This is a genomic window from Nocardioides pymetrozini (assembly GCF_046058985.1).
Lineage (GTDB): Bacteria > Actinomycetota > Actinomycetes > Propionibacteriales > Nocardioidaceae > Nocardioides.
The window spans coordinates 2,851,720-2,908,474 of the sequence record NZ_CP175556.1 but is presented as its reverse complement, the minus strand read 5'-3'; the positions used below and the strand labels follow the sequence as shown (position 1 = coordinate 2,908,474).

The 56,755-nt window shown below is 73.3% G+C and carries 50 protein-coding genes and 1 tRNA gene (2 of these 51 running past the window's edge); 43 read left to right on the top strand and 8 right to left on the bottom strand.

The window, feature by feature from the left end; translation table 11 throughout:
* The 6 genes from rsfS to sodN form a co-directional block, all read left to right on the top strand.
* Window positions 1–155 carry the end of a ribosome silencing factor gene (gene rsfS / locus ACJ5H2_RS14275; RefSeq protein WP_408896073.1) on the top strand. Its footprint begins 232 nt before the window's first position, so 155 of the gene's 387 nt are visible here — the last part of the coding sequence; its start codon lies beyond the left edge, outside the window; the stop codon is at window positions 153–155.
* Window positions 152–766: a histidine phosphatase family protein gene (locus tag ACJ5H2_RS14270; RefSeq protein ID WP_408896072.1), complete on the top strand. Its 615-nt coding sequence runs from the start codon at window positions 152–154 to the stop codon at window positions 764–766. Before rsfS ends, ACJ5H2_RS14270 begins: the two co-directional genes overlap by 4 nt.
* A 201-nt stretch (window positions 767–967) precedes the next feature.
* Window positions 968–1,040 (top strand) — tRNA-Ala (locus ACJ5H2_RS14265).
* Between the two features lie 74 nt (window positions 1,041–1,114).
* Window positions 1,115–2,494, top strand: a complete 1,380-nt coding sequence (locus ACJ5H2_RS14260) for an NAD(P)/FAD-dependent oxidoreductase (RefSeq protein WP_408896071.1) — start codon at window positions 1,115–1,117, stop codon at window positions 2,492–2,494.
* A 71-nt stretch (window positions 2,495–2,565) separates the two neighbouring features.
* Entirely contained in the window at window positions 2,566–3,090 is a 525-nt protein-coding gene (locus ACJ5H2_RS14255) for a flavin reductase family protein (RefSeq protein ID WP_408896070.1), read from the top strand.
* A 47-nt stretch (window positions 3,091–3,137) separates the two neighbouring features.
* Window positions 3,138–3,527, top strand: coding sequence for a superoxide dismutase, Ni (gene sodN / locus ACJ5H2_RS14250; protein ID WP_408896069.1), 390 nt, complete (start codon window positions 3,138–3,140; stop codon window positions 3,525–3,527).
* 97 nt (window positions 3,528–3,624) lie between these two features.
* Here sodN and ACJ5H2_RS14245 read toward each other — a convergent pair whose 3' ends face one another.
* Window positions 3,625–3,903 (bottom strand): hypothetical protein, encoded by a 279-nt coding sequence (locus tag ACJ5H2_RS14245; RefSeq protein WP_408896068.1) that lies wholly within the window; start codon window positions 3,901–3,903, stop codon window positions 3,625–3,627.
* A 91-nt stretch (window positions 3,904–3,994) separates the two neighbouring features.
* Here ACJ5H2_RS14245 and ACJ5H2_RS14240 point away from each other — a divergent pair, with 91 nt between their 5' ends.
* The 5 genes from ACJ5H2_RS14240 (at window position 3,995) to ACJ5H2_RS14220 (ending at window position 9,720) form a co-directional block, all read left to right on the top strand.
* Window positions 3,995–4,420, top strand: a complete 426-nt coding sequence (locus ACJ5H2_RS14240) for a Fur family transcriptional regulator (protein WP_408896067.1) — start codon at window positions 3,995–3,997, stop codon at window positions 4,418–4,420.
* 24 nt (window positions 4,421–4,444) lie between these two features.
* Window positions 4,445–6,658: a catalase/peroxidase HPI gene (katG, locus tag ACJ5H2_RS14235; RefSeq protein ID WP_408896066.1), complete on the top strand. Its 2,214-nt coding sequence runs from the start codon at window positions 4,445–4,447 to the stop codon at window positions 6,656–6,658.
* Between the two features lie 123 nt (window positions 6,659–6,781).
* Window positions 6,782–7,090, top strand: a complete 309-nt coding sequence (locus ACJ5H2_RS14230) for a GNAT family N-acetyltransferase (protein ID WP_408896065.1) — start codon at window positions 6,782–6,784, stop codon at window positions 7,088–7,090.
* Entirely contained in the window at window positions 7,090–7,569 is a 480-nt protein-coding gene (locus tag ACJ5H2_RS14225; protein ID WP_408896064.1) for a carboxymuconolactone decarboxylase family protein, read from the top strand. Before ACJ5H2_RS14230 ends, ACJ5H2_RS14225 begins: the two co-directional genes overlap by 1 nt.
* A gap of 75 nt (window positions 7,570–7,644) precedes the next feature.
* Window positions 7,645–9,720 (top strand): PhoX family protein, encoded by a 2,076-nt coding sequence (locus ACJ5H2_RS14220; RefSeq protein ID WP_408896063.1) that lies wholly within the window; start codon window positions 7,645–7,647, stop codon window positions 9,718–9,720.
* A 122-nt stretch (window positions 9,721–9,842) separates the two neighbouring features.
* Here ACJ5H2_RS14220 and ACJ5H2_RS14215 read toward each other — a convergent pair whose 3' ends face one another.
* The gene (locus tag ACJ5H2_RS14215; RefSeq protein WP_408896062.1) at window positions 9,843–10,604 is read right to left on the bottom strand and encodes an SDR family NAD(P)-dependent oxidoreductase; all 762 of its coding nucleotides are present in this window, start codon (window positions 10,602–10,604) and stop codon (window positions 9,843–9,845) included.
* 83 nt (window positions 10,605–10,687) lie between these two features.
* Between ACJ5H2_RS14215 and ACJ5H2_RS14210 the strand changes: the two genes are divergently transcribed.
* The 15 genes from ACJ5H2_RS14210 to ACJ5H2_RS14140 all read left to right on the top strand — a co-directional run bounded on the left by ACJ5H2_RS14210 (window position 10,688) and on the right by ACJ5H2_RS14140 (window position 30,061).
* Window positions 10,688–12,466 (top strand): ABC transporter ATP-binding protein, encoded by a 1,779-nt coding sequence (locus tag ACJ5H2_RS14210; RefSeq protein WP_408896061.1) that lies wholly within the window; start codon window positions 10,688–10,690, stop codon window positions 12,464–12,466.
* A 30-nt stretch (window positions 12,467–12,496) separates the two neighbouring features.
* Window positions 12,497–14,998: a leucine--tRNA ligase gene (gene leuS / locus ACJ5H2_RS14205; RefSeq protein WP_408896060.1), complete on the top strand. Its 2,502-nt coding sequence runs from the start codon at window positions 12,497–12,499 to the stop codon at window positions 14,996–14,998.
* Between the two features lie 96 nt (window positions 14,999–15,094).
* A complete protein-coding gene (locus ACJ5H2_RS14200) occupies window positions 15,095–15,691 on the top strand; it encodes a TetR/AcrR family transcriptional regulator (RefSeq protein ID WP_408896059.1) in 597 nt (198 codons plus the stop codon).
* A 174-nt stretch (window positions 15,692–15,865) separates the two neighbouring features.
* Window positions 15,866–16,906: an ABC transporter substrate-binding protein gene (locus tag ACJ5H2_RS14195; RefSeq protein ID WP_408896058.1), complete on the top strand. Its 1,041-nt coding sequence runs from the start codon at window positions 15,866–15,868 to the stop codon at window positions 16,904–16,906.
* On the top strand, window positions 16,903–17,823 hold the full coding sequence (locus ACJ5H2_RS14190) for an ABC transporter permease (protein WP_408896057.1): 921 nt from the start codon (window positions 16,903–16,905) through the stop codon (window positions 17,821–17,823). Before ACJ5H2_RS14195 ends, ACJ5H2_RS14190 begins: the two co-directional genes overlap by 4 nt.
* A gap of 68 nt (window positions 17,824–17,891) precedes the next feature.
* The gene (locus tag ACJ5H2_RS14185) at window positions 17,892–18,698 is read left to right on the top strand and encodes an ABC transporter permease (RefSeq protein ID WP_408896056.1); all 807 of its coding nucleotides are present in this window, start codon (window positions 17,892–17,894) and stop codon (window positions 18,696–18,698) included.
* A gap of 45 nt (window positions 18,699–18,743) precedes the next feature.
* Entirely contained in the window at window positions 18,744–19,793 is a 1,050-nt protein-coding gene (locus tag ACJ5H2_RS14180; RefSeq protein WP_408896055.1) for an ABC transporter ATP-binding protein, read from the top strand.
* A 36-nt stretch (window positions 19,794–19,829) separates the two neighbouring features.
* A complete protein-coding gene (locus tag ACJ5H2_RS14175) occupies window positions 19,830–20,996 on the top strand; it encodes an acyl-CoA dehydrogenase family protein (protein WP_408896054.1) in 1,167 nt (388 codons plus the stop codon).
* Window positions 20,993–23,080, top strand: coding sequence for an acetate--CoA ligase family protein (locus tag ACJ5H2_RS14170; RefSeq protein WP_408896053.1), 2,088 nt, complete (start codon window positions 20,993–20,995; stop codon window positions 23,078–23,080). The genes ACJ5H2_RS14175 and ACJ5H2_RS14170 overlap by 4 nt, the downstream gene beginning before the upstream one ends.
* Window positions 23,081–23,192: 112 nt before the next feature.
* Window positions 23,193–24,806 (top strand): 5-guanidino-2-oxopentanoate decarboxylase, encoded by a 1,614-nt coding sequence (locus ACJ5H2_RS14165; RefSeq protein ID WP_408896052.1) that lies wholly within the window; start codon window positions 23,193–23,195, stop codon window positions 24,804–24,806.
* Window positions 24,803–25,996 (top strand): Glu/Leu/Phe/Val dehydrogenase dimerization domain-containing protein, encoded by a 1,194-nt coding sequence (locus ACJ5H2_RS14160; protein WP_408896051.1) that lies wholly within the window; start codon window positions 24,803–24,805, stop codon window positions 25,994–25,996. Before ACJ5H2_RS14165 ends, ACJ5H2_RS14160 begins: the two co-directional genes overlap by 4 nt.
* A complete protein-coding gene (locus ACJ5H2_RS14155; RefSeq protein ID WP_408896050.1) occupies window positions 25,993–27,402 on the top strand; it encodes an aldehyde dehydrogenase family protein in 1,410 nt (469 codons plus the stop codon). Before ACJ5H2_RS14160 ends, ACJ5H2_RS14155 begins: the two co-directional genes overlap by 4 nt.
* Window positions 27,399–28,301, top strand: coding sequence for a DMT family transporter (locus ACJ5H2_RS14150; RefSeq protein ID WP_408896049.1), 903 nt, complete (start codon window positions 27,399–27,401; stop codon window positions 28,299–28,301). The genes ACJ5H2_RS14155 and ACJ5H2_RS14150 overlap by 4 nt, the downstream gene beginning before the upstream one ends.
* Window positions 28,302–28,313: 12 nt before the next feature.
* Window positions 28,314–29,339 (top strand): NAD(P)/FAD-dependent oxidoreductase, encoded by a 1,026-nt coding sequence (locus tag ACJ5H2_RS14145; RefSeq protein ID WP_408896048.1) that lies wholly within the window; start codon window positions 28,314–28,316, stop codon window positions 29,337–29,339.
* 116 nt (window positions 29,340–29,455) lie between these two features.
* The gene (locus ACJ5H2_RS14140; RefSeq protein ID WP_408896047.1) at window positions 29,456–30,061 is read left to right on the top strand and encodes a TetR/AcrR family transcriptional regulator; all 606 of its coding nucleotides are present in this window, start codon (window positions 29,456–29,458) and stop codon (window positions 30,059–30,061) included.
* Between the two features lie 20 nt (window positions 30,062–30,081).
* Here ACJ5H2_RS14140 and ACJ5H2_RS14135 read toward each other — a convergent pair whose 3' ends face one another.
* A complete protein-coding gene (locus ACJ5H2_RS14135) occupies window positions 30,082–31,428 on the bottom strand; it encodes a flavin monoamine oxidase family protein (RefSeq protein ID WP_408896046.1) in 1,347 nt (448 codons plus the stop codon).
* Window positions 31,429–31,525: 97 nt separating this feature from the next.
* Here ACJ5H2_RS14135 and ACJ5H2_RS14130 point away from each other — a divergent pair, with 97 nt between their 5' ends.
* The 6 genes from ACJ5H2_RS14130 to holA all read left to right on the top strand — a co-directional run bounded on the left by ACJ5H2_RS14130 (window position 31,526) and on the right by holA (window position 38,520).
* The gene (locus tag ACJ5H2_RS14130; protein WP_408896045.1) at window positions 31,526–31,687 is read left to right on the top strand and encodes a hypothetical protein; all 162 of its coding nucleotides are present in this window, start codon (window positions 31,526–31,528) and stop codon (window positions 31,685–31,687) included.
* Complete coding sequence (locus tag ACJ5H2_RS14125) at window positions 31,684–33,120, top strand: cytosine permease (protein WP_408896043.1); 1,437 nt, start codon at window positions 31,684–31,686, stop codon at window positions 33,118–33,120. The genes ACJ5H2_RS14130 and ACJ5H2_RS14125 overlap by 4 nt, the downstream gene beginning before the upstream one ends.
* A gap of 10 nt (window positions 33,121–33,130) precedes the next feature.
* A complete protein-coding gene (locus ACJ5H2_RS14120; RefSeq protein WP_408896042.1) occupies window positions 33,131–33,997 on the top strand; it encodes a DegV family protein in 867 nt (288 codons plus the stop codon).
* A 144-nt stretch (window positions 33,998–34,141) separates the two neighbouring features.
* Complete coding sequence (locus ACJ5H2_RS14115; RefSeq protein ID WP_408896041.1) at window positions 34,142–35,155, top strand: helix-hairpin-helix domain-containing protein; 1,014 nt, start codon at window positions 34,142–34,144, stop codon at window positions 35,153–35,155.
* Window position 35,156: 1 nt separating this feature from the next.
* The gene (locus tag ACJ5H2_RS14110) at window positions 35,157–37,487 is read left to right on the top strand and encodes a ComEC/Rec2 family competence protein (protein WP_408896040.1); all 2,331 of its coding nucleotides are present in this window, start codon (window positions 35,157–35,159) and stop codon (window positions 37,485–37,487) included.
* Between the two features lie 61 nt (window positions 37,488–37,548).
* Window positions 37,549–38,520, top strand: a complete 972-nt coding sequence (holA, locus tag ACJ5H2_RS14105; RefSeq protein WP_408896039.1) for a DNA polymerase III subunit delta — start codon at window positions 37,549–37,551, stop codon at window positions 38,518–38,520.
* 250 nt (window positions 38,521–38,770) lie between these two features.
* On the opposite strand, the gene rpsT is transcribed toward holA, so the two are convergent.
* Window positions 38,771–39,031 carry a 30S ribosomal protein S20 gene (gene rpsT, locus ACJ5H2_RS14100; protein WP_282404124.1) on the bottom strand — a complete coding sequence of 87 codons (261 nt, stop codon included), beginning with the start codon at window positions 39,029–39,031 and terminating at the stop codon, window positions 38,771–38,773.
* A 177-nt stretch (window positions 39,032–39,208) separates the two neighbouring features.
* Here rpsT and ACJ5H2_RS14095 point away from each other — a divergent pair, with 177 nt between their 5' ends.
* Window positions 39,209–39,685 carry a hypothetical protein gene (locus ACJ5H2_RS14095; RefSeq protein ID WP_408896038.1) on the top strand — a complete coding sequence of 159 codons (477 nt, stop codon included), beginning with the start codon at window positions 39,209–39,211 and terminating at the stop codon, window positions 39,683–39,685.
* Between the two features lie 19 nt (window positions 39,686–39,704).
* Here the strand turns inward: ACJ5H2_RS14095 and ACJ5H2_RS14090 are convergent, their stop codons facing one another.
* On the bottom strand, window positions 39,705–40,628 hold the full coding sequence (locus ACJ5H2_RS14090; RefSeq protein WP_408896037.1) for a hypothetical protein: 924 nt from the start codon (window positions 40,626–40,628) through the stop codon (window positions 39,705–39,707).
* An 8-nt stretch (window positions 40,629–40,636) separates the two neighbouring features.
* Complete coding sequence (locus ACJ5H2_RS14085) at window positions 40,637–41,692, bottom strand: LacI family DNA-binding transcriptional regulator (protein ID WP_408896036.1); 1,056 nt, start codon at window positions 41,690–41,692, stop codon at window positions 40,637–40,639.
* 134 nt (window positions 41,693–41,826) lie between these two features.
* Between ACJ5H2_RS14085 and ACJ5H2_RS14080 the strand changes: the two genes are divergently transcribed.
* Both ACJ5H2_RS14080 and ACJ5H2_RS14075 read left to right on the top strand, forming a co-directional pair.
* Window positions 41,827–43,269, top strand: a complete 1,443-nt coding sequence (locus ACJ5H2_RS14080; RefSeq protein ID WP_408896035.1) for a purine-cytosine permease family protein — start codon at window positions 41,827–41,829, stop codon at window positions 43,267–43,269.
* Window positions 43,266–44,891, top strand: a complete 1,626-nt coding sequence (locus ACJ5H2_RS14075) for an amidohydrolase (protein ID WP_408896034.1) — start codon at window positions 43,266–43,268, stop codon at window positions 44,889–44,891. The genes ACJ5H2_RS14080 and ACJ5H2_RS14075 overlap by 4 nt, the downstream gene beginning before the upstream one ends.
* Here ACJ5H2_RS14075 and ACJ5H2_RS14070 read toward each other — a convergent pair.
* Entirely contained in the window at window positions 44,858–46,444 is a 1,587-nt protein-coding gene (locus ACJ5H2_RS14070) for an alkaline phosphatase D family protein (RefSeq protein WP_408896033.1), read from the bottom strand. The two genes, ACJ5H2_RS14075 and ACJ5H2_RS14070, sit on opposite strands and share 34 nt — an antisense overlap.
* Before the next feature lie 147 nt (window positions 46,445–46,591).
* Between ACJ5H2_RS14070 and ACJ5H2_RS14065 the strand changes: the two genes are divergently transcribed.
* Together ACJ5H2_RS14065 and lepA are read left to right on the top strand one after the other, a co-directional pair.
* Entirely contained in the window at window positions 46,592–47,269 is a 678-nt protein-coding gene (locus ACJ5H2_RS14065; RefSeq protein WP_408896032.1) for a hypothetical protein, read from the top strand.
* A 63-nt stretch (window positions 47,270–47,332) separates the two neighbouring features.
* Complete coding sequence (gene lepA, locus ACJ5H2_RS14060) at window positions 47,333–49,204, top strand: translation elongation factor 4 (protein WP_408896031.1); 1,872 nt, start codon at window positions 47,333–47,335, stop codon at window positions 49,202–49,204.
* A gap of 28 nt (window positions 49,205–49,232) precedes the next feature.
* Here the strand turns inward: lepA and ACJ5H2_RS14055 are convergent, their stop codons facing one another.
* A complete protein-coding gene (locus ACJ5H2_RS14055) occupies window positions 49,233–49,928 on the bottom strand; it encodes an MBL fold metallo-hydrolase (protein WP_408896030.1) in 696 nt (231 codons plus the stop codon).
* 43 nt (window positions 49,929–49,971) lie between these two features.
* Between ACJ5H2_RS14055 and ACJ5H2_RS14050 the strand changes: the two genes are divergently transcribed.
* From ACJ5H2_RS14050 to ACJ5H2_RS14025, 6 genes are all read left to right on the top strand, one after another.
* Entirely contained in the window at window positions 49,972–50,907 is a 936-nt protein-coding gene (locus tag ACJ5H2_RS14050; protein ID WP_408896029.1) for an aminoglycoside phosphotransferase family protein, read from the top strand.
* Window positions 50,908–50,951: 44 nt separating this feature from the next.
* Window positions 50,952–51,641: an MOSC domain-containing protein gene (locus ACJ5H2_RS14045; protein WP_408896028.1), complete on the top strand. Its 690-nt coding sequence runs from the start codon at window positions 50,952–50,954 to the stop codon at window positions 51,639–51,641.
* Between the two features lie 73 nt (window positions 51,642–51,714).
* The gene (locus tag ACJ5H2_RS14040; RefSeq protein WP_408896027.1) at window positions 51,715–53,547 is read left to right on the top strand and encodes an AMP-dependent synthetase/ligase; all 1,833 of its coding nucleotides are present in this window, start codon (window positions 51,715–51,717) and stop codon (window positions 53,545–53,547) included.
* A gap of 135 nt (window positions 53,548–53,682) precedes the next feature.
* Entirely contained in the window at window positions 53,683–54,909 is a 1,227-nt protein-coding gene (hemW, locus tag ACJ5H2_RS14035) for a radical SAM family heme chaperone HemW (RefSeq protein WP_408896026.1), read from the top strand.
* A 33-nt stretch (window positions 54,910–54,942) separates the two neighbouring features.
* Window positions 54,943–55,377, top strand: a complete 435-nt coding sequence (locus ACJ5H2_RS14030) for an adenylyltransferase/cytidyltransferase family protein (protein ID WP_408896025.1) — start codon at window positions 54,943–54,945, stop codon at window positions 55,375–55,377.
* A protein-coding gene (locus tag ACJ5H2_RS14025) for a class I SAM-dependent methyltransferase (RefSeq protein ID WP_408896024.1) crosses the window boundary here: on the top strand, window positions 55,374–56,755 show its 5' portion. It continues 178 nt past the right edge of the window; 1,382 of the gene's 1,560 nt are visible here — the first part of the coding sequence; its start codon is at window positions 55,374–55,376; its stop codon lies off the right edge, out of view. Before ACJ5H2_RS14030 ends, ACJ5H2_RS14025 begins: the two co-directional genes overlap by 4 nt.

Here is a 56,755-nt window from a genome sequence, read left to right as displayed (position 1 = left end):
ACGGGCGGTGGGTGCTGCTCGACTACGGCGACGTGGTGATCCACGTCCAGCACGCCGAGGAGCGCGAGTTCTACGCGCTCGAGCGACTGTGGCGCGACTGCCCGACCATCGACCTCCCGGCCGAGGTCCACGGCCCCGTCCCGCCCGCCGAGTGAGCGCCCGCGTGCCGGGCCGCCGCATCGTCCTGCTCCGGCACGGCCGGACCGCATGGAACGCCGAGAAGCGGATCCAGGGCCAGCTCGACGTCGAGCTCGACGCCACCGGGATCGAGCAGGCCCAGGCCGTGGCGCCGCTGGTCGCCGCGCTCGAGCCCGCCCTCGTCCGGTCCAGCGACCTGGCCCGGGCGCGGCTCACCGCCGAGACGGTGGCCAAGGTGGCCGGGCTGGAGCCGACGTACGACGAGCGGCTGCGCGAGTTCCGGCTCGGCGACTACCAGGGGCTCACGCACGCCGAGCTCGAGGCGCGCGACCCGGCGGCCTTCGGCCGCTTCCAGCGCGGCGAGTGGGACGAGATCCCGGGCGCCGAGGCGCCGGCCGCGGTGGCCGCGCGCTTCGCCGCCGCCGTCTCCGACCTGGCGGCGGCGCTGGGGCCGGGAGAGACCGGGGTCGCGGTCTCGCACGGCGCGGCCACCCGGTCGGGCCTGGTCGCCTTCCTCGGCTGGCCGCTCGAGCTCGCCCACGACCTGCGCGCCCTGGGCAACTGCGCGCGCGTGGTCCTGGAGGAGCGCTCCACCGGTCAGTGGGCGCTGGCGGCGTACAACATCTGAGCGGCCGGGCGACCCGGCCCGGTGATTCAGGTGCGAGCGAAGCGAGCCTGCCGGTGGTTGAGGTGCGAGCGAAGCGAGCCTGCCGGTGGTTGAGGTGCGAGCGAAGCGAGCCTCGAAACCCCACCCCGATTTCACCTCGCTGGGGTCCTTTGGCTAGTATTCCGGACGTCGCTTCGGCCTCCGGGTGGAAGCGATGACCCCGGGGGTGTGGCGCAGCTGGTAGCGCACCTGCATGGCATGCAGGGGGTCAGGGGTTCGAGTCCCCTCACCTCCACCGAGGTAGTTGCGAGAGAAGGCCGGATCCCCAGGATCCGGCCTTCTTCGTCCTGGAGCCCCTAGGCTCACCGCGTGACGAGCGCGCGCAGGACGGGCGAGGTGTCGTACTGGTGGTCCGAGCTCGGGATCCCGGAGCCGCAGGACCTGCTCGCGGGCGACGGCGAGGCGGACGTCGTGATCGTCGGCGCGGGCTACACGGGCCTCTGGACGGCGTACTACCTGTCCGACCTGCGGCCCGACCTCGACGTGCGGATCGTCGAGCAGCGCTTCGCGGGCTACGGTGCCTCGGGCCGAAACGGCGGCTGGCTCTCGGCGTCGGTGACGGGCGGGCTCGACGGCTACGCCCGGACCCATCCCCGCGCGGAGGTCGCGCGCTTCCAGCGCGCCATGAACGACGCCGTCGACGAGGTGGTCCGGGTCGCGGAGCGGCACGGCATCGACGCGGAGGTACGCCGAGGCGGCACCCTGCTGGTCGCCCGGAACGCCGCCCAGGCGACGCGCGCCCGCCAGGCCGCGGCCGCCGCCGAGCGCTGGCCGGAGACCGGCGCCCGCCTGCTCACCGCCGACGAGGCCGGCGCCAGGATCCGGGTCGCCGGTGCCCGCGTGGCGGTGTGGGAGCCGCACTGCGCGCGGATCCATCCGGCGAGGCTGGCCCGCGGGCTGGCCCGGGCGGTCCGTGAGCGCGGGGTCCGGATCCACGAGGGCACCACGGTCCGTGCGATCGCCGGCGGCCGGGTGGAGACCGACCGGGGGACGCTGCGGGCGCGCCACGTCGTCCGCGCGACGGAGGGCTTCACCGCCGCGCTGGCGGGGGAGCGGCGTACCTGGGTGCCGATGAACTCCTCGATGATCGTGACCGAGCCCCTGCCGGACGCGGCCTGGGCGGAGATCGGGTGGGCGCACTACGACACGCTCGAGGACTTCGCCCACGTCTACTCCTACGCGCAGCGCACTCCCGACGGCCGCATCGCGATCGGCGGCCGGGGCAACCCCTACCGCTTCGCCTCGCGCACCGACCTCGACGGCGACATCCCCGAGCGCACGGTGCGCCACCTACGGCAGGTGCTCTGCTCGTGGTTCCCGATGCTGCGCGAGGTCCCCATCGCGCACGCCTGGAGCGGGGTCCTCGGCGTGCCCCGCAACTGGCGGGCGACGGTCGCCTACGACGCGAGCAGTGGTCACGGCTGGGCAGGCGGGTACGTCGGCACCGGCGTCACCGCGACGAACCTCGCCGGGCGCACCCTGGCCGACCTGGTCGCGGGGGAGCGGACCGAGCGCACCACGCTGCCCTGGGTCGACCAGCGCGCCCGGTCGTGGGAGCCCGAGCCGCTGCGCTGGCTCGGCATCCACGGGCTGTACCGCGCCTACGGGCTCGCCGACCGGCTGGAGCAGCGAGGCGCACCCCGTACGTCTCGCATCGCGACACTGGCGAACCGCGTCAGCGGGCGGTAGCGGGACTCCGGATGTGACGTGCGTCAACAACACTGGACCTCAACTCTGGTTGAGGTCCTAGCCTGCGGCACGTGACGGGATCGCTCGCAGACCAGTTCAAGGCAGGCTTCCGCCGCCACGCCGCCGGCGTCGCCCTCGTCGTCGGTGAGACCGCGACCGGGCCGGTCGGCGCGACGGTGTCCAGCGTGGCGTCCGTCAGCGCGGACCCGGCGCTCCTGTCGTTCTCGCTGGCGCGAGCGAGCTCGGTGGGTCCCCAGCTGGTCGGCTGCGACCGCCTGTCGGTCTTCGTGCTGAGCGCCGACCAGGCCGATCTCGCCGCGGCGTACGCCGACCGTCGCGCCGAGCGCTTCACCGACGAGCAGGGATGGGCGCGCGACGAGCGCGGACTCGTGCTGCCCGGAGCCGTGGCGACCTTCCGCGGCCGTGCGGTGCGCGTGATCCCGGCCGGCGGGTCGTGGCTGGTGCTCCTCGAGGTCGACGAGGTCGAGCTCGGCCGCCCCGTCGCACCGTTGGTCCATCACGACCGCGAGTACTGGACGCCGGCACCGCTGCCGGAGGACCGCGTGCTGCCGCTGCTGCGCGCGGTCGAAGGCTGAGCCCCGAGCCGCGGGCCGGCCTCACGAGAGGACGAAAGGAACCGCCCATGCGACTGTTCGCGCGCACTGTCGAGGTGTCCGCCCACTGCGACCTGCCCTGCGGCGTCTACGACCCCGCCCAGGCCCGCATCGAGGCCGAGTCGATCAAGGCCGTGATCGCCAAGGCGCTCGACAGCGACGACCCCGACTTCCGCACCCGCGCCATCCTCATCAAGGAGCAGCGCTCCGAGCTGGTCAAGCACCACCTGTGGGTGCTGTGGACCGACTACTTCAAGCCCCCGCACTTCGAGGCCTACCCGCAGCTGCACACCCTGGTCAACGAGGCCACCAAGCTCGCCGGCGCCACCGGGACCAAGGGCACCCTCGACCCGGCCAAGGCCGACGAGCTGCTCGCCAAGATCGACGAGATCGCCGAGATCTTCTGGGCCACCAAGTAGGCCTGATCACAACGGACTAGTCCGCACGGCACACGGCCGGCCCCCGCTGGGCGGGGGCCGGCCGTGTTCCTGGTGGGGCAGGTCGGGGTATCGGCGATCAGCCGTCCGTCGGTCGTCCGCGGAACTGCGGGTCGACGTGCAGACGGTCGTGATCGGCGCCGTGGTCGGAGCCGTGGTCGGGACCGGGGGCGGCGGGGTCGGTCGTGTCGGCCGGCGGCGTGTGGTCGCTGCGGTCGGCGCTGGGGTCGACGCGCTCGCTGTCGTGGGCGACCTCCTCGTTGCGGCGGCGGTCGAGCACGAAGGCGCCGACGAGGCCCAGCGCGATGAACGCGGCGACGACGACGCCGAGGATGAGCCAGGCGGGTGACATGTCCATGCTCCGCCGGTACCCGCCCGGTGTCGGCTCAGTCACCGACACGCGGCCGCGAAGTCTTGACTGGTTCAAGAAAGATGGCATGCTGGGTCCCATGACCGCGCCCGACTTCCAGCAGCAGCTGCGGGACGTCGCGCTCCGGGTCACACGGCCCCGGCTCGCGGTCCTCGAGGCCGTGCACGCCCACCCCCACGCCGACACCGAGTCGGTCATCGCGGCGGCGCGGGCACTCCTGCCCGACGTCTCGCACCAGGCGGTGTACGACTCCCTGCACACCCTCACCGGCGCCGGCCTGGTGCGCAGCATCAAGCCCGCGGGCTCGGTGGCGCGCTACGAGACGCGCACCGGCGACAACCACCACCACGTCGTCTGCCGCACCTGCGGCTCCATCGCCGACGTGGACTGCGCGGTGGGGCACGTCCCCTGCCTGACCGCGTCCGACTCCCACGGCTTCGTCATCGACGAGGCCGAGGTCATCTACTGGGGCCAGTGCCCCGACTGTTCCGTCCGCCCTGACTGACCGTCACCCCCTGAAAGGTTGAGAATGACCGAGAACCCAGGCTGCCCCGTCGCCCACGACGGGGGCGGGAGCGAGAGCGAGAACCCGGCGCTGGACTCGCCCACCCCGAAGGCGCACCGCCCGCGGTCGAACAAGGACTGGTGGCCCAACCAGCTCGACCTCTCCGTGCTGCACGCCCACGCGCCGGCCGGCAACCCCCTGGGGGAGTCCTTCGACTACGCCGCGGAGTTCGCGAAGCTGGATGTCGAGGAGCTCAAGCGCGACATCACCGAGGTGCTGACCACCTCGCAGGACTGGTGGCCTGCGGACTTCGGCCACTACGGCGGCCTGATGATCCGCCTGAGCTGGCACGCCGCCGGCACCTACCGGATCTACGACGGCCGCGGCGGCGCCGGCGACGGCAGCCAGCGCTTCGCGCCGCTGAACAGCTGGCCCGACAACGGCAACCTCGACAAGGCGCGGCGCCTGCTGTGGCCGGTCAAGCAGAAGTACGGCCAGAAGATCTCGTGGGCCGACCTGCTGGTGCTCGCCGGGAACGTCGCGCTGGAGTCGATGGGTTTCAAGACCTTCGGCTTCGCGTTCGGTCGTGAGGACGTCTGGGAGCCCGAGGAGGTCTTCTGGGGTCCCGAGGACACCTGGCTCGGCGACGAGCGCTACAGCGGCGACCGGCAGCTCTCGGAGTCGCTCGGCGCCGTCCAGATGGGCCTGATCTACGTCAACCCGGAGGGCCCGAACGGCAACCCCGACCCGCTCGCGTCGGCGCGCGACATCCGCGACACGTTCGCGCGGATGGCGATGAACGACGAGGAGACCGTCGCGCTGATCGCCGGCGGCCACACCTTCGGCAAGACCCACGGCGCCGGACCGGCGGACCACGTCGGTCCCGAGCCGGAGGGCGCGCCCCTCGATGAGCAGGGCCTCGGCTGGCGCAGCACCTTCCGCAGCGGCAAGGGCGAGGACGCGATCACCTCGGGCCTCGAGGTCACCTGGACCGACAAGCCGACCCAGTGGAGCAACCGCTTCTTCGAGATCCTCTTCGGCTACGAGTGGGAGCTCACCGAGAGCCCCGCCGGCGCGAAGCAGTGGGTCGCCAAGGACGCCGAGGCGATCATCCCCGGCCCGGCCCCGGACTCGCCCAAGCGCAAGCCGACCATGCTGACCAGCGACCTCGCCCTGCGCTTCGACCCGGAGTACGAGAAGATCTCGCGCCGCTTCCTCGAGAACCCCGACCAGTTCGCCGACGCCTTCGCCAAGGCCTGGTACAAGCTGCTCCACCGCGACATGGGCCCGGTCTCGCGCTATCTCGGCCCGTGGGTGCCCGAGCCGCAGCTGTGGCAGGACCCGGTCCCGGCGGTCGACCACCCCCTCGTCGACGACCAGGACGTGGCCGCCCTCAAGGAGAAGGTCCTCGCCTCCGGTCTCGGCGTCGCCGAGCTGGTCTCCACCGCGTGGGCCTCGGCCGCGACCTTCCGCACCACCGACAAGCGCGGTGGCGCCAACGGCGCCCGGATCCGGCTCGCGCCCCAGAAGGACTGGGAGGCCAACCAGCCCGAGCAGCTCGCGACCGTCCTCGGCAGGCTCGAGGAGCTCCGGGCCGAGTTCAACGCGCAGGGCGAGAAGAAGATCTCGCTGGCCGACCTCATCGTCCTCGCCGGCTCGGCAGCGGTCGAGAAGGCGGCGAAGGACGGCGGCTTCGACGTGACGGTGCCGTTCCGCCCCGGACGCACGGACGCCACCCAGGAGCAGACCGACGTCGAGTCCTTCGCCGTCCTCGAGCCGCGGGCCGACGGCTTCCGCAGCTACGTCCGCGCCGGGGAGAAGCTGCCGCTGGAGACCCTCCTCCTCGACCGTGCCTACATGCTGGAGCTCTCCGCCCCGGAGATGACCGTGCTGCTCGGCGGCCTGCGCACGCTGGGGACCAACGTGGGGGGCACCTCCCACGGCGTCCTCACCGAGCGGCCCGGCGTACTGTCCACCGACTTCTTCACCAACCTGCTCGCGCCGGGCACGGTCGTGAAGGCGTCGGAGAACGAGGAGAACGTCTACGAGATCCGGGACGCCGCCACGGGTGAGGTCCGGTGGACCGCCACGGCGGCCGACCTGATCTTCGGCTCCAACTCGCAGCTGCGCGCCCTCGCCGAGGTCTACGCCAGCGCCGACGCCCGGGAGAAGTTCGCCGCGGACTTCGTCGCGGCCTGGACCAAGGTCATGGAGCTCGACCGCTTCGACCTGCGCTGACCGGCACGCACGGACCGCAGCGCTGAGCGGAGGCCGCCCCGAACGGGGCGGCCTCCGCGTCCTTTTCCGGGCGCCTCCGGGCGCCGTCCCCGCGGACGACCACGGGGAGGGCAGGATGTCCGCATGAGCGACGCACCCGACAACAGCACCATCGCGTACGTCCACGTGCCGGAGCGGCACCGCTACGAGATCCGCGACGGCGAGACGCTGGTCGGCTTCACGCAGTACCGGCTTCCGGACGAGGAGCACGTCGACTTCGTCCACACCGAGGTCGACGACGCGTACGGCGGCCGCGGCCTGGCCGGCGACCTCGTCGCGATGGCGCTCGCCGACGTCCGCGGCCAGGGCAAGCGGATCCACGCGCACTGCCCCTACGTCGCGCGGTGGATCACCAAGCACGAGGAGTTCGCCGACATCACCGACCCGGTCTGATGGGCGACACGCCCGCGGCCGGGGCCGAGCGGCGCCGCGACGTCTTCTTGGACAAGGCCCAGCCCGCGTCGTACCAGGCCGCGGCGGCGCTGGCCCTCGAGGTCGGTGCGGCGGCGGAGGCCGCGGGCCTCGACCGCCGGCTCGTCGAGCTGCTCAACATCCGGGTCTCCCAGATCAACGGGTGCGCCTACTGCCTCGACCTCCACCGCCGCCGCGCGGTGGAGGCCGGCGAGTCCGAGCGCCGGCTCGTGGTGCTCGACGCGTGGTCCGAGACGAGCCTGTTCAGCGAGCAGGAGCGTGCCGCCCTGCAGCTCGTCGAGTCGATCACCCGGCTGCCCGAGCCGGACGAGCGCCGCTACGCCGAGGACGAGGCCCGGGCCGTGCTCGGGGACGCCGCATACACCGCGGTCGCGTGGGTGGCGATCACGATGAACGCCTTCAACCGGATCTCGATCACCAGCCACCACCCGGTCCGGTAGCGCCGCCGCCCCCGGTTCACCCGGCCGCAACCTGTCCGCAGGGAGTGGTTCACGGGCGGCTGGTCGGGTGCACCCATGACCTCCGTGCGCCCCGAGAACCGCCCGCTGCTCGCCCTCGCCCCCGAGGGGAACCGGCACGGCTCGCGCTCTCACATGACCTGCCTCTTCCGCTGCGGCAACGCCTGCGACCAGCCCGAGCCGAACCCCACCGACCACGTCCGCATGCGCGACGAGATCGCGAAGGCCGTCGGCCGCCGCAGCTTCCTGCGCGGTGGCTCCCTGACCGCCGGCGCGCTCCTGGTGGGCGGCGTCGTCCAGTCCGGTGGGCTCGCCGCCGCCGCGACCCAGGCCCCGCGCCGTCCCGGCGCCCCGACCGGGCACGGCTCGCTCGGCCAGGCGGCCTTCACGCCGGTCGAGCCCAACAAGCGCGACGCCTTCGTCACCGCGAAGGGCTTCGACCACGACGTGGTCATCCGCTGGGGCGACCCGGTCGTCAAGGGCGCCCCGGAGTTCGACCCGCACGCCCAGTCGGTCGAGTCCGCGCGCCGACAGTTCGGCTACAACTGCGACTACGTCGGACTGCTGCCGCTGAACGACGACGAGGCCCTGCTCGTCGTGAACCACGAGTACACCGACGAGAACCTGATGTTCCCGACCGGCGCCTACACCGCCGACGAGATCAAGCGGATCGCCATCGCCAGCCACGGCATGTCCGTGGTGAAGGTGCGCCGCCACAAGCCGGCCGGCTCGTGGAAGCGCGCCGGCCTCGGCCACTCCGCCCAGAACCGCCGCATCCACGACGCCACCGTCTTCGAGCTCACCGGCCCCGTGGCCGGCGACCTGCGCGTGCGGACCACCGCCGACCCCGCGGGCAAGCACGTCCTCGGCACGTTCAACAACTGCGCCGGCGGCACCACGCCCTGGGGCACGGTGCTGTCGGGCGAGGAGAACTTCAACCAGTACTTCGACAAGGGTGCCGGCCTCGACAGCCGCTACGCCGCCCAGTACGCCCGCTACGGCATCAGCGGCTCGGGCAAGGGCTGGAGCAGCGTCGACCCGCGCTTCGACCTGTCGAAGGAGCCGCACGAGCCGCACCGCTTCGGGTGGATCGTCGAGATCGACCCCTACGACCCGACCTCGACGCCGCGCAAGCACACCATGCTCGGCCGCTTCAAGCACGAGGGCGCCAACATCGCCATCTCGGCGGCCGGCCACGCCGTGGCGTACATGGGCGACGACGAGCGCGGCGACTACCTCTACAAGTTCGTCTCGGCCGGCACCTACGACGCCAGCGGCACCAAGGCAGCGCGGGCGAAGAACCTCGAGCTCCTCACCAAGGGCACGCTGTACGTCGCCCGGCTGACCGGCGACGGGACCGAGGACGGCCAGTTCGACGGGACCGGCACCTGGATCCCGCTGACCTCGGACACCGAGTCCCACGTCCCCGGCATGTCGGTCGCCGACGTTCTGCTGTTCACCCGGCTCGCTGCTGACAAGGTCGCCCCGACCAAGATGGACCGCCCCGAGGACGTGGAGCCGAACCCGGTCAACGGCAAGGTCTACGCCGCGCTCACCAACAACTCCGACCGCGGGGTCAAGTACCCCACCGACGAGGCGAACCCGCTGGGCAGCTCGATGGTCCGGGCGAGCATCGGCGCGCCGCTGACCAGCGCCAAGGGCAACCGCAACGGCTACGTCCTGGAGCTGACCCCGGGCGGGGGCGACCACGCGGCGACGAGCTTCGTCTGGGACCTCTTCCTCGTCTGCGGCGACCCGGCCGCGCCGGAGACGTGGTTCGGCGGCTTCGACAAGGCGAAGGTCAGCCCGATCAGCTGCCCCGACAACGTCGCGTTCGACGCGGCCGGCAACCTGTGGATCTCCACGGACGGCAACGTGCTCGGTAGCAACGACGGCGTCTTCCGCGTCCCGGTGGCCGGGCCGAACCGCGGCCAGGTCCAGCAGTTCTGCACGGTGCCGAAGGGTGCCGAGGCGTGCGGCCCGCTGGTCACCGACGAGGACCGCTCGCTGTTCGTCGCGGTCCAGCACCCCGGCGAGATCGACGGCGCGACCTTCGAGAACCAGGCCAGCACCTGGCCGCACACCGACGCCTTCCCGCGGCCTTCGGTCGTGGTCGCCTTCGCGGCGCGCTGACCCGCCCGCAACGGGCTTCCGCAAGCACGCCGACCCGGCGCGAAGCTACGCCGAGTCGACGCCGACCCGGCAGAAGATCGACCGGTCCAGGTCATCTTCTGCCGGGTCGGCGCATGTTCGGGTCAGGTGATGGTCAGGCCGCCGTCGACGGCGAGGGTCTGGCCGGTGATGTAGCCCGCGGCGTCGGAGGCGAGGAAGACCAGGGTCGCGGCCAGCTCGCGGGCGTCGCCCTTGCGGCCGGCCGGGATCCGCTGCCTCTGCTGGTCGAGATAGCCGGGCGGGTACTCGTCGGTCATCTCGGAGGCGAAGAAGCCCGGCGCGATCGCGTTGACCCGGATCCCCTTGCGGCCGGTCCACTGCTGCGCGAGGTCCCGCGTCATCCCGATGACGCCGGCCTTCGACGCGGCGTACGCCGCCTGGGGGAGGCCCGCGGTCGTGATGCCGAGCACCGAGGAGATGTTGACGATGCTCGAGCCCGGCTCCATCACCCGTCCGCAGGCCTGCGCCATCCAGTAGCTGCCGTTGAGGTTGACGTCGATCACCTGGCGGAACTGCTCGGGCGTCTCCCGTGTGGCCGGTACGGCGGTCCCGACGCCCGCGTTGTTGACGAGGATGTCGACCCGGCCGAGCTCGGCGACGGTCGCGTCGACGAGCGCCTGGCACGACGCCGGGTCGGCGACGTCGGTGGCGACGCTGAGCGCGCGCCGGCCCGCGGCCTCGACGAGGGCGGCGGTGTCGGCGAGCCGGTCGACGCGGCGCGCGCCGAGCGCGACGTCCGCGCCGGCCTCGGCGAGGGCCCGGGCGAAGTCGACGCCCAGTCCGGAGCTGGCGCCGGTGACGACGGCGACCTTGCCGTCGAGTCGGAAGAGGTCGGTCACAGTCATGCGGGCACCGTAGCGCCCCGGGTGGGAGCGTCTCGAGAGCCCTCACTAAGGTCTGCCTAAGCTCGACCCTCAGGAGGACACCCGTGGAACCGGTCATCGAGCGCCCGCTCGCCGCGCTCTGGCAGCGCTACCGGCGCTTCCGCGGGCGGTTCGTGCTCGCCGTGGCGATGTCCACGCTCAACAAGGTCGCCGACGTGGTGCCCGAGCTGCTCATCGGCGCGGCGGTCGACGTGGTCGTCCGCGGTGCCGACTCGTTCGTGGGGGACCTGCTCGGCGTGGAGTCCCGACACGCGCAGCTGGGCTGGCTGGCGGTGATCAACCTGGTGGTGTGGCTGGTGGAGTCGGCCTCCGAGTACGCCGCCGACGTGCTCTGGCGGGGCCTGGCGCAGGGCATCGAGCACGACCTGCGGGTCGAGGCCTACGACCACGCCCAGCACCTGCACCTGGGCTGGCACGAGTCCCGCCCGCAGGGCTCGACGCTGGCAACCCTCAACGACGACGTCAACCAGCTCGAGCGGATGCTCGACATCGGCCTGCCGTCGATCCTGCAGACCGCGCTCAACGTGGTGCTCGTCGGCGCGGTCTTCGCGGCCGCGTCGTGGGAGCTGACCCTCTACGCCTTCCTCCCCATCCCCGTCATCGTCGTGGGCTCGCTGGCCTTCCAGCGCCGGCTCGAGCCGCTCTACGACCGCGTGCGCGAGCGCGTCGCCGACCTCTCCGGGGCGCTGAGCGCGAACCTGGCGGGCATCGCCACCATCAAGGCGTTCACCGCCGAGGAGCGCGAGCGCGACCGGATCGCGGCGGTCTCGACCGCCTACCGCGAGGCCAACCTCGTCGCCATCCGCTCCTCGGCCGCCTTCGTCCCCCTCGTGCGGATGGCGATCCTCGCGGGCTTCACCTGCACCCTGCTCCTCGGCGGCTGGGCCACCCTCGACGGGGAGCTGGAGCTGGGGCTGTACTCGGTGCTGGTGTTCATGACCCAGCGCCTGCTCTGGCCGCTGACGGCCGTCGCCGAGGTGCTCGACCTCTACCAGCGAGGGCGCGCGTCGACGGCCCGGATCCTGGCGCTGCTGGCCGAGCCCGTCGACGTACCGGCGGGGACGCGGGCGCTCGCGCGGCCGGTCCGGGGGCGGGTGGAGCTGCGCTCCGTGCGTGCCGGGTACGCCGACGGGCCCGACGTGCTGCACGACCTGGACCTCGTCGTCCCGGCGGGGGAGACCCACGCCATCGTCGGTCCGACCGGCGCCGGGAAGTCGTCCCTGCTGCGGCTGGTGCTCCGCTTCGACGACCCGCGAGCGGGACAGGTGCTGCTCGACGGCACGGACGTGCGCGAGCTCGACTGGGACTCGCTGCGCGGGTCGATGGGCTATGTCGCCCAGGACGTCTTCCTGTTCGGCGGGACGATCGCCGACAACATCGCGTACGGTCGCCCCGACGCCACCCGCGCCGACGTCGAGGCGGCCGCGGAGGCCGCGGCCGCCGCGGAGTTCATCGCACGGCTCGACGGGGGCTACGACGCCTGGGTGGGAGAGCGCGGGATCACCCTGTCGGGCGGCCAGCGCCAGCGGATCGCCCTGGCCCGCGCGCTCCTGCGCGATCCCGCCCTTCTCGTGCTCGACGAGGCGACCAGCGCCGTCGACAACGAGACCGAGGCGGCGATCCAGCAGTCCCTGCGCCGCGCGGGGGAGCGGTGTACGACGATCGTCGTCGCGCACCGGCTCTCCACGGTGCGTCATGCCCACCGGATCTGGGTCCTCGACGGCGGGCGGATCGCCGAGGCGGGCACGCACGACGAGCTGGTCGCCCGCGACGGCGCCTATGCGGCGCTGTGGCGGGTCCAGACCGGCGAGGCCGTGGGCTGACCGGCCGGCGGCGACGACTATCCTTTGGCCGTGAGTGAAACGGTCGCATCCTCCGAGGTCCACTACGACGTCCATGCCGTCGAGGAGAAGTGGCTTCCGGTCTGGGAGTCGCTCGACCCGTTCCGGGCCGACGACGCGGCCGTGACCTCGGGCGAGCGGGAGAAGCGCTACGCGCTGACGATGTTCCCCTACCCGAGCGGCGACCTCCACATGGGGCACGCCGAGGTCTTCGCGATCCACGACGTCCTGGCCCGCTACTGGCGCTTCCGCGGCTTCGAGGTGCTCAACCCGATGGGCTGGGACTCCTTCGGCCTGCCCGCCGAGAACGCCGCGATCAAGAACGACGAGCACCCCGCGACGTACACCTACGGCAACATCGAGACGCAGTTCGCCTCGATGAAGAGGTACGGCGTCAGCTTCGACTGGTCCCGCCGGCTGCACACCTCCGATCCGGCGTACTACAAGTGGACCCAGTGGCTGTTCCTGAAGCTGCGGGAGCAGGGCCTGGCCTACCGCAAGAACTCGCCGGTGAACTGGTGTCCCAACGACCAGACCGTGCTCGCCAACGAGCAGGTGCTGGCCGACGGCACCTGCGAGCGCTGCGGGGCCGAGGTCACCAAGAAGGAGCTGACGCAGTGGTACTTCAGGACCACCGCCTACGCCCAGGAGCTGTACGACGCGCTCGATGACCTGCAGGACAGCTGGATCCCCAAGGTCGTCAACGCCCAGCGGAACTGGATCGGCCGCTCCGAGGGCGCGCACGTCACCTTCGACATCGAGGGGCACGACGCCGTCACGGTCTTCACGACCCGTCCGGACACCCTGTGGGGCGCCACCTTCATGGTGGTCGCCGCGGACGCGAAGCTGGCGGCCGAGCTGGTCTCCGACGAGCAGCGCCCGGCCCTCGAGGACTACCTCGTCGAGGTCCGCAAGGCCTCGGACATCGACCGGCTCTCGACCGAGCGGCCGAAGACCGGCGTCTTCCTCGGCGTCCACGCGACGAACCCCGTGACCGGCGAGCAGATCCCCGTCTGGGCCTCCGACTACGTGCTCGCCGACTACGGCACGGGCGCGATCATGGCGGTGCCCGCGCACGACCAGCGCGACCTGGACTTCGCTCGCCAGATGGACCTCCCGGTACGACGCGTGGTCGACACGGGCGAGGAGAACCCCGAGGAGTCGGGGGTCGCGACCACCGGCAACGGCACCTACGTCAGCTCCGGGCCGCTGGACGGCCTCACGGACAAGGCCGAGGGCATCCGCAGGGCGATCGCGCTGCTGGAGGCCGACGGCCACGGCACCGGGACCGTCAACTTCCGCCTGCGTGACTGGCTGCTCTCCCGGCAGCGCTACTGGGGCGCGCCCATCCCGGTCATCCACTGCCCCGTCGACGGTGAGGTCCCGGTCCCGGAGGACCAGCTGCCGGTCGAGCTGCCCGAGCTGCGCGGCGCCGACCTGAAGCCGAAGGGCACCTCGCCTCTCGGCGCGGCGACCGAGTGGGTCAACGTCAGCTGCCCCACCTGCGGCGGGCCCGCGACCCGCGACACCGACACCATGGACACCTTCGTCGACTCGTCGTGGTACTTCTTCCGCTTCCTCTCGCCGCACGACGACGAGCAGGCCTTCGACCCCGCCCTGGCCAAGGCCTGGGGCCCGGTCGACTTCTACCTCGGAGGCTCCGAGCACGCGGTCCTGCACCTGCTCTACTCGCGCTTCTTCACCAAGGCGCTGCGCGACATGGGCCTGATCGACTGGGACGAGCCGTTCTCGGCGTACCTCTCGCAGGGCACGGTCATCAACAACGGCCACAAGATGAGCAAGTCGCTCGGCAACGGTGTGGCGCTCGGTGCCCAGCTGGAGGAGTTCGGCGTCGACGCCGTGCGCCTGACCCTGGTCTTCGCCAGTCCGCCGGAGGACAACATCGACTGGGCGGACGTCTCGCCGGCCGGCTCGGCCAAGTTCCTGCAGCGCGCCTGGCGCCTCGCGGGCGATGTCACCTCGGCGCCCGGGTCCGACCCGGGGACCGGCGACCTGGCCCTGCGCAAGGTCACGCACCGCACGATCAGCGAGGCCGAGCACCTGCTCGACTCCTACCGCTTCAACGTCGTGGTCGCGCGGATCATGGAGCTGGTCAACGCCACCCGCAAGGCCATCGACAACCCGCCGGAGAAGGGCGGGTGCGGCCCCGCGGACCCGGCCGTCCGGGAGGCGGTGGAGACCGTCGCGATCCTGCTCTCCCTGGTGGCGCCGTACACCGCGGAGGAGATGTGGGAGCGGCTCGGGCACCAGCCCTCCGTCGTCCAGGCCTCCTGGCCCGTGGCGGACCCCGCGCTCCTGGTCGAGGACGCCGTCACGGCCGTCGTCCAGATCCAGGGCAAGGTGCGTGGGCGGCTGGAGGTCGCGCCGGACATCAGCGAGGCCGACCTCGAGGCGGCCGCGCTGGCCGATCCCGCGGTGGTGCGGGCCATCGACGGCCGACCGGTGCGCAAGGTGGTCGTGCGGGCGCCGAAGCTCGTCAACATCGTCGTCTGACCCGACGGGCGGCTCCGACCGGTAGCCGTGGTGAGCCCTTGCGGGAAGCCTCTCCGAATGATTGACTGATCAGTCAAACAACTCGGAGGAGCAGCCATGGCCAGGGCGAGCGTCGAGGCGGAGCGCAAGGAGCAGATCCTCGCGGCCGCCTGCGAGGTGGTGTCGGAGATCGGGTTCAAGTCACTGCGGATCGCGGACGTTGCGAAGCGCGCCGGCACGAGCACCGGCACCGTGCACTACTACTTCGACACCAAGCGCGACCTGATGCACGCCGCCTTCGACTGGAACTTCACCCAGTCCCTCGGCCGCCGGCGCGAGATCCTCGAGAGCGACGCCTCGCCCAGCCAGCGGCTGCGCGACTTCGTCGAGTCCTACCTCCCGGAGGGGGACGAGACGATCAGCGCGTGGCACGTCTGGGCCGAGCTCTGGGTCGAAGCTCTCCACGACGCTGACCTGCAAGAGCTCAACGAACGCGTGTACGGCGAGTGGCGCCGCGCCGTCGCCGCGATCATCCGCGACGGGCAGGACGCGGGCGAGTTCCGCGACGGCGACCCGGTGATCTTCGCCAACGGCCTGATCGGGATGATCGACGGCCTCAGCCTCCAGGTGCTGCTGGGCTCGCGGAGCATGAGCGCGGACCGGATGCGCGCGGTCTGCGAGCAGGTCCTGGGCTGGTTCGTGCTGGCTCCCTGAGCCGCGGACGCGTCGCTCCAGAGGGGCCGGTGGCGATCGCCACCGGCCCCTCGCGGCATTCTTGACTCGCGGGTCAGAATTCTTCGGTGTTGCCCTTGACACACCCCTGTGGCGGCGATCACTCTGGTCATACATAACTGACGCACCAATCAACTTTGGATACCAGGGGTCACCATGAAGCGAGTTCTGACGGCGGGTGTAGCGATCACGGCAGTGATCGGGCTGGCGGGCTGCGGCGCCGCCGGCGGCAGCGAGGACCAGCTGACCGTCGTGATGTGGGGCGGCCAGGACCAGAAGACCCACGTCGCCGAGGCCATCCAGCCGTGGGCCGACGAGGCCGGCGTCACCCTCAAGCAGGACTCGCCCAGCGACTACGCGAAGTTCCGGGCGCAGGTCGAGTCCGGCAAGGTCAGCTGGGACGTCGTCGAGGTCGAGCCGAACTTCGCGCACACCGCGTGCGAGAAGGGCTGGGCCGAGAAGATCGACACCGAGATCGTCGACACCAGCGCCCTCAACCCCGAGGAGGTCACCGAGTGCGCGATCCCGGTCCTCGAGTACGCCTTCACCATCGGCTACAACACCGACACCTTCGCCGACGCGCACCCGACCTCGTGGGCCGAGTTCTTCGACACCCAGCGCTTCCCCGGCAAGCGCGGCTTCTGGAAGTACGCCACCGGCGCCATCTTCGAGGCCGCCCTGCTGGCCGACGGCGTGAAGCCCGACGAGCTCTACCCGCTCGACATCGACCGCGCGTTCAAGAAGCTCGACACCATCAAGGACGACATCGTCTTCTACGAGACCGGTGAGCAGCAGCAGCAGCTCGTGGCGTCGGGTGAGGCCCCGCTGGTCCAGGCCTGGAACGGCCGCATCTACTCCGCGGCCAAGGAGGGCCAGCCGGTCGCCAACGAGTGGAACGAGCACCTGCTGTCCTACGACCAGCTCGTCATCCCCAAGGGCGCCGAGAACGCGGAGAACGCCCAGGAGTGGATGCAGTGGTACGTCGAGCACCCGGAGGCGCAGGCCGGGTACTCCAACGCAACGGCGTACGGTCCGATCACCGAGGAGGCGCTCGAGCACGTCGACGCCGAGGTCCTCGCGGAGCTTCCCACCTCGCCCGCCAACGCCCCCAAGCGGGCCGCGATCATCGACTACGCCTGGTGGGCCGACAACTACGACGAGGTGTCCGAGCGGCTGAACGAATGGGCCGCCCAGTGAGCTCCACCGTCTCCGAGCCGGTCGCGCCAGCGGCCGGCACGACGCCCGGCGCCGGGGGCTCCCCGGCGCCGGCGCGGCGGCGGCCACGGATCTTCGACGGCTGGGGCCTGCTGGTCCTGCCGCTCGTGGCCTTCCTGCTGGTGGTCTTCGTCGCGCCCCTCGTCACGATCCTCGCGCGCAGCTTCACCGACCCCAGCACGGGCCTGGAGAACTACCGCGACTTCTTCGGCTCGCCGGTCTACCTCGACGTCCTCGGCAACACCTTCCGGATCTCCGGACTCGTCACCCTGGTCACCCTGCTGCTCGGGTTCCCGTACGCCTACCTGATGACGCTCGCGCCACCGTTGTGGCGTGGGGTGCTGCTGGTGGCGGTGCTCATCCCCTTCTGGACCAGCCTCCTGGTGCGCACCTTCGCCTGGGTGCTCATGCTCGGCGACACCGGCGTGGTCAACCAGCTCCTGATGTCGATCGGCCTGATCGACGAGCCGACCCAGCTGATCCGCAACCAGACCGGCGTCCTCGTCGGCATGGTCCAGGTGATGCTGCCCTACGCCGTGCTGCCGCTGTACGCGACGATGCGGCAGATCGACCGTCGGCTGGTCGACGCGGCCGAGGGTCTCGGAGCCCGGCCGATCTCGGCCTTCTGGCGGGTCTACGCCCCGCTGACGCTGCCCGGCGTCGCGGCGTCCTGCCTGCTCGTCTTCATCTCCTCGATCGGCTTCTACGTCACGCCGGCACTGCTCGGCGGGCCCAAGGACATGATGATCGGCGAGCTCATCGTCCAGCAGCTCTCGGCCGTGCTGCGCTGGGGCTTCGCCTCCGCGCTCGCCGTGATCCTGCTCCTGGTGACCGCCGCCCTGCTGCTGCTCGTCTCCCGCATCGTCAACATCGGCAAGTTCATGGGAGGCGAGCGATGAACCACCCCACGAAGCTCTCCGCTTCTCCCGCTTCGCTCCTCCAGCGAACAACTTCGAGGGGGCCCCGGGTGAACACCAAGCTCGTGTGCCGCGGCGGCCTGGTCGCCCTGGTCGTCCTCACGGCGCTCTACCTGGTCGCCCCGGTCTTCGTCGTCATCCCGACGTCGTTCAACGACAGCTCCTTCCTGGAGTTCCCGCCGAAGGCGTTCTCCACGCGCTGGTTCCAGGCCTACTTCGAGGACCCGGCGTGGATCAACGCCACCCTCAACTCGCTGCAGATCGGCGTGTGGGTGACGATCCTGTCGGTCGTCCTCGGTACGGCGGCCTCGCTGGCGATGGTCCGCGGCCGGTACCCGGTCAAGGCGCTGGTCAGCGGCCTGGTGCTCGCGCCGGTGCTGGTGCCGTACGTCATCATCGGACTCGCCGTCTATGCGGTCTTCCTCGAGCTCGGACTGACCCAGTCCATCCTCGGCTTCGTCCTCGTCCACACCGCGCTGGCCGTCCCGTTCGTGGTGATCAACGTCAGTGCGGCGCTGGTCAGCTTCGACGAGCGGCTCGAGATGGCGGCCATGAGCCTCGGCGCGAACCGGATCACCACCTTCCTCAAGGTGACCCTCCCGTGCATCGGGCCGAGCGTCGCAGCGGGCGCGCTGTTCGCCTTCATCACCTCCTTCGACGAGGTCGTGACCAGCGTCTTCCTCGCGGGGCCCGACGTCAGCACGCTCCCCGTGCAGATGTGGAGCGGCGTCCGGGTGCAGATCGACCCGACCGTGGCCGCGGTCAGCACCATGCTCCTGCTCGTCACCCTCGCCCTGTTCGCCTCGGCCGGCCTGGTGCGCCTCTTCCGCGCCCGTCGCCTCGCCAAGGCCGCCTGACTCCCCTCCACGCACGCAGCCACCACGCAGCATCGGAGCACTCCCATGGACACCACCACCAGCACGCTCGCCGCCACCGGCGTCGCCATCGACATCCGCAACGTCGTGAAGCGCTACAAGACGATGACCGCGGTCGACGACGTCTCGCTCACGATCGAGCCGGGGGAGTTCCTCACCCTGCTCGGCTCCAGCGGCTCGGGCAAGTCGACCCTGCTCAACATCATCGCCGGCTTCATCAGCGCCGACAGCGGCGCGATCGAGGTCGGCGGCCGGAACCTGACGAAGGTCCCGCCCTACCAGCGCGACCTCGGCATGGTCTTCCAGCACTACGCGCTCTTCCCGCACATGAGCGTGTGGGACAACGTCGCCTTCCCGCTGCGCCGGCGTCGCATCCCCAAGGCGCAGGTCGCCGAGCGGGTCCAGCGTGCGCTCGAGGTCGTGGAGCTCGGCCACCTCGGCAAGCGCCGGCCCGCCCAGCTGTCCGGCGGCCAGCAGCAGCGGGTGGCCTTGGCCCGCGCGATCGTCTTCCAGCCGCAGGCGCTGCTGATGGACGAGCCGCTGGGTGCGCTCGACAAGCGGCTGCGCGAGCAGCTCCAGCTCGAGATCAAGCGCCTGCACCGCGAGCTCGGCACGACCTTCGTCTTCGTCACCCACGACCAGGAGGAGGCACTGGCCATGTCCGACCGGATCGCCGTGCTGCGCGACGGCGCTCTGGTCCAGGTGGGCACACCCGTCGAGCTCTACGAGCGCCCGTCGAGCCGCTACACGGCGGAGTTCCTGGGCGAGTCGAACATCTTCACCGGCCGCAAGCACGGCGTCGACGAGGGCTCGGCGCTCGTCGTGCGGCCCGAGCACATCCGGCTGAGCGCCGCCGGCGCGGACCTGCCCGCGGGCCACAACGCCGTCGACGGCGTGGTGCGCGAGGTCGTCTACCTCGGCTCCGGGCTGCGCGTCGAGGTCGCCCTGCCCGACGGCCGCCACCTGATCACCCGCTCCGAGGTCCGTGGAGCCGTGAGCCCCAGCCCGGGCCTCCCGGTCGCCGCGCACTGGCACCCCGAGCACGCCCTGGTCGTCCGCGACGACACCGCCGCCTGACATCCACCCGAGCCACGAAGGAACGAGAGAGACCCCATGAGCCACACCATCAGCGACGGCATCGCACTCACCGAGGAGCAGCAGGAGTTCGTCGCGCTGGCGCGTGACTTCGCCGAGCGGGAGATCCGTCCGCGGGCCCGCGACGTCGACGAGGCCGACACCGAGTCGCCGCTCGACCTGTGGGCCAAGGCGGCGCAGATCGGCCTGGCGTCGTACATGCTTCCGGCCGAGTACGGCGGCGGTGGCATCACCGACCTCGTCACGCAGTGCCTGGTCCAGCAGGAGCTCTGCTACGGCGACGTCGGCATCGGCAACTTCCTCACCTCCAGCGCCTTCTTCGCCGGTCCGGTCGAGGCCCTCGGCAACGAGGAGCAGAAGAAGCGCTGGCTGACGCCCCTGACCGGCGACAACCCGCCGGTGACCGCGCTCGCCGTCACCGAGCCCGGCGTCGGCTCCGACTCCGCGGCCCTGCAGACCCGCGCGGTCCGGGAGGGCGACGAGTACGTCCTCAACGGCCAGAAGACCTGGATCTCCAACGCCCCCTACGCGAAGTGGATCATCGTCTTCGCGACCGTCGACCCGGCGCTGCGCTCGCGCGGCATCACTGCCTTCGTCGTCGACCGCGACCTGCCCGGCGTCACCATCGGCCAGCCGATGAAGAAGATGGGCCAGCGCGGCATCGCCAACGCCGAGGTCTTCCTCGAGGACGTCCGGGTGCCGCTCGAGGCCCGCCTCGGCGAGGAGGGCCAGGGCTTCTACGGCCTGATGCGGACCTTCGACGCCTCGCGCATCCTCATCGGCGCCGGCGCGACCGGCCTCTCGCGCGCCGCGCTCGACCAGGCCACCCAGTACGCCCGGGAGCGCACGCAGTTCGGGAAGCCGATCATCGAGCACCAGGCCGTCGCCTTCCGCCTGGCCGACATGGCCGCCAAGACCGACGTCTCGCACCTGGTCACCATGCGTGCCGCCCGGCTCTTCGACCAGGGCCAGATGACCGCCATGGAGTCGGCGATCGCCAAGCTCACCGCGTCGGAGAACACCTCGTGGGTCACCAACGCCGCGCTCTCCATCCACGGCGGCTGGGGCTACAGCCGGGAGTTCCTGCTGGAGAAGTGGGTGCGCGACGCCAAGCTCGAGGAGCTCGAGGAGGGCACCAGCGACATCCAGCGGCTGATCATCTCCCGGGCAGTCGCCGCGCGATGAGCCACGCCGACCTGTCCGTCTTCTCCGATCCGCGCTCGGTCGCGGTCGTCGGCGCCTCCGCCGACCCCGCGAAGTGGGGCTACTGGCTGGCCCGCGGCGCGCTCCGGGGTGCCTCGCGCCGAGAGGTGCACCTGGTCAACGCCAAGGGCGCGACGATCGAGGGGGTCGCCTCGGTGCGCTCGCTCGACGACCTGCCGGAGGCGCCCGAGCTGGTGGTGCTGTGCGCACCGGCCGCGAGCGTTCCCGAGGTCGTGGACCGCGCGCTCGCCCTGGGCACCCGCGGCTTCCTCGGCATCACCGCGGGAATCGACGCGGCGCAGGGCGAGCCCGGCCTCGAGCGCCGGCTGGCCGAGCGGATCCGGGCCGCCGGAGCGCGGCTGGTGGGACCCAACTGCCTCGGCATGTACGACGCGGCGACCGACCTCGAGCTGGCCTGGGGCACCTTCGCTCCCGGCCACCTCGCCGTGATCTCGCAGTCCGGCCAGCTCGGGCTGGAGCTCGCGGGCCTGGCCGCCCACGAGGGGCTCGGCGTCTCCCGTTTCGTGTCCGTCGGCAACCAGGTCGACGTCACCGCCGCCGAGCTGCTCGACGACCTGGTGACGCACGAGCAGACCCGCGCGGTCGTGCTCTACCTGGAGAGCTTCGCCGACGCGCGGGGCCTGGTCGCCACCATGGCCCGCCTGCGCGAGGCCGGCAAGCCCGTGGTCGTCCTGACGGTGGGTGCCAGCGAGGCGAGCCGCGCCGCGGCCCAGTCGCACACGGGCGCCCTGACCGCGGCGACCGACGTGGTCCGCGCTGCCTGCCGGGCCGCCGGCGCCTCGCTCGTGGACACGCCGGCCCAGGCGGTGGAGCTCGCCCACCTGCTGCTCGGTGGCCCGCTGCCGGCGGGCCGACGGGTCGCGATCGTGAGCGACAGCGGCGGCCAGGGCGCCATCGCGGCCGACACCTTCGCGCGGCACGCGCTCGACGTTCCGCGCCTGTCCGACGCCACCAGAGCCGCACTCGCCGCACTCCTTCCCGCCGCGGCCGCGGTCGCCAACCCGGTCGACCTGGCGGGTGCCGGCGAGCAGGACCTCTCGACGTACGCCCGTGTGGTGGACGTCCTCGCCGCGAGCGGCGAGGTGGACGCGGTCGTCCTGTCCGGATACTTCGGCTGCTACGGCGCCGACACGCCGGAGCTGGTCGAGCGGGAGCTGGAGGTCGTCGGGGCGCTCGCCGGCGTCGTCGGCGACCATCGGCGCCCGGTCGTGGTGCACAGCATGAGCCACGACTCGGTCGCCGTGCAGTCGATGCGCGAGCAGGCGGTGCCGACCCTGCACACGATCGACGCGGTCGCGCGCTCGCTCGAGCTGGCGACCACGATGGCCGAGGACGCCGGGCGGCCGGTGCCGCCCGCGGTCGCCGCGCCGACCGCCGAGACGGGCAAGGCACTGGACTATCTCGCCGGGCGCGACCGGCTCGCCGCGGCCGGGGTCGTCTACCCGGGTGCGGCTCCCGTGCGAACCGTCGAGGATCTCCGTGCCGCTCTGCAGCGGCTCGCGGCGCCGTACGTGCTGAAGGCCGGCTGGCTCGAGCACAAGACCGAGGTCGGCGGCGTCGCGGTCGGCCTCGCCGACGCGGACGCGGCGGAGGCGGCCTTCGTCGCCATGAGCGGTCGGCTGGGGGAGGGCGAGTACGTCCTGGAGGAGATGGACCAGCAGGCCGATACCGTCGAGCTGATCGTCGGCGCCCGCCGCGACAGCTCGTTCGGCCCGGTGGTGCTGGTCGGCCTCGGCGGCGTCCAGGCCGAGCTCTACCGGGACGTGCAGATCGCGCTCGCGCCGGTCTCCGAGACCGACGCCCGCGCGATGCTCGCGGCGCTGCGGGCCTACCCACTGCTCGACGGCTGGCGCGGTCGCCCCGCGGTCGACGTCGACGCCGCGGCGCGGGTCGTCGCGGCCGTGTCCCGGCTGCTGGCCGAGGAACCCGACCTCGTCGAGTGCGAGATCAACCCCCTGCGGGTCGGACCGGAGGGCGCCGTCGCCGTCGACGCGCTCGTCCTGGCCGCAGACCGGCCCAACGACGTGTCAGGAGACGACGCATGAGTGAGCTCGCGGGCAGGGTCGCGCTGGTGACCGGCGGTGACGTGCTCAGCGTCGACGGAGGACAGTGGCTGGGCAAGGTCGTCTACGCCCACCCCTCGAAGGGAGCAGGAGCATGACCGTGATGACAGGGGGAGAGGCGCTCGTGGCGGCGCTCGCCGCGCACGGCGTTGACGTCGCCTTCGGCATCCCCGGCACCCACAACCTGGAGATCTACCGGCACCTCGGTGCCCACGGCGTACGCCACGTCAGCACGCGCCACGAGCAGGGCGCCGGGTACGCCGCGGACGGCTATGCCCGGACCACCGGCCGCGTCGGCGTCGCGATCGTCACGAGTGGCCCTGCGCTGCTGAACGCCGCGACGGCGGTGGGGCAGGCCTACTCCGACTCGGTGCCGATCCTCGTCGTGTCGCCGGGGCTGCCCCTGCGCCATCCCGCGGCCGGCAACGGGCTGCTGCACGAGACGCGCGACCAGCAGGCGGTGATGGCGGCGGTCGCCGCCGCCAGCCTCCGTCCCACCAGCGTCGCCGAGATCCCGACCGCCGTGGCACAGGCCTTCTCGATCATGACGTCCGGTCGTCCCCGCCCGGTGCATCTCGAGGTGCCGCTCGACGTCCTGGCCGAGAGCGGCGAGGCGCCCGACGTCGAGCCGGTCGCCGCGGGGCCCCTGGCCCCGCCCGCCGCCGCCGTCGCGGCCGCCGCGGCGCTGTTGAGCGACGCCTCTGCACCGGTCCTCCTGGTCGGCGGAGGCGCGCGGACCGCCGCTGCGCAGGTCCGGGCGCTCGCCGAGCGCCTCGGCGCCCTGGTCGTGACGACCACGAACGGCAAGGGGACCCTGCCTGAGGACCACCCGCTCGCGCTGGGTGCCGGCATCCACCTGCCCGCCGTGCGCTCGCTGGTCGAGGAGGCCGACGTCGTCGTCGCGGTCGGCACCGAGCTGGCGCCCGCCGATCTCTGGTACGGCGCCCTGCCGGTGACCGGCAAGCTGGTCCGGGTCGACGTCGACCCGGTCGGCATGCTCACCAACGCCACGCCGACCGTCGCGGTCCTCGGCGACGCGGCGCTCGCGCTCGACGCGCTGCTGTCCGGCCTCGGCGCGGGCAGTCCGGCCGCGCTCGACGCCTCCGGCTGGCGCGAGCGGAAGGCCAAGGACGCGCAGGCCGAGGGCGCGGAGTGGCTCGACGTCGTCGCGGCGCTGGCCGCCGCCGTGCCGCGGGACGTGGTGATGGCGACCGACAACGCGATGGCCTGCTATCTCGGCACCCTCGCCGGCCTCGCGACGCACACGCCCGCGTCGTACCTCTTCCCGACCGGCTTCGGCACCCTCGGCTTCGGGCTGCCCGCCGGGATCGGCGCCAAGGTCGGCAACCCCGATCGGCCGGTCGTCGCGATGCTGGGCGACGGAGGCGTCATGTTCACCGTCGCGGAGCTGGCCACCGCGGCGGAGCTGGGGATCGCGCTCCCTGTCGTCGTCGTCGACAACTCCGGCTACGGCGAGATCCGCAACGAGATGGCCGAGCGGGGCGACCCGGTGCACGCGGTGACCTTCCCGGCCCCGGACTTCGCGGCCCTGGGGCGGGCCGTCGGCTGCCTCGGCGTCACCGTCGACCTCGGCGCCGACGGCACGCCGGCCGACCTCACCGCCGCTGTCCGCGACGCGCTCGCGGCCGAGCGACCCACCGTGATCCACGTCCGCATGCCCCACCCCCGTGAAGGAGTAGCCCGATGACCGCCCCGAGCAGCACCGACAGCCTGCTGGAGATCACCTGGACCGACCCGGTCACCGGGCGCAAGGGCTATGTCGTCATCGACACCCTCGTGCGCGGGCTCGCCAGCGGCGGGCTGAGGCTGCGCGAGGGCTGCTCGCTGGCGGAGGTGCGAGGGCTGGCACAGGGCATGACCCGCAAGGAGGCCCTCGTCTACGACCCCGCGGACCGCTATCTGCCGCTGGGCGGCGGCAAGGGCGGGATCGACATCGACCCGGCCGACCCCCAGGCCACCGAGGTGCTGCGACGCTTCCTCGCCGCGGTGCTCCCCGTGGTCCGCGAGCAGTGGAACACCGGCGAGGACTTCGGCCTGCGCCAGGAGACGATCGACAAGGTCGCCGCCGACCTCGGCCTGCCGTCGACCGTCGAGGCCGTCTTCGCGACCCTCGACGACGCGCCCGCCGCGCGGGAGCGGCTGGCCACTGCCTTCGCCGACCTGGTCGGCGGCATCTCGCTCGGAGACCTCGTCGGCGGCTACGGCGTCGCGCAGGCCTCGCTCGTCGCCGCGGAGCGGCAGGGCATCGCCCCGGGCGAGGCCACCGCGGTCGTCCAGGGCTTCGGCTCCATCGGCGGTGCGGCCGCCCGCTATCTCGCCGAGGCCGGCGTGAAGGTCGTCGCCGTCGCCGACCGCGAGGGCCTCATCCGCGACGACCGCGGCCTCGACGTCGAGGCGCTGCTCGCGGCGCGCAACGGCCTGGGCGTGATCGCGCGCGGCGCGCTGCCGGACGGCGTCGAGCTGGGTGACCGCGACGCATGGCTCGACGTGCCCTGCGACCTTCTCGTGCCGGCCGCGATGTCCTACGTGATCGGACCCGAGGACGCCGCGCGGGTGCGGGCGCGGATCGTCGTCGAGGGCGCCAACATGCCGACCCTGCCGGAGGCGGAGGCCGCCCTCGCCGCCCGCGGGATCCCCGTCGTACCGGACTTCCTCGCCAATGTCATGACCAACGCCTGGTGGTGGTGGGTCGTGTTCGGCGACGTCGCACCGACGGCTGAGTCGTCGTACGCCAAGATCCGCACGGTCATGCGGCGCCTCGTCACCGAGGTCGGCGACGCCGCCGACGCGTCCGGCCGGACGCTGCGCGCGTGCGCCCTCGAGCTCACGGCCCGCAACTCCGCGGCCCTGCAGGAGCGCTTCGGGGTCACGGGATGACCCACGGCCGCCTGTTCATCGGCGGCCGCTGGCAGGCGCCCTCCGACGGAGGGAGCCGCGAGGTCGAGAACCCCGCGACGGAGCAGGTGATCGCGCGGGTCGCCGAGGGTGGCCCGCGCGACGTCGAGCATGCCGTCGCCGCGGCCCGTGTCGCGTTCCCGTCGTGGTCGGCGACGCCGGTCGCCGACCGCGTCGTGCTCCTCGAGGGGTGGTACGCCGAGCTCCGTGCCGTCTCCGGGCAGCTGGTCGCGACCACCGTCGCCGAGGTCGGCGCGCCGGTCGCCGTCGCCCGCGAGGCGCATGTCGACCTCGGTCTCGCCGTCCTGCGCGGCTCTCTCGACGCTGCCGCGGAGGTGGCGTGGGAGGAGGAGGTCGGCCTCTCGCTGGTGCTGCGCGAGGCGGCCGGGGTGGCAGCGTGCATCACGCCGTGGAACTACCCCTTCTACCAGGTCCTCGCGAAGCTCGGCGGCGCCCTCGTCGCTGGCTGCACCGTCGTCCTCAAGCCGGCCGAGCTCACGCCGCTGTCGGCCTACCTGCTGGTCGAGGCGGCCGAGCGTGCGGGTCTCCCGGCGGGTGTCCTCAACCTGGTGACCGGTGCCGGTGCCGTCGTGGGCGAGGCGCTGGTCACCCACCCCGATGTCGACGTGGTGTCGTTCACCGGGTCCACGGCGGTCGGAGCGCGGATCACCGCGCTCGCGGCCCCGACGGTCAAGCGCGTGTGCCTGGAGCTCGGCGGCAAGTCCGCGAGCGTGGTGCTCGACGACGCCGACCTGGTCCGGGCCGTGACGTCCACCGTCGAGGCAGCCATGCTCAACTCGGGCCAGACGTGCAGCGCCTGGTCGCGCCTGCTGGTCCCGGCGCCGCGGCTGGCCGAGGCCGAGGAGATCGCGGCCGCCGTCGCGGCCGGTCTCGTGCTCGGCGACCCGCTCGCGGAGAGCACCCGGCTGGGCCCGGTGGTCTCCGCCGGCCAGCGCGCGACGGTCGCCGGCTTCGTCGACCGCGCCGTGTCCGCGGGGGCGCGGATCGTCGCGGGCGGCTCCGCGCCACCTCGCTCCCTGGGCCACTTCCATGCCGCCACCGTGCTCTCCGACGTCGCGCCCGACGCCGAGGTCGTGCGGGAGGAGGTCTTCGGTCCGGTCATGACCATCCAGGGCCATCGGTCCGACGACGACGCCGTCGCGCTCGCCAACGCGTCGTCGTACGGTCTGCACGGCGGTGTCTGGTCGGCCGACCCGGACCGGGCGCTGGCCCTCGCCCGGCGCCTGCGGACCGGGCAGGTCGACCTCAACGGCGCCGCGTTCAACCCGTCCGCGCCGTTCGGCGGCTACGGGCGCTCCGGCAACGGGCGCGAGCTCGGCCGGCACGGCATCGAGGAGTTCCTCGAGACCAAGTCGGTCCAGCGGTGACCGCGGTGGCGGCCGACGGCGTCCGGACCCGTCGTACCGCGGCGCTCGCGCTGGTCGGCGTCACGGCGGTGTGGGGCTCGACCTTCGGGCTCTCGAAGGACCTGATCGAGCGGCTCCCGGTCGCCGACTACCTCGGGCCGCGCTACCTGGTCGCCGGGACCGTGCTGCTGGCCGTCGCGCCGCGGCTGCTGCGCGGGCTGAGCCCGCACACCCTGCGGGTGGGCGTCGGCCTGGGGGTGCTCTACGCAGCGGCGCAGCTCCTGCAGTTCCATGGCCTCGCTCACACGGCGCCCACCGTGTCGGCGTTCGTGGTGGCCATGTACGTCGTGTTCACGCCACTGCTCGCCGCCGTCCTCCCCGGACGTCGGGTCGAGCCGGTGACCTGGCTGGCGGTGGCCGTGGCGACCGGCGGTGTGGCCGTGATGTCGCTGCGCGGCTGGGCGTTCGGAGCGGGCGAGGCGTTGACCCTGGTCGCCGCGGCGCTCTACGCCGTGCACATCCTCGCCCTCGGGCGCTGGGCGCGCGCCGACGAGGCGTTCGCGCTCACCTTCCTCCAGCTCGCGACGATGGGGGTGCTCCTCACCGCCGTCGGCGCGTCCGACGGTCTCACCCTCCCCGGAGCCGGTGACCTGCCGACCTTCGTCTACCTCGCCGTCTTCGCCGGCACCGTGACCCTGCTGGTGCAGACCTGGGCCCAGGGCCACATCGACTCCGGCCAGGCCGCAGTCCTCATGGTCCTGGAGCCGGTGTGGGCCGCGGTCTTCGGCGTGCTGCTCTGGCACGAGGGGCTCGGTCCGCGCACGCTCCTGGGCGGGGCGCTGGTCCTGGTGGCGATGCTCATGGTCGTCGCCCGCCCCGCCGCGGAGCCGCTGCCCGAGCCGCCGACCTCCCACGCCTGACCAAGGAGAGCCATGTACGACGTCCTCGTCGTCGGCGGAGGCATCGCCGGCACCTCGATCGGCCACGAGCTGGCCGCCCGCGGACGCGCGGTCTGCGTCCTCGAGGCCGAGCCCGAGCTGGCCCGGCACACGACGGGGCGCTCCGCGGCCACCTGGATCGGCGGCTACGGCCCGCCCGAGGTGCGGCGCCTGACGCTCGCGAGCCGGGCCTTCCTCGACGACCCCCCGATCGACGTCGCCGGCCCGCTGCTGACGCCGCTGCCCTGCCTGTACGTCGGCGGGCCCGACGCCGCGCCGGACGCGGCGGCCGGCGTCCTCGGCGTGGCCGTCGCCCCCGCCGAGGCCGAGCAGCTCAACCCGCTGCTGCGCCCGGGCTGGACGTCGGTCGCGGTCCTCGACGACACCGCCTGCGAGCTCGACGTCGCGGGCCTGCACCAGGGCTACGTCCGCGCGCTGCGGGCGGCCGGGGGAGAGGTGCGCCTCCGCGCCCGGGTCGTCGGCGCGACCCGCGCGGCCGGGTCATGGCGGCTGTCGCTGGCGTCCGGGGACGTGCTCGCGGCGCCGGTGGTCGTGGTCGCCGCGGGTGCGTGGGGCGACGAGGTCGGCCGCCTGCTCGGCTCGGCGGGAGTCGGCCTGGAACCGCGCCGGCGCACGATCTTCGGGTCGCCGGCCGTCGTACCGCTGACGGGGATGCCGTTCACCTGCGCCATCGACGGCGGCTGGTACGTCAAGGCCGAGGGCGGGCTCGCCCTCTGCTCGCCGGAGGACGCCGAGCCGCACGCACCGGGAGACCCGAGGCCCGACGAGCTCGAGATCGCCCGCACGATCGAGGCCGTCAACGAGGCGACCGTGCTCGGGCTGCGCAGCGTGCGCACCGCCTGGGCCGGCCTGCGCACCTTCGCCCCGGGCGGCGAGCCCGTCGCGCGCTACGACGACGACGTGGAGGGACTCTTCTGGTTCGTCGGCCAGGCCGGCTACGGCATCCAGATGGCGCCCGCCCTCGCCCGCGAGGCCGCCCAGCGCCTGGCCGAGGTGTGAGGAGTGGGGGCGCGAGGTGTGAGAAGTGGGCGCCTTCTTGGTCCGGCGTACGACGGGTGAGCCGCTAGCATCGGCGACGCCCGGGCTCCCCGGGCTGCTGGAGGCGAGGAGGGACCATGGCCGGCGACGTCGACTCGCGACGCCAGCGCATCATCGACGCGACCCTCGACGTGATCCGCGACCGCGGCCTGGCCGGCACCCGCACCCAGGAGATCGCGCGCCGCGCCGGGGTCAGCGCCGGGCTGCTGCTGTACCACTTCCAGACGCTCGACGGCGTGATCGCCGCCGCCATGCAGGAGTCCGAGGACCGCTACTACCGCAGCCTCGAGGACGAGGAGGCTGCGGGACGCCCGGCCGTGGAGCGGTTGCGGCTCCTCGTCGAGCGCTCGGGCGACGCGTCCGAGGTGATCTCCGCGTGGACCCTGTGGATGGAGTTCTGGGTGCGGGCGCTGCGCGACCCCGCGACCGCCCAGCTGTGCACGACCCTGGAGTCGCGGTGGCGCGCGGTGCTGCTCGACGTCATCGAGCAGGGGGTCCGGGAGGGCACCTTCACCACCCCGTCGCCGCGGGTTGCGACCGTCCGGCTGGCAGCGCTGCTGGACGGGCTCTCCGTCGCCGCGACGCTGGGGGACCGGGAGGTGCCGGTCGACGCGGTCCCGGACCTGTGGCTCGCGGCCGCCGCGCGCGAGCTGGAGTGTGACCCGGGGCTGCTGGGGGTCTGACAGCAGCCCCGGGCCGGCTCTCACCCCAGTGCGGCCAGCACCTCGGCGGCAGCGCGCTCGCCCGAGCGGATCGCGCCGTCGACGTAGCCGTTGCCGATCCCGGCCGTCTCCGTGCCCGCCCAGTGCAGCGGTCCGACCGGCTCGCGACGACCGGCGGCGTGCTCGGCCCAGGTCCCCGGCGACGGCACGGCCGCGTACGCCCCCTCGGCCCACGGGTCGTCGGACCAGAGCCGTTCCAGATAGCCCGTCGGCTCGCCGGCCTCCGGCCCCAGCACCCCCAGGACGTCGAGCACGGCCTTGCGCCGCGTCTCCGCCGGCTGCACCGACCAGGTCCGGTAGTCGTCGGCGTACACGAACGCCGCGATCACGCCGCACGCCTCGTCGGCGGGGGAGTTGTCGAAGGTGTACGCCACCGCGCTGCCGTCGTACGTCGTCACCTGGCCGGACAGGCCGCGCTCGCGCCAGAAGGGGCGCTCGTAGGTGACGTGCACCTTGGCGACATCGCCCATCGGGCTGCGCGCCAGCCACCGTCGGCGGGAGACCGGGAGCATCGGCGCGAAGGCGATCCGGGCCTGGGCGGGCGGCGTGGCGGTGACGATGGCGCGCCGCGCACGGACGGGGCCGCCGTCGGTCGCGAGCAGCACGCCGTCGTCGCTCCATTCGACACGGGTAACCGCCGTGCCGAGCCGGACGACGTCCCCGAGAGCGGCCGCGGCGGCCCGCGCCGGCGCGTCGGCTCCGTCGACGAGGCGACTGTCCTGGGCGCCGCCGCGGGTGCCGAGCAGCGGGCCCAGCCCACCTCCCGCGGCCACGTAGAAGAGCAGGTGGAAGAGGGACAGGTCGCGCGGCTCGCAGGCCCACAGCCCCTGGACGACCAGGCGCATCCGCCGACGCGCGTCGGGGGAGTCGGTCGCCGCGAGGAGCCAGTCCTCGACCGTGCGGGAGTCCCACGCGGCCAGGTCGGGGCAGGCCTCCGGGCGCTCGGGGTCGACCCGGGCGGCGAGCGCGTCGAGCCGCCCGACGAGGGCGTCGTACGCCGCGGAGTCGTGCTCGGCCGGATGGCTGCCACTGGTGTGGGGGAGCGGAGGCGAGCCGGGCCACAGCTCGAGGTGGGTGCCGGCGTCGTACGTCGGGAACCGCGCGCAGCCGAAGCGGTCGGCCCAGCGCAGGAACGCCGTCTGCGCGGGTCCGACCCACTGCCCGCCGTGGTCGATGCGGACGCCGTCCTCCTCGCGGGTCCAGACCCGGCCGCCGACCCGGTCGGCGGCCTCGAGGACCACCACCGAGCGTCCCGCGGCGGACAGCTCCAGCGCGGCGGCGAGACCGGCGTACCCGGCTCCGACGACCGCGACGTCGACGTGCTCCATGCATGGCTCCTTCGCTGGGGATCGCTCTTGACAGGTGTGAGCGCCGTCACGGATCCTATCCTGACTGAACACTCAGTCAAGAATCCAGGAGGACCGGATGGACGACGACATGCGCGCCGAGCTCGAGCGCCGGCTGGGGCTCATCGAGGACGCGGGTGGAGCGGAGGCGGCCCTCCCACCGCTGCCGCTCGCGGACCTGCTGGCGGCCGCTGTCGGGCTCGCCCTGGTGACGATCGCGCTGCTCTGGTGGGTGCTGTGAGCGCCCCCGCACGAGCCGCCGCGCCGGAGGAGGACGCGACGCTCAGCGAGCTGCCGCTCCTGCGCCGGGAGCGGATCTGGGGCTTCTGGGACTACTCCTCGGTCAACATCGGCCTCGCCATCGCCACCTGGGCCTTCCTCCAGGGCGGCGCCGTCGCCTACTACGTCGGGGCCGAGAAGGCGATCGCCAGCATCGTGATCGGCTACGGCGTCAGCGTCCTGCTCGTCTCGCTCGCGCCCTGCCTGCCCTGTGGCCGCTACGGCGTCGAGCAGTTCGTCTCGATGCGCAGCGTGCTGGGGGAGCGCGGAGCCCGGGTGCTCATGGTGGTCATGTCCGCGCTCCTGGCCGCGGCCTGGTCGGCGGTGCTGGCGATCATGTGCGGCCACGCGCTGGCGAATGTCGCCAACCAGGTCCTCGACACCGAGATCTCCTCCGGTGCCGGGATCGTCAGCGTCCTCGCCGTCCTGGCTCTCGCCGCGTCGTGGGTGATCGTCGCGCGCGGTCCCCGCTCGATCGAGCTGGTCAACCGCTTCGTGGCGCCCGGCCTCGTGGTGGTGACGCTCGTGATGCTCACTCTCGTGCTCACCCGCACCGGCTGGTCCGAGCTCGCGGCCACCCCCGCACTCGACCCGTGGGGCGACAGCCACCTCGACTTCATGCTCGCCGTCGAGCTCAACATCGCGGGCGGCTTCGCCTGGTGGCCCAATGTCGGCAACCTCGCGCGGCTCACCCGCACCACCCGCAGCGCCTTCTGGCCGAACGCCCTCGGGCTCTTCCTGGCCTCCGTCGTGGCCGCCATCGTGGGCGTCTTCGCCGCCCTGGCCCTCGGCTCCGAGGACCCCACGCTGTGGATGGTGCCGCTCGGCGGCGCCCTGCTCGGCGTGCTGGCCCTGGCGTTCGTGGGGATGGCGAACGTGACCAGCGTTGTCGCGCAGAGCTATGCCGCCCTGGTCGCGATCAAGGGCGGTGGCGGTGGCGCCGTACGCCGCATCCCGTGGGCGCTGCTCGCCGCGCTGATCCTGGCGCCGGCCGCGGTCCTGGTGTTCTTCCCCGAGGCGGTCTACGACAACTACGCGCGCTTCGTCTCCTGGGGCGCGATCGTGGTCGCCCCGCTGTGCGCGGTGCAGGTCGTCGACTTCTTCGTGCTGCGCCGCCAGCACCTCGACGTCCGGGCGCTCCACCTGCCGTACGCCGAGTCGCGCTACGGGTTCGTCCGTGGCTGGAACCCGGTCGCCGTGGCGGCGCTGCTGCTCGGCGCACTGACCTATGCCCTGCTGTTGAACCCGGTGACCTACGAGCCGGCGGGCTGGTTCCGCTACCTGACGGCGTCGCTCCCGGCGTTCGCGGTCGCCGGGCTGGCCCACTACGCCGGGACCCGGCTCGTGCTCGCCCGTCGGACGGAGTGGGGAGGCTATCGCCGGCCCATGCCCTAACCTCGGCGCCATGTCGATCGTCGTGGTCACCGACTCCACCTCGACCGTCCCGGTCGAGGTGGCCGAGGCCAGCGGGGTGCACGTGGTCCCGCTGCAGGTGGTCATCGACGACGACGTCTACGACGAGGGCGCCGAGGAGGTCACCCCCGAGCGGCTGGCGGTCGCGCTGAAGGAGAAGCGCGCCGTCAGCACCTCGCGCGCGGCGCCCGCCGTCTTCGCCGAGCTCTACACCCGGCTCGCGGACCAGGGCGCGACCGAGATCGTGTCGGTCCACCTGTCCGCGGAGGTGAGTGGCACCTACGAGTCGGCGCTGGTCGCCTCCCGCGAGGCGCCCGTCCCGGTGACCTGCGTCGACAGTCGTCAGGTGGGGGTCGCCACCGGGTACGCCGTCGAGTCGGCACTCGCGGTGATCGCGGCCGGCGGGACGGCGGCCCAGGCCGCCGAGGCCGCACGGCGGCGGGCCGCCTCGGCCACCTCGCTGTTCTACGTCCACACCCTGGAGTACCTGCGGCGCGGCGGTCGCGTGGGCGCCGCGGCCGCCGTGTTCGGCGGCGCGCTCGCGGTGAAGCCGCTGCTCGGCATCGTCGACGGCGTGATCTGCCCGCAGGAGAAGGTGCGCACCGCGGGCAAGGCCATCGCCCGGTTGGAGGCCTTGGCGGTGGAGGCGGCGGGGGAGCAGCGTGTCGAGGTCTGCGTCGCCCACCTGGCGGCGGAGGAGCGGGCGCGGGCGATGGCCGAGCGGCTCGGGGAGCAGCTCGGCGAGCAGGTCGTGCCGGCGCGCACCGGTGAGCCGGTGCGCTGTGTCGAGCTCGGCGGCGTCCTCGGAGCCCACGTCGGCCCGGGCATGCTGGCGATCTGCGTGGCGCCCGTGCTCTGAGCGGAGCGCCATGGTCGACGCAACCGTCCCGGGAGCGGCGACCGGGTGCGTCGTCCGTCCACAGGCGCCGGCGGCGTGCCGCTCGTCCACAGGCGGGCCCGCGGCCGGGGCGCCGTGGCGGCCCGCCTGCCTAGCGTGCCGGGCATGTCCGTACGACGCCCCGCCTCTCGTCACGACCCGAGCGCTGCCGAGGCCGCGGCTCGCCGGCTGGCCCTGATCGCCTCCGACCTGGGCGTCGCCGGCCCGCGCCCGCCCGCGCCGCTGGACCCGACCGCCCCTCGCGAGCCGGTCGAGCCGTGGTGGGCCGACCACACCCGGGTGGTCGCCTCCGCCCCCTCCGCCCCCTCCGCCCCCGTCGTGCCCCGTGCGGCCGGTGCGGCCCCGGCGCTGCCGCAGCCGGGCCGGCACGCCGCCCGGCGGTCCGCGGTGCGGTCGGGGCACGGCCCGGCGGCGGGGCGCGTCGTCGCCCGTCTGCCGAGTCTGGGGCTGCCCCAGCTCACGGTCGTGGCCATCGCCGTGGCGCTTGCCCTCGCGGTCACGACGTGGTGGGTCGTCCGCGACCGACCCGATCCGCTCCGACCCGTCTCGGCGGCGCCCGCCGCACCGCTCGTGACACCGGCCGGTGGCTCGGCGGCCTCCCGCTCCGACCCGACCGCGACGGCCGGTGGTGCCGGGGGCACCGGCGCGACGGCGACGGCGGAGACGGTGACCGTCGACGTGGCGGGCGAGGTGCGCCGACCGGGCATCGTGGTCCTCGACGCGGGTGCCCGGGTCACCGACGCGCTGGCGGCGGCCGGCGGTCCGCGCAAGGGTGTCGACCTGACCCCGCTCAACCTGGCGCGCGTGCTGGTCGACGGTGAGCAGGTGGTCGTCGGCGCGGCCGCCACCGGTCCGGGCGGCGCGGGCGGCGCGGGCGGCTCCGGCGCGAGTCGCTCGGGGGCAGCGGCCACCGGCACCGCCACCGGGCCGCTGGTCAACCTCAACACGGCAGGGGTGACCGAGCTCGAGTCGCTGCCCCAGGTCGGGCCGGTGACGGCGGAGGCGATCCTGGCCTGGCGCGAGGCACACGGCGGTTTCACCAGCGTGGAGGAGCTGCTCGAGGTCGACGGGATCGGGGAGAAGACGCTCGCCCAGATCACCCCGCACGTGACGGTGTGAGGTGGGGCTCCCGGCTCCCCCCGAGGGCCCCGACCTCCGGATGCCCGTCCTCGGCGCAGCCGCCTGGCTCGGCGCCCTCGCGGCCCAGGCCTCCGTCATGATCGGGGGCGGCGTGCTCGCGCTCGCCGCGGCCGCTGCGGCGTTGCTCGCCTGGCGGCTGCCGAGGGACGGCGCGCGGCTGCTGCTGGCCTGCTTCCTGGTCGCGGCCGCCGCGGTCGGGGGCACGATCCTGCGTCACGACGCGGTGCGTGGGTCCCCGCTCCGTGACCTCGCGACCGAGCGGGCCGTCGCCGAGGTCCTGGGCACGGTGGTGTCGGACCCACGGACGGTCGAGGGACGCGCGGGCCCCGTGGCGGTGGTCCGGCTCCGGGTCGAGGAGGTGACCGCCCGCGGCCACGGGGTGCGGGTCGGCGGCACGGTCGTCGTACTGGGGGAGCCCGCCTGGACCCGGGTCGAGCTCGGCGAGCGGGTGCGCACCCGAGGGCGGCTGGCCGCCGCCGACGACCCGGCGACGGCGGCGCTGCTGACCGGTGCCCGGGCTCCGATCCGGGTCCGGGGGCCAGACCCGTGGTGGCGTGCGTCGGGTGCGGTGCGTGCCTCGATCCGCAGGGCGGTCCAGCACCGCCCGCCCGAGCAGGCCGGACTGGTGCCGGCGCTCGTCGACGGTGACGACGCGGGTCTTCCGGACCAGGTGGAGGAGGACTTCCGGACCACGGGGCTCACCCACCTCACGGCGGTCAGCGGCACCAACCTGACCCTGGTCGTCGGGACCCTGCTCCTCCTGGCACGCGCTCTCGGCGTCCGCCGGCGCTGGCTGACGCTCGTCGGGCTGGCCGGGATCGTGGGCTTCGTGCTGCTCGCGCGGACCGAGCCGAGCGTGCTGAGGGCCGCCGTCATGGGCACGGTCGGGCTGTTCGCGTTCGGCCCCGACGGCCGGCGGCGCGGGGTGCGGGCCCTGGGGGTCGCGGTCGCCGGACTCGTGCTGGTGCAGCCCGACCTCGCCGTGGCGCCGGGGTTCGTGCTCTCGGTGCTCGCCACGGCGGGGATCGTCCTGCTCGGGCCGCCCCTTGCGGCGGCGCTCGGGCGGTGGCTGCCGTCGGGCCTGGCGGACGCGATCGCGGTGCCGACCGCGGCGCAGCTGGCGTGTACGCCGGTGGTGGCGGCACTCTCGGGCGAGGTCAGCCTGGTGGCGATCGCGGCCAACCTGCTCGCGGGGCCGGCGGTCGGACCGGCCACGGTCCTCGGCCTCGCCGGAGGGCTCGTCGGTCTGGCCTGGCCGGGAGCCGGGCGCCTGTGCGGGACGCTCGCCGGCTGGTGCGTCGGCTGGATCGTCGCGGTCGCCGAGCAGGGTGCCCGACTCCCCGGCGCGGCCGTCGCGTGGGGAACGGGCGCCGTCGCCATCGGCGCGCTCGTGGCGCTCTGCCTGGCACTCGGCCTCGCCCTGCCCCGGCTCGTGCGGCACCGGGCCACCGGCGTACTGCTGGCCGTGGTGCTGGTCGTCGTGGTCCTCGGCGGACCGGGCCGGCTGCGGTCCGTCGTCTCGGGCGGCTGGCCGCCGCCGGGCTGGGTGGTCGCGGCCTGCGACGTGGGCCAGGGCGACGCGCTGGCCGTCGCCGTGGGCCCGCGCGCTGCGATCGTGGTGGACGCCGGCCCGGACCAGCGGGCGGTCGAGGGGTGCCTGGACCGGCTCGGCGTCGACGAGGTGCCGCTGGTCGTGCTGACCCACTTCCACGCCGACCACGTCGACGGCCTGGCGGGCGTGCTGTCCGGGCGTCGGGTCGGCGGCATCGAGACCTCGCCGCTGGCGGACCCGCCCGGCGGCGTCGAGGTCGTGCGCCGAGCGGCGGCGCGGGCGGGCGTCGCGGTGGCGACGGCGCCGTACGGCGCCACCCGGCGCATCGGCCGAGCGACGGTACAGGTGCTTCATCCCGACCTGCCCGCGACCGTGGAGGGGCCGGGCGACGGCAGCGCCGCCAACGACGCCAGCGTGGTCCTGCTGGTCGAGGTGTCCGGTGTGCGCCTGCTGCTCACCGGGGACGTGGAGCCTCCGGGCCAGGCGCAGGTGGCGAGGCTGGTCGGTGGGCTCGACGTCGACGTGCTCAAGGTGCCCCATCACGGCAGCGCTCACCAGGACCTGGGCTGGCTGGTGTCCTTGCGCCCGGAGCTCGCCTTGGTCTCCGCGGGAGCCGACAACGACTACGGCCATCCGGCTCCCGCGGTCGTGCGCGCCCTCGAGGGCGCCGGGGCGGCGGTGGCGCGCACCGACCGCGACGGCGACATCGCGGTCGTGGCCGACGGGCCGGGCGGGGTCCGCCCCGTCACCCGGAGGTGACCCGGGACGGGCAGGCCGGGTGCCGGAGATCCGTGTCGAAGCCGTATGGGAGGGTGAGCACATGCGGGCCGAGGACGTGCTGGGTCGGGTCATCCTGGTCACCGGCAAGGAGGAGTTCCTGGGCGCCCGGACCGTCGAGGACGTCAAGGCGGTCGTGCGGGCGCACGACCCCGAGGCCGAGTTCGCGGATAGCCCGGCCGCCGACCTCACCCTGGCCGCGCTCGGCGAGATGGCCGCGCCGTCGCTGTTCTCCGCGGTCCGCTGCGTCGTGGTCCGGGGCCTGGAGAACCTCCCGGAGGAGTCGGTCGACGGCGTGCTCGGCTACGCCGCGGCGCCGGTCGAGGACGTCGCGCTCGTCCTGGTCCACGGCGGCGGCCAGAAGGGCAGCGGCGTGCTCACCAAGCTGCGCAAGCTGCCGGCGGTGACCGAGCACAAGTCCGAGGAGCTCCGGCCGTCGGACTACCCCGGCTTCGTCGCGGCCGAGGTGCGCCGTGGCGGCGCGAGCATCGAGCGCGAGGCCGCCGACGTCCTCATCGAGGCGATCGGCCGTGACCTGCGCTCACTGGCCGGCGCCGCCCACCAGCTCGCCAACGACTTCCCGGCCGAGCGCATCAGCGAGGCGCAGGTGCGCCGCTACTTCGGCGGCCGCGCGGAGGCGAAGTCCTTCGCGGTGGCCGACGCCGCGTTCGCGGGGCGCGACCGGGTCGCGCTGGAGGAGCTGCGATGGGCGCTCGACTCCGGGACGGCGGCCGTGCTGATCACCTCCGCCTTCGCCGGCAGTGCCCGCGGCCTGGCCCGGCTGGTCGGCGCGCCGCGTGGCATGCGCGACGCCGACCTCGCGCGCGAGGTCGGCGTGCCGCCGTGGAAGCTGCGCTCCCTGCGCGACCAGGCGCGCGGCTGGACCGACGCCGGACTGGCTCGCGCGATCCGCGCCGTCGCGCAGGCCGATGCGGACATCAAGGGTGCCGCCAGCGACGCGTCGTACGCCCTCGAACGCCTGGTGCTGACGGTGACCGCCCTCCGCCAGCGTTGAGTCGTCACTTCGTGACCGTCGAGTCGTCACTTCGTGACCGTCGAGTCGTCACTTCGTGACCGTCGAGTCGTCACTTCGTGACCGTCGAGTCGTCACTTCGTGACCGTCGAGTCGTCCCGTCATGACGGTCGCGTCTCCGCTCGTGCCGCGGAGACGCAAAGAACGGCGGTCGACGACCGCCGTTCTTCGGCAGCTCCACGAGGAGACGGGAGCTCGTTCGTGGCTCAGGACCAGAGCCAGCAGGGTGGTCTCAGAGAGAGGCGGCCTGCTTCGCGATCGACGACTTGCGGTTCGCGGCCTGGTTCTTGTGGATGACGCCCTTCGAGGCGGCCTTGTCGAGCTTCTTGCCGGCCTCGCGGGCCAGGGCGACGGCGTTGTCCTTGTCGCCGGCCTCGGCGGCCTCGCGGAACTTGCGGATCGCGGTCTTCAGGCCCGACTTGACGGCCTTGTTGCGCTCGTGACGCTTCTCGTTCTGCTTGTTGCGCTTGATCTGGCTCTTGATGTTCGCCACGGGGTACTCGCCTCTGTGTCAGGTGGGATGCTGGTTCTGGTCCGGTGCGCGCCTCGGTCGCCGTGCTCCTGACCGCTCCGGCCGGAGGGGCCGACGGGGCAGGTGGGAACGCGGAGACGCGACCAGCAAGGCTAACAGCGGGTCGATCCGGCGCCCAAATCGGGCAGGATGAGCCGCATGCGTGCTCCCTCCCAGCCGCGGTTCCCGCTCGGTGTGCTGTTCGTGCTGCCCACCATCGCCTTCTGGTTCCTGGTCATCAAGGGTGCCACGAGCGGCGACGAGGGCGAGGCCGGCCGGTATGCCGGGATGGCGTTCGCGATCGCGGGGGTCACCGTCGCGGTGTTCGCGTTCTTCAAGGTCCGCCAGGTCCGCGCCCGCAACGCCGACCGGCGCCGGGCGGTCCGCGACGGCGTCCGGACGACGGCGCGGATCGTGCGGACCCGGGTCCGCGGCCATCTCAACCAGGACCCGTACGTCGTGTTCGAGCTGGAGGTCCGGCCCGAGACGGGCGAGCCGTACCGGGTGACGGTCGACGAGCTGGTCTCCCAGCTGGCGATCCCGCGGATCCTGCCGGACACGGTCGTCGACGTGCACGTGCATCCCGACGACGACAGGTTCGTCGTGATCGACCCGGCTGCGCTCGGCCGCGACTGAGAGGCGCTCCGGCGCGCTCTCAGCGCCACCCGCGCCGTTCGCCCAGCCAGTCGTCGACGACATCGCGCTGCCAGGCCTGGGCCGCCCGCAGGTACGGCGACGTGGGCGGCACCGGCAGGTCGGCGCTGGCGGCGAAGTAGCCCAGGACCAGGGCGAGGACGACGTCGACGTGCTCAGCCGGCACGGTGGACAGCAGCGGGTGGGCGGCGATGTGCGCCTCGACGTCGAGGCCGTCGCCGCGCGGACCGATGAGGAGCAGCAGCGAGTCGAGCCAGGCGGCGCCGACGGTCGGCCAGCTCCAGTCGCACAGCAAGGCGCTGCCGTCGGGTCGGAGCAGGATGTTGTCGTCGCGGATGTCCGTGTGCACCAGGGTCCCGCCGGCGACGACCTCGGGGTAGCCCTCGGCCAGGGAGCGGATCTCCCGCGCGCGGGGATGGTCGAGGCGCTCCCACAGCGTGGGCCACGGCGCGAAGTCCTCGACGGCGCTGTCGGCGAGGCCGGTCGGGGCAGGTGTCAGCGTGCGCGCCATCTCCACGGCCATCGACGACGCCGCCGCCAGGTCGTCGGCCCGCCACGGCCGGTGCGGCGCCCGCGCGTCGACGTACTCGATGGCGAGCACGAACCAGTCCGCGACGTCCTCGCTCCACAGCAGCCGTGGAGCCGGTGCGGCGGCCGGCAGGGCCGCCAGCTTGCGTGCCTCCTCACGGTAGGCGTCCGCGACCGCCCGTTGGGCCCGGGTGGCCGCCGCCTTCACGAACGCCTGGGCGCCGTCGGCGCCGGTGAGCGTCGAGGCGAAGCCGGGGGTGAACCCCGCGTCCTGGGAGACGGCGGCGACGACCGGCGAGCCCAGCCGCCGTTCCACCGCGCGACGGACGGGCGGGGGCAGGTGCGCCCAGTCCAGCCGGCGGGCGGTGCGGCCGTGGGGGATGACGGTGGGGAACACGCGGCCCATCATGGCGCCTGCGCCGAAGGCGTCGCGGCCCGCGTCGAGGACCCGCGTACGACGAGGCGGCCGACCGGTCGGTCGGAGTGGTCCGGCGCCGGCCGGTCCTCCAGGCGGGCGACCAGGATCTCGACGGCCCGCCGCGCCAGCTCCTCGGGCTGCAGGTCGATCGACGAGATCGGCGGACGAGCAGACCGCAGGCTCTCGCCGTCGGACCCGGCCACGACGAGGACGTCCTCGGGCACCCGCAGTCCGCTTTCGGCGAGAGCGGAGACGAAGCCCGTCGCGTGGTTGCCGGTGAGGGCGTAGACGCCGTCGGGCGCAGGGCCGTCCTCGAGGAGCAGCGCCGCCGCGCGCCGCCCGCCCTCGTCGTCGAGCTCCTCGGGAACGTGCGCCAGGGACGGGGTCATCCGGCGCCGTCGCGCCCACCGCCGGTAGACCGCGGTCGTGCGCAGGTTCCACTCGTTGCGGTCGGTCCCGGTGACGAGGGCGATCCGGCGCGCGCCGGCGTCCCAGAGGTGGTCGAGGGCCAGCGTGGTGAGCCGGCCGGACTCGATGTCGACGTGGGGCGCCACGCCCGGGCCGTCCGCGGGCCGTCCGGGGATCTCGCCGATGGTGACGAAGGGGATGCCGGCGCGGGTGAGCATGGCGGCCAACGGGTCGTCGACGACCGGCTCGGCGACGATGAAGCCGTCGCTGGCGAGCGCCGCTCCGGCGGCGCGCGGCCCGGTGGGATCGGAGACCAGCATCAGGCCGAGTCCCTCGGCCAGCGAGGCGACGGCGGCGGCGCCGGCGAAGCGGGCGAAGTAGTCGACGTCGAAGAACAGGTCGGGCCGCAGCGCGTCGAGCTGGCGCGCGACGAGCGCGATCACCCCCAGCCGGTTGCGGCGCAGGCCCTGCGCGATCACGTCGGGGCGGTAGCCGAGGTCGTGCGCGGCGGCGCGCACCCGCTGCTGGGTCGTCGGCGCCACCGACCCGTTGCCGCTGAAGGTGTGGGAGACGGTGGTGACCGAGACGCCGGCGCGCGCGGCGACATCGCGGATGGTGGGACGGCGCGTGGTCACGGGGCGAGGCTAGGGTCTGCCAAACCGTTTTGGCCAGATCCGCCCCTGGCCTGGTCCAAATCGTTTTGGCTCTCTAGCGTGACGCCGGACACACACGACCCGCCGACTCCGGTCGGCGGGAGAACGGGGGAGCGATGGCCATCGACCAGACACCGACGCCCGGCGGCCTCGACGGCCCGGCGCGGGTTCTCGAGGAGGTCCTCCCCGGCCGGGTCGAGGCGCACGGGATCGACGTCATCCCCGACGAGGAGCGCCACGGCACCGCCCGCAGCCTCTTCGCCCTGTGGGTCGCCCCGAACGTCAGCTACCTGTCCTTCGTCGTCGGCGGCGTGCTCGTGGTGATGGGGCTCTCGCTCGCGCAGGCCGTCTCCGCCGTCGTCGTCGGCTCGCTCTTCTCGGTCGCCACCGGCATCGTGGCGGTCAGCGGGCCGGTCTCCGGCACGCCCAGCCAGGTCGCGACCCGGACCATGTACGGCGTGCGCGGCAACCGCGTCGCGATCGCCGTCAACGGCTGGTTCGTCTCGGTCTGCTACATCGCGCTGAACTGGATGACCGCGTCGGTGATCGGCTTCGCCCTCGTCGAGCGCCTCGGCCTGGCCGCGACCACCCCGGTCCAGATCGTCGTCGTCGTCGTGATCGCCACCGCGACGACCGTCGTCTCCGTGTACGGCCAGGGGCTGATCATGCGCCTCTACGGTCCGCTCTCCGCCGCCCTGGCCGTGGTCTTCCTCGTGGTGTCGGGCTTCGTGGTGTCCGAGGCGGACCTGTCCTACGCCCCGCCGGTCCCGCTGCACGGCGCGGACCTGTGGATCACCTGGGTCGCGGCGGTCACGCTCATCGCCGCGACGCCGCTGTCCTACACGATCAGCTCCGACTTCGCCCGCTACCTGCCGCGCGCGAGCAGCCCGGTGGCGGTCGCGACCTGGACGGCGCTCGGCAACGCCGTGCCAAACCTCGTCCTCCTCACGGTCGGCGCGCTCGCGGCCACCGTGACCGACCTGTCCGACCCCGAGACCGGACTGGAGGGCATCGTCCCCGGCGTGCTGATCAGCGTGTTCCTGGTGGCGATCATCGTGGGGATCCTCGCCAACAACGCGCTCACGACGTACAGCTCCGGACTGGCGCTGCAGGCCGTCGGCCTGCGGCTCAGCCGGGTGGCGTGCGTCGGGGTGACCGCGCTGGTCGGCGCCGCGATGACCCTCTACGCGCTCTTCGTGTTCGACTTCCTCGACACGGTCAGCAGCGGCCTGGTCCTGCTGGTCACCCTGGTCGGCCCGATCATGGCGATCTACGTGACCGACGTCCTGCTGCGCCGCAACCGGTACGACGGCGCCCTGCTCAGCGCGGACGGCCCCTCCTCGCCGTACTGGTACACCGGGGGCGTCAACCTCGCCGGCGCCATCGCCTGCCTCACCGCCTTCGGGGCGGCCCTGCTGTGCGCCAGCAACGAGGCCTTCATCGGGCCCGTCGCGCGCGCCCTCGGCGGGCTCGACCTCTCGCTGCCCGTCGGCATGCTCGGCGCCGCGGCGCTGTACGCCGGCCTGACCCGACTCCTCTACGGAAGGACCTCCGCATGACCGAGACCCTGCTGCTGCGCGGTGGCCGGATCTTCACGGCCGACCCCACGCGTCCCTGGGCCGAGTCCGTCCTCGTGGCTGGCGGGCGGATCCGGGCGCTCGACGTGGAGGCGCCCGCGGGCGCGCGGGTGGTGGAGCTCGAGGGCGCCTTCGTCCTGCCGGGCTTCGTCGACGCCCACACCCACCTGGTCGAGATGGGCGCCGCCGCGGAGGAGGTCCCGCTCGTCGATGCGGCGGACCTGGCGCAGATCCAGGAACGGGTCGCCGCGGCGGCGGCCGAGGGACGCGAGCGCATCATCGGCAACGGCTGGCTCTACCCGGCGCTCGGGGGGCGGTCGCCCCACCGGGCGCTGCTGGACAGCGTCGCGCCGGACGTACCCGTCTACCTCCAGGCCAACGACCTCCACTCCACGTGGGTCAACTCCGCCGCGCTGCGCGAGCTCGGGATCGACCGGAGCACGCCGGACCCGATCGGCGGGACCATCGAGCGCGACGCCGACGGCGAGGCCAGCGGGCTGCTGAGCGAGATGGCGGCGCTCGGGCTGGCGCGCTCCTTCCTCGCCGCCCAGGTGACCGACGCCGACCGCGACGCCTGGCTGCGAGCGGGGTGCGCGCGCTATCTCGCCGACGGCGTCACGACCGTGGTGGACATGGGGGTGGAGGCGCACGACCTGGCGGCCTTCGAGCGCGCGCTCGGCGCCGACGCCCTGCCGATGCGCGTCGTCGGCCATTGGCTGGTCAAGCCGGCCGCGACCGAGGCCGAGAACCTCGCGCAGGTCGCGGTCGCGGTCGAGCACGCCCGCCGCCTGGCCGGCGACCGGCTCCGCATCACCGGCATCAAGATCATGGCCGACGGCGTCATCGACAGCTGTACGGCGTCGATGGCGCGCCCCTACGCCGACGGCACCAACGCCGCCCCCATCTGGGACCGCGACGCGCTCACGCCCGTGGTCGTGGCGGCGGACGCCGCCGGCCTGCAGATCGCCGTCCACGCCATCGGCGACGAGGCCTCCGCGATCGCGCTCGACGCCTTGGAGGAGGCCATCCGGGTCAACGGCCCCCGGCCCCGCCGGCACCGCATGGAGCACCTGGAGGTCGTCTCCGAGGAGAGCATCGCTCGGCTCGCGCGGCTCGGGGTCGTGGCCTCGATGCAGCCGGTGCACGCCGACCCGGCGATCCAGGAGAACTGGCGCGCCCGGCTCGGGGACGACCGGGTCGAGCGCGGCTACCCGTGGCGTGAGATCACCGATGCAGGTGGCGTGCTGGCCTTCGGCACCGACGCCCCGACGGCGCCGCACCCACCGCTGCCCAACATGTACGTCGCCACGACTCGCCGCTCCGCGCTGGTCGAGGGGCTGCCTGCCAACACCCCGCACCTGGCGGTGCCGCTGGCCGAGGCGCTCACGCACGCCACCCGCGACGCGGCGTACGCCTCGCGGCTCGAGGACCTCGTCGGCACGATCGCACCCGGCCGGGCCGCCGACCTCGTCGTCCTGGCGCGCGACCCGTTCGCCACCGCGCCCGAGGACCTGCTGACCACCGAGGTGCTGCGCACCTTCGTGGCCGGTGTGGAGCAGGAGCGTCCGGCTCAGCGCGCCGCAGGGTCCAGCGTCCTGGTGTAGAGCGCGGCGCCGGCCACGTCGCGCAGCGTCACCGTCAGGCGGCCGGTGCGGCCCTCGACCTCGACCTCGCCGAAGAACTGGAAGCCCTGGGCCGGCGAGGTGTTGGCCGCGGGCGGCGCCGCCACGAAGTCGGCGACCGGTCCGAAGGTGCCGTCGAGAGCGTTGGGGCCGAAGGCGCCGGCGTTGAGCGGGCCCGAGACGAACTCCCAGAACGGGTCGAAGTCCTGGTAGGTGGCGCGGTCGGGGGAGTAGTGGTGGGCGGCGGTGTAGTGGACGTCGGCGGTCAGCCATACGTGGTTGCGGATGCCCGCACGGGAGAGCGCGGTGAGCACCCGGGCGATGTCGATCTCGCGTCCCAGCGGGGCTCCGGGGTCGCCCTGGGCGATGCCCTCCTGCGCCGTGGCGCCGTCCGGTACGACGAGCCCGAGCGGCAGGTCCGCGGCGATCACCTTCCACGTCGCGCGCGACCGCTCGAGCTCCCGGATCAGCCAGCGGGTCTGGACCTCGCCCAGCACCCCGCCGTCGCCGGCGGGCTCGCGGTCGCCGGTGTTCGGGTCCTTGTGCGTGCGCATGTCGAGCACGAACAGGTCCACGTGCTCGCCGAACCGGATCACCCGGTAGACGCGGCCCTCCGGGTCGGGTGAGATCGGCGCGACGGGCAGGTACTCGTGGAATGCCCGGCGGGCCCGGGCGGCCAGGACGTCGACGCGCTTCTCGGTGTAGCGAGGGTCCGCCAGGATCTCCCCGGGATACCAGTTGTTCGTGACCTCGTGGTCGTCCCACTGGCTGACCTGCGAGGTCTCGGCGAGGAACGCTCGCCAGTTGTCGGCCATCAGGTTGTAGCGGTACTGGCCGCGGAACTCGTCGAGGGTCTCGGCCACCTTCGTCTTCTCCGGGATGACCAGGTTCTGCCAGGTCGAGCCGTCCGGGAGGGGGACGCTCGCCTGGACCGGCCCGTCGGCGTACACGTTGTCCCCGCTGCAGAGGAAGAAGTCGGGCCGGCGGGCGCGCATCGCGTCGGCGATCCGGAAGCCGCCGTACGCCGGGTTCACGCCCCAGCCCTGCCCGGCGATGTCGCCCGACCAGAGGAAGCGGACGTCCTGGCCGCGTCCCGGGGCGGTGCGCAGGCGGCCGACGGCGGCCTCGCTGGCCGCGCGGTGGTCGTGCAGGTCGACGGCCCGGATCCGGTAGTGCAGGTCGACGCCGTCGGGCAGGTCGCCGAGGACGATCCGGCCGGTCAGGTCGGTGTCCGGCGTGACCACGGGTCCGCGCACCCGCCGCACGCGCCGGAACGAGGGGTCCCGGCTGATCTCGGCGACGAGCCGCGCCGGCCGGTCCGCCTTGGCCCACAGCACGCCCGAGCCTCGGCCGATGTCGCCTGACTGCACGCCGAGGGGCAGCACCGGCCGGTCGCGGCGGACCAGCAGGGGGGCGGCAGCCGAGCGGCCGGCGAGGAGCGCCGTGCCGCCGGCAGCGAGTCCGGAGAGACCGGCGCCACGCAGCAGCGTGCGTCGGGGCAGGGGAGCGGGCGGGTGCGCCGGGGCCGGGGTCATGCGACCCAACCTGGCGAAGACGGCGAACGCCTGGCCGGCGTCCAGGCGAGTCGATGGTGAACCGGGAGCGAACGGTTGGCGGGCGGTCGCGATGCGGGCTCGAGCGGTCTCGGTGCGGTCCGCTCGGACGTGGGTAGCCTCGCGGGCGTGAACGACCGGCCGCCCCGACAGCGCCTGATCCCGCGCTGGTGGACCGCCGTGGTGCTGCTCCTGCTGGTCGCCGGGGTCCTGGCCGGCGCGGTCATGACGCTCGTCTCCGATGGCGCTCTCGCCTGGTCGGGCGGCGGCCTGCTCGTCGCGAGCATCGCGCTGCTCGTGACGGCGTTCTCGGCGCTCCTCCGGCCCCGGCGCCGGGTGCCGCCGGAGGTCCTGGCCGACGGCACCCGGGTCTTTCGCGCCCCCGCGGTCACCGTGGCGGGTCTGCTCATCGCCTGGGCGATGCTCCTCGTGGTGGCCGCCGTCTGGGCGTGCCAGGTCGTGGCCGACGCCGGCCAGGTCGCGTCGCCCGGCGCCGCCCTGATGTCAGTCGTCGGCGCGGTCGCCTCGCTGCCCGACCTCGCCCGCCTCCTCACGGGGCGGCTGCACCGCTGGACGCTCGCCCTCGGACCGGAAGGGCTGAGCTACCGCGGGTACCGGACCTCGGTGACCGTGCCCTGGCGGGAGGTCACCGGGGCCGCTGTCCAGCCGCGTCATCCCGCCGGGGTCAGGGTCGGCCTGCGGGCCGGCCGGGACCCCCTCGTCGTCCCCATCACCGCGTTCGGCGTCGCGGCCGAGCAGCTGGTCGACGAGGTCCACCGGGCACGCAGGGCGGCCCGGCGGCGCTGAGCCCGGTCGCGGAGGCGGTCTGGATTCAGCGAACCCGAGCCGCTTTGGAAGAATGGGCGGATCATGTCAGCATCCGCCCCGCAGCCGGGCCGCACCGACCCCGCGATCATCCGCAACTTCTGCATCATCGCGCACATCGACCACGGCAAGTCGACCCTCGCCGACCGGATGCTGCAGCTGACGGGCGTCGTCGGCGAGCGCGAGGCCAAGGCGCAGTATCTCGACCGGATGGACATCGAGCGCGAGCGCGGCATCACCATCAAGAGCCAGGCCGTCCGGATGCCGTGGACGGTCACCGCGGACAACGAGGCGGGCGCCGAGCCGGGCACCTACGTCCTCAACATGATCGACACCCCGGGCCACGTGGACTTCACCTACGAGGTGTCCCGGTCGCTGCAGGCGTGCGAGGCGGCGATCCTCCTGGTGGACGCCGCCCAGGGGATCGAGGCCCAGACGCTGGCCAACCTCTACCTCGCCATGGGCGCCGACCTGCACATCATCCCGGTGCTCAACAAGATCGACCTGCCGAGCGCGAACGTCGAGAAGTACGCCACCGAGCTGGCCAACCTCGTCGGCTGCGAGCCCGAGGACGTCCTGCTGACCTCGGCGAAGACCGGTGTCGGCGTCCAGCGGCTGCTCGACGAGATCGTCAGGCAGGTTCCCGCGCCGGTGGGCGACGCCGACGCGCCCGCCCGGGCGCTGATCTTCGACTCCGTGTACGACACCTACCGCGGGGTGGTGACCTATGTCCGGGTCGTCGACGGCTCGCTGAAGCACCGCGACCGGATCAAGATGATGTCGACCGGAGCGGTGCACGAGATGCTCGAGGTCGGCGTGATCAGCCCGGAGCCGATGAAGGCGGCGGAGCTCGGCGTCGGCGAGACCGGCTACCTCATCACCGGGGTGAAGGACGTGCGCCAGTCCCGGGTCGGCGACACCGTCACCAGCCAGCACCACGGGGCCTCCGAGCCGCTCGGCGGCTACGCCCATCCCAACCCGATGGTGTACGCCGGGCTCTACCCGATCGACGGCGACCAGTACCCGGAGCTGCGCGACGCGCTCGAGAAGCTCCAGCTCAACGACGCCTCGCTCACCTACGAGCCGGAGACCTCGGGCGCTCTCGGCTTCGGCTTCCGCTGCGGCTTCCTCGGCCTGCTCCACATGGAGATCACCCGCGAGCGGCTCGAGCGCGAGTTCAACCTCGACCTCATCTCGACCGCCCCGAACGTGGTCTACGAGGTGCACATGGAGGACGGCACCGAGCACGTCGTCACCAACCCGAGCGAGTACCCGGACGGAAAGATCGCCGAGGTCCGCGAGCCGGTCGTGAACGCCACGATCCTCGCGCCCGCCGACTACATCGGCACGATCATGGAGCTGTGCCAGCACAAGCGCGGCACGCTGCTCGGCATGGACTACCTCTCCGAGGACCGCGTCGAGATGCGCTACACGCTGCCGATGGGCGAGATCGCCTTCGACTTCTTCGACCAGCTCAAGTCCAAGACCAAGGGCTACGCCTCGCTCAACTACGAGCGCTCCGGGGACCAGGCGGCCGACCTGGTCAAGGTCGACATCCTGCTGCAGGGCGAGCCGGTCGACGCCTTCTCCGCGATCGTGCACAAGGACGCGGCGTACTCCTACGGCGTGATGATGGCCGGCAAGCTCAAGGAGCTCATCCCGCGCCAGCAGTTCGAGGTGCCGATCCAGGCGGCCATCGGGGCGCGCGTGATCGCCCGGGAGAACATCCGCGCCATCCGCAAGGACGTGCTCGCCAAGTGCTACGGCGGTGACATCACCCGCAAGCGCAAGCTGCTCGAGAAGCAGAAGGAGGGCAAGAAGCGGATGAAGATGGTCGGCCGCGTCGAGGTGCCCCAGGAGGCGTTCGTGGCCGCGCTCTCGACCACCGGCCCGGCGGGCGACAAGCCGAAGAAGTAGTCCGGCGCGCGCTCGCGCCGGACCGGCCTCAGGGCTCCCAGACGGCCGCGTCGTGCGCGAACACGACGCGGCGCGGGTCGAAGGCGAGGATCCGCTCCAGCCACGGGCTCGGGCCGGGCAGCGGGTCCTCGTGGCCCAGCTCGCGCGCGCGGGCGGCCAGCACGTCCGCGGAGAAGGCCGACGCGGTGTCGTGCGCCTGCCCGGCGAGCACGACGGTGCCGTCCTCGCACACGACGGCGAGGGACTGGTGCCCCGCGACGTGACCGGGCGTCGGGACCACGTGCACGCCCGCGGCGATCTCGGCCTCACCGTCGAGCAGCTCGTAGCGAGCGCCGGCGAAGTCGACCAGGGGCGCCACGGTGTAGTCCGCGTCGCCGCGGGCCGTCGCCAGCTCGGTGCGCTGCGCGACGATCGGCGTCCCCGGGAAGCGCGGGTTCCCCCCGATGTGGTCGAAGTGCAGGTGGCAGTTCGCCACGACGGCGACGTCCGCAGGGTCGAGGCCGACGCTGTGCAGCGCCGCCTCGACGGGGACCCGGCGCGGCCGGTACCAGGCGTCCACCTCCGGCCCGGCCTCGCCCAGCCCGGTGTCGAGCAGCAGCACGCCGGTCGCCGTGCGGACGACGTAGCCGTACACCGCCTCCACCCGTGGCCGACCCGTCCCCGTCTCCTCGGCCGGACGCACGAAGGTCCCGAGGTCGACCCGCCGCACGTCGTCGATGCGCATGCCTCCACGCTAGCCGTCACCGCCGGCGTCCTACGGTGAGGTGGTGGCCCCGACGATCCCGGCTGAGCTCGACCGTCAGCGCGCGCTCGGCCCGGAGTGGGCAGCCTGGCTGGACCGGCTCCCCGGCCTCACGCGGTCGGTGCTCGACGCATGGGAGCTGACCCCCGAGGGCGATGCCTGGCACGGCTTCTGCTCGCTCGTCCTCCCCGTGCGGGGCAGCGACGGCACGCCCGCCGCCCTGAAGATCGGTCTCCCCGACGACGAGTCGGAGCACGAGCACCTGGCTCTGGGGCGCTGGGCCGGCCGCGGCGCCGTGCGGCTGCTGCGGGCCGACCCCGGCCGCCGGGCCCTGCTCCTCGAGCGGCTCGACCGCGTCGACCTGACCGAGACCTGGGACGTCGAGGCGTGCGAGATCGTCGCGCAGCGCTACGCCGACCTGCACGTGCCGCCGATGCCGCAGCTGCGCACGCAGGCGTCGTACGTCGAGCGCTGGGCGCAGGCGCTGGCCCGCGACGCCCGGGAGGTGCCGATCCCGCGGCGGCTCGTCGAGCAGGCGCTCTCCTCGGCCCGTGAGCTGCTCGCCGAGCCCGCGACCGCCGTCGTCCACGCCGACCTGCACTACGGCAACGTGCTCCGGGGCCGCCGCGACGACGAGGACACGTGGCTGGTCATCGACCCCAAGCCCGCCAACGGCGACCCGCACTACGAGCTCGAGCCGATGCTGCGCGACCGCTTCGAGGAGTACTCCGCGCCGGGGGCGCTCGGCTCGGTCCGGGACGGGATCCGGCGCCGCTTCCACACGCTGGTCGACACGGCGGGCTTCGAGGAGGAGCGCGCCCGCGACTGGGTCGTGGTGCGGTCGGTGCTCAACGCGCACTGGGCCCACGAGGACGCCGTCCGCGCCGGCCGGCCGCTCGACGCCGCCGAGCGCGAGCACGTCACCGCGTGCATCACGGTCGCGAAGGCCGTGCAGGACTAGGAAATCCGCAGGCCCGGCGGCGCCCGCGACGGTAGCCTCGCGCCATGCAGTTCGTGCGCACCATCAGTGTCGGCCGGCCCCGGGCCAAGGAGTGGGCGGCCCTCGGCAGGACGTCGATCGACAAGCGCCCCGTGGCCGGCCCGGTCGCCGTCCACGCCCTCGGCATCGAGGGCGACGAGGTCTCCGACACCCGCCACCACGGCGGCCCCGACCAGGCCGTCTACGCCTACGCCCGCGAGGACCTCGACTTCTGGGAGGCCGAGCTCGGCGTCGCGATCCGCGACGGCCAGTTCGGCGAGAACCTCACCACGGAGGGCATCGACCTCAACGCGCTGGAGATCGGCACCCGGCTGCGGATCGGGGAGCCCGGCGTCGGCGTGCTGCTCGAGGCGGTCTACGTGCGCACCCCCTGCAACGACTTCAAGGGCTGGATGGGGGAGAGCGGGTTCGACCCGCGCGCCTGGGTCAAGCGGTTCGCTGCTGCGGCCCGGCCCGGTCCCTACCTGCGCGTGCTGGAGACGGGGACCATCGCTCCGGGCGACGCGGTCACCCTCACGCACCGGCCGGGGCACGGGGTGACGGTCCGCGACATGTTCGTCGCGCTGAACACCGACCGGAGCCGGCTGCCGGAGCTGCTCGTGGTCGACGGGCTGCTGCCCAAGGTGCGGGCCAAGGCCGAGGATTTCGTCCAGAGGTCGGCCCGTTCGCTACCCCCGGCCGAGCCTGTGGCTTAGGTTACTGCTCAGTTACCCGCGGTCGCCGTGTCGCGGGTAGGTCGGTCTCGGACGAGCAGACGCAGGGAGCGCCATGCCCATCAACCACGACACGAGTTTCCTCGAGCACATGCCGAAGAACTGCGCGGTGCAGTTCCTCGAGCGCGTCGAGAAGAGCGCGGACCGGGAGGCCTTCCGGTTCCCGCGCGGCGACGCCTGGGAGTCGGTGACCTGGCGCCAGGCCGGCCACCGGGTCCGTCGCCTCGCGGCCGGGCTGCTGGCCCTCGGGCTCGAGTCCGAGCAGCGGGTCGGCATCGCCTCCTCCACCCGCTACGAGTGGATCCTCGCCGACCTCGCGATCATGTGCGCGGGCGGTGCGACCACGACCGTCTACCCGTCCACGGGCGGCGACGACACGGCGTACATCCTCAGCGACTCCGAGTGCCGCATCGTGTTCGCCGAGGACGAGGCCCAGCTCGCGAAGCTGCGCGACCACCAGGGCGAGCTCCCCGCCCTGACGAAGGTCGTCAGCTTCGACGAGAGTCTCGCCGGCGGCGCCGATGGGGACTGGGTGATCTCGCTCGACCAGCTCGCAGAGCTCGGTGACGCCCACCTGGCGGCCGACCCCGAAGCCGTCGACCGCGTCGCCGAGGGCATCGAGCCCGAGCACCTCGCGACCCTGATCTACACCTCCGGCACCACTGGCAAGCCCAAGGGCGTGCGCACGCTCCACCGGGCGTGGGTGTTCGAGGGCGAGGCGATCAAGGCCCAGGACATCCTCCACGAGGACGACCTGCAGTTCCTGTGGCTGCCGATGGCGCACTCGTTCGGCAAGGTCCTCCTCTCCACCCAGCTGGCCTGCGGCTTCGCGACCGCGATCGACGGCCGCGTCGACAAGATCGTCGACAACCTCGGCGTGGTGAAGCCGACCTTCATGGGCGCCGCGCCGCGGATCTTCGAGAAGGCCCACGCCCGGATCGTCACCATGCAGGCCGCGGAGGGTGGAGCCAAGGAGAAGATCTTCCTCAAGGCGTTCGAGGTCGGCCGCAAGGTCGACGAGCTCACGCTCGCCGGCAAGTCCGTGCCGCTGCCCCTCCGGATCCAGCACCGGCTCTTCGACAAGCTGGTGTTCAGCAAGGTCCGCGAGCGCTTCGGTGGCCGGGTGAAGTTCTTCATCTCCGGCTCGGCGGCGCTCAACGCCGACATCGCCGCGTGGTTCCACGCCGCCGGCATCCTCATCCTCGAGGGCTACGGCATGACCGAGAACGCCGCCGGCGCGACGGTCAACCACCCCGACGCGTACAAGCTCGGCACCGTCGGGCAGCCCTTCCCCGGCACCGAGGTGCGGATCGGGGACGGCGGCGAGGTCCAGCTCAAGGGCCCGCACGTGATGGCCGGCTACCACAACCGACCCGAGGCGACCGGCGACGCGATCACCCCCGACGGCTGGCTGCGCACCGGCGACAAGGGCGAGCTCGACGCCGACGGCTTCCTCAAGATCACCGGCCGGATCAAGGAGCTCTTCAAGACCTCCGGCGGCAAGTACATCGCCCCGCCGGCGATCGAGGCCAAGTTCAAGGCGATCTGCCCCTACGTCAGCCAGTTCATGGTCTTCGGCGCCGAGCGCAACTTCGTGTCCGCCCTGATCACCCTCGACCCCGACGCCATCGCCGGCTGGGCCGCGGAGAACGGCAAGGAGGGCAAGGACTACACCGCCCTCGTCAACGACGACGCCGTGCAGGCGATGGTGGGGGAGTACGTCGACCAGCTGAACACCCAGCTCAACCGCTGGGAGACGATCAAGAAGTGGAAGCTGCTCGACCACGACCTGAGCATCGAGTCCGGCGAGCTGACGCCGTCGCTGAAGGTGAAGCGGAACGTGGTCGAGGCGAACAACGCGGATCTGATCGCGAGCTTCTACGGCTGAGCGGGAAAAGACAGTTTCACCGGCCGGCCGGTGAAACTCACGCTTGGACGATGAAGTTTCATCGTCCAAGCGTGAGTTTTCTCGTCCAACCCCCGACGGTTTCTCCGGCCAGGCGCCTGCTGGGACACTGGGGCGGTGCCGTCCGCGCTGCCTGAAGGCGATCCCGTCCCGCCCGACGGCTCGCTCCCGCCCGAGGCGCTCGCCGAGGCCGGGCGCCGACCGTTCGGCTTCTACGTCCACGTCCCGTTCTGCCGGGCGCGCTGCGGTTACTGCGACTTCAACACCTACACCGCCGAGGAGCTCGGGCCCGGCGTCTCCCGGGCGTCGTACGCCGACCAGGCCGTCGCTGAGGTCCGGCTCGCCCGGCGCGTGCTGGGTGAGCGCGACCTGCCGGTCGGCACGGTCTTCCTCGGCGGCGGGACGCCCACCCTCCTGCCGCCGGAGGACCTCGGCCGGATCCTGCAGGCGATCGACCAGGAGTTCGGCCTGGCTCCGGGGGCCGAGGTCACCACGGAGGCCAACCCCGACTCGGTGGACCGCGGCTATCTCGAGCGGCTCCGCGCGGCCGGCTACAACCGGGTCTCGCTCGGCGTGCAGTCGGCGGTGCCGCACGTGCTCGCGGTGCTCGACCGGACCCACGACCCGCGGCGGGTGGCGGGCGTGGTTGAGGCCGCCCGGGCGGCGGGCTTCGCGCCCGCGGACGCTGGAAGCCTCAGCCTGGACCTGATCTACGGCACGCCGGGGGAGAGCGCCGCGGACTGGGAGGACACGCTGGACGCAGCGCTCGCGTGCGCGCCCGACCACGTCTCGGCGTACGCGCTGATCGTCGAGGACGGCACCGCGCTCGCCCGCCGCGTTCGCCGCGGCGAGCTGCCGATGCCCGACGACGACGACCTCGCGGACAAGTACGTCCAGGCCGAGGAGCGGCTGGTGGCGGCCGGGCTCGGCTGGTACGAGGTCTCGAACTGGTCGCGCGACGACGACTCCCGGTGCCGGCACAACCTGGGCTACTGGGCGGGGGACGACTGGTGGGGGATCGGGCCGGGCGCGCACTCGCACGTCGGCGGCGTGCGGTGGTGGAACGTCAAGCATCCCGTCGCGTACGCCGCCCGGCTGGCCGAGGGCGTCACGCCCGCGCACGCGCGGGAGCTGCTCGACGAGGAGACCCGCCGCGTGGAGCGCGTCCTCCTCGAGGTCCGGCTGCGCTCGGGGCTCCCGGTCGACGTCCTGGACGAGACGGGCCGGGCGGCGCTGCCCGGCCTGCTCGCCGACGGACTCGTGGAGGACCGCGCGGACCGGGTCGTCCTGACCCTGCGCGGCCGCCTGCTCGCCGACGGCGTGGTGCACCGCCTCCTGGCCTGAACCTGCACTAAATCTAGTGTTACACTCGACTTTATGCAGAAGTCGGGACCCGTCATCGGGTATGTGCCTGGTGCCTTCGACCTGTTCCACGTCGGGCACCTCAACGCGCTGCGCCAGGCGCGGCAGTGGTGCGACGTCCTCGTCGCCGGCGTGGTCGCCGACGAGGTGTGCCTCGCGACCAAGGGCGTGCTGCCGACCGTCCCGCTGAGCGAGCGGCTCGAGATCGTCGAGGCGATCGGCATCGTGGACGCCGTCTACGCCGAGAGCACGGCCGACAAGACCGACTCCTGGCGCGACGTCGGCTTCCACCGGATCTTCAAGGGCGACGACTGGCAGGGCACCGCGAAGGGCCGCCGGCTCGAGGAGCAGATGGCCGCCCTCGGCGTCGAGGTCACCTACTTCCCGTACACCCTGCAGACCTCCTCCACTGCCTTGCGCAAGGCGCTCGCCCATCGCGGAGCGTCGTGAGCATCGCGAGCGTCGCACGGGTGGAGGTCTCCGACGAGGGTCTCCTCGTGCCGCCCGGTGAGCGTCCGCTGGTGGTCGAGATCGACGGCCACTACGTCTGGTCGCTGACGCCGCGCCGCGACGGGCGTCCGGTGCCGGGCGGCGTCCACGTGCCCTGGCCGGCGGTGCTGCGGCCGCACCTGAGCGGCCGCGGTCGTGTCCGGGTGGCCGACGCCGCCGGCGACGCCGTGCTGTACGACGGGGAGGTCCGCCTCGGCGCGGGGGAGGGCCCGCTGGCCGTGGTCGACGCGGCCGGTCACCGGCTCAGCGTCGACAAGGTCGGCCACCTCGCCCGCTCGTTCGCCGCGACCGACGAGGCGGTGCGCGAGGAGATCCTGGCCGGCACCCGCCGCGCGATCGACGACCTGCAGGAGCACGCCGGCGTCGCGGCGTACCTCAACTACGGAGCCCTGCTCGGTGCGGTCCGCGAGGGCCGGATGCTCGCGCACGACTCCGACACCGACCTGTGCTACCTGTCCGAGCACGCCTCGCCGGCCGACATCGTCACCGAGTCCTACCGGATCACCCGCGCGATGCGCGCCCGCGGCTGGCGCGTGCTGCGGATGTCCGGCGGCGACGTGAAGCTGCTGCTGCCGCTGTCCGACGGCCGGTCCTGCCACATCGACGTCTTCGCCGCCTTCCACGTCGGCGACACCTTCTTCCAGCTGGGCAACCGCAGCGGCCGGCTGCCGCGCGAGGCGATCGAGCCGTTCTCCACGATCACCCTGCACGGGCACGCCTTCCCGGCCCCGCGTGACCCGGAGGCGATGCTCGCCTTCCTCTACGGGCCGCAGTGGCGCATCCCCGACCCGTCCTTCAAGTACGCCGACCCGGCCGCCGGCGTGCGCCGCCTGGACGGATGGCTCCGCGGCTTCCGCACCGAGATGGGCCGCTGGACCGAGTTCCACGACGGTCCGCGCCGCTCGGCCGTGCCCCGGACCCCGTCGTCCTTCGCCCGGTGGGTCGCCCCGCAGCTCGGCGACCTGCCCGTCGTCGACCTCGGAGCCGGCACGGGCCGCGACGCGCTGTGGCTGGCCGCCGGGGGCCGTCGGGTCACCGCCCTCGACTTTTCCCGCGGCAGCCTCGGGGTCCTGCGCCGACGGGCCCGGCGCGCCGAGATGGCGCTGCAGGTGGACCAGCTGATCCTCGGCGAGCTGCGCTCCACGCTCCTCCACGGCACCCGGCTGGCGCGCGACCCGCACCACCTCTACGCGCGCCACCTCGTCGGCTGCCTCGACGCCGCCGCGCTGGACCAGCTGTGGATCCTCGCCCGGATGGCCCTGCGCCCCGGCGGCGGACGGCTCTTCCTCGAGCTCGCCGTCGGTGAGCCGGACCCGCG

Excerpts from the sequence above, each read along its gene's own strand:
- sodN (WP_408896069.1), top strand. The coding sequence starts at position 3,138 with ATGCGACTGTTCGCGCGCACTGTCGAGGTGTCCGCCCACTGCGACCTG.
- ACJ5H2_RS14245 (WP_408896068.1), bottom strand. The coding sequence starts at position 3,903 with ATGGACATGTCACCCGCCTGGCTCATCCTCGGCGTCGTCGTCGCCGCG.
- ACJ5H2_RS14240 (WP_408896067.1), top strand. The coding sequence starts at position 3,995 with ATGACCGCGCCCGACTTCCAGCAGCAGCTGCGGGACGTCGCGCTCCGG.
- katG (WP_408896066.1), top strand. The coding sequence starts at position 4,445 with ATGACCGAGAACCCAGGCTGCCCCGTCGCCCACGACGGGGGCGGGAGC.
- ACJ5H2_RS14230 (WP_408896065.1), top strand. The coding sequence starts at position 6,782 with ATGAGCGACGCACCCGACAACAGCACCATCGCGTACGTCCACGTGCCG.
- ACJ5H2_RS14225 (WP_408896064.1), top strand. The coding sequence starts at position 7,090 with ATGGGCGACACGCCCGCGGCCGGGGCCGAGCGGCGCCGCGACGTCTTC.
- ACJ5H2_RS14220 (WP_408896063.1), top strand. The coding sequence starts at position 7,645 with ATGACCTCCGTGCGCCCCGAGAACCGCCCGCTGCTCGCCCTCGCCCCC.
- ACJ5H2_RS14215 (WP_408896062.1), bottom strand. The coding sequence starts at position 10,604 with ATGACTGTGACCGACCTCTTCCGACTCGACGGCAAGGTCGCCGTCGTC.
- ACJ5H2_RS14200 (WP_408896059.1), top strand. The coding sequence starts at position 15,095 with ATGGCCAGGGCGAGCGTCGAGGCGGAGCGCAAGGAGCAGATCCTCGCG.
- ACJ5H2_RS14195 (WP_408896058.1), top strand. The coding sequence starts at position 15,866 with ATGAAGCGAGTTCTGACGGCGGGTGTAGCGATCACGGCAGTGATCGGG.
- ACJ5H2_RS14180 (WP_408896055.1), top strand. The coding sequence starts at position 18,744 with ATGGACACCACCACCAGCACGCTCGCCGCCACCGGCGTCGCCATCGAC.
- ACJ5H2_RS14175 (WP_408896054.1), top strand. The coding sequence starts at position 19,830 with ATGAGCCACACCATCAGCGACGGCATCGCACTCACCGAGGAGCAGCAG.
- ACJ5H2_RS14170 (WP_408896053.1), top strand. The coding sequence starts at position 20,993 with ATGAGCCACGCCGACCTGTCCGTCTTCTCCGATCCGCGCTCGGTCGCG.
- ACJ5H2_RS14165 (WP_408896052.1), top strand. The coding sequence starts at position 23,193 with ATGACCGTGATGACAGGGGGAGAGGCGCTCGTGGCGGCGCTCGCCGCG.
- ACJ5H2_RS14160 (WP_408896051.1), top strand. The coding sequence starts at position 24,803 with ATGACCGCCCCGAGCAGCACCGACAGCCTGCTGGAGATCACCTGGACC.
- ACJ5H2_RS14155 (WP_408896050.1), top strand. The coding sequence starts at position 25,993 with ATGACCCACGGCCGCCTGTTCATCGGCGGCCGCTGGCAGGCGCCCTCC.
- ACJ5H2_RS14145 (WP_408896048.1), top strand. The coding sequence starts at position 28,314 with ATGTACGACGTCCTCGTCGTCGGCGGAGGCATCGCCGGCACCTCGATC.
- ACJ5H2_RS14140 (WP_408896047.1), top strand. The coding sequence starts at position 29,456 with ATGGCCGGCGACGTCGACTCGCGACGCCAGCGCATCATCGACGCGACC.
- ACJ5H2_RS14135 (WP_408896046.1), bottom strand. The coding sequence starts at position 31,428 with ATGGAGCACGTCGACGTCGCGGTCGTCGGAGCCGGGTACGCCGGTCTC.
- ACJ5H2_RS14130 (WP_408896045.1), top strand. The coding sequence starts at position 31,526 with ATGGACGACGACATGCGCGCCGAGCTCGAGCGCCGGCTGGGGCTCATC.
- ACJ5H2_RS14120 (WP_408896042.1), top strand. The coding sequence starts at position 33,131 with ATGTCGATCGTCGTGGTCACCGACTCCACCTCGACCGTCCCGGTCGAG.
- ACJ5H2_RS14115 (WP_408896041.1), top strand. The coding sequence starts at position 34,142 with ATGTCCGTACGACGCCCCGCCTCTCGTCACGACCCGAGCGCTGCCGAG.
- holA (WP_408896039.1), top strand. The coding sequence starts at position 37,549 with ATGCGGGCCGAGGACGTGCTGGGTCGGGTCATCCTGGTCACCGGCAAG.
- ACJ5H2_RS14095 (WP_408896038.1), top strand. The coding sequence starts at position 39,209 with ATGCGTGCTCCCTCCCAGCCGCGGTTCCCGCTCGGTGTGCTGTTCGTG.
- ACJ5H2_RS14080 (WP_408896035.1), top strand. The coding sequence starts at position 41,827 with ATGGCCATCGACCAGACACCGACGCCCGGCGGCCTCGACGGCCCGGCG.
- ACJ5H2_RS14075 (WP_408896034.1), top strand. The coding sequence starts at position 43,266 with ATGACCGAGACCCTGCTGCTGCGCGGTGGCCGGATCTTCACGGCCGAC.
- ACJ5H2_RS14070 (WP_408896033.1), bottom strand. The coding sequence starts at position 46,444 with ATGACCCCGGCCCCGGCGCACCCGCCCGCTCCCCTGCCCCGACGCACG.
- lepA (WP_408896031.1), top strand. The coding sequence starts at position 47,333 with ATGTCAGCATCCGCCCCGCAGCCGGGCCGCACCGACCCCGCGATCATC.
- ACJ5H2_RS14055 (WP_408896030.1), bottom strand. The coding sequence starts at position 49,928 with ATGCGCATCGACGACGTGCGGCGGGTCGACCTCGGGACCTTCGTGCGT.
- ACJ5H2_RS14045 (WP_408896028.1), top strand. The coding sequence starts at position 50,952 with ATGCAGTTCGTGCGCACCATCAGTGTCGGCCGGCCCCGGGCCAAGGAG.
- ACJ5H2_RS14040 (WP_408896027.1), top strand. The coding sequence starts at position 51,715 with ATGCCCATCAACCACGACACGAGTTTCCTCGAGCACATGCCGAAGAAC.
- ACJ5H2_RS14030 (WP_408896025.1), top strand. The coding sequence starts at position 54,943 with ATGCAGAAGTCGGGACCCGTCATCGGGTATGTGCCTGGTGCCTTCGAC.